At 61.8% G+C, this 56190-nt stretch carries 51 protein-coding genes, 3 tRNA genes and 1 pseudogene (1 of these 55 only partly in view); 21 read left to right on the top strand and 34 right to left on the bottom strand.

The features are described from left to right. The 4 genes and pseudogenes from VFW72_RS09215 to VFW72_RS15915 all read right to left on the bottom strand — a co-directional run. On the bottom strand, positions 1-8151 hold the 5' portion of the coding sequence (locus tag VFW72_RS09215; protein ID WP_329673993.1) for a GH36-type glycosyl hydrolase domain-containing protein. The gene continues 411 nt to the left of window position 1, outside the view; 8151 of the gene's 8562 nt are visible here — the first part of the coding sequence; the start codon lies at positions 8149-8151; its stop codon lies beyond the left edge, outside the window. Positions 8152-8153: 2 nt separating this feature from the next. Continuing rightward, entirely contained in the window at positions 8154-8396 is a 243-nt protein-coding gene (locus VFW72_RS09210; protein WP_329673992.1) for a hypothetical protein, read from the bottom strand. Positions 8397-8414: 18 nt separating this feature from the next. Continuing rightward, complete coding sequence (locus VFW72_RS09205) at positions 8415-9578, bottom strand: OmpA family protein (RefSeq protein WP_329673991.1); 1164 nt, start codon at positions 9576-9578, stop codon at positions 8415-8417. 160 nt (positions 9579-9738) lie between these two features. Then, positions 9739-10047: pseudogene (locus VFW72_RS15915) on the bottom strand (sterol desaturase family protein); the annotation flags it as partial. A 367-nt stretch (positions 10048-10414) separates the two neighbouring features. On the opposite strand from VFW72_RS15915, the gene VFW72_RS09195 reads away from it, so the two are divergent. Both VFW72_RS09195 and VFW72_RS09190 read left to right on the top strand, forming a co-directional pair. Then, positions 10415-11137, top strand: a complete 723-nt coding sequence (locus tag VFW72_RS09195; RefSeq protein ID WP_329673989.1) for a Crp/Fnr family transcriptional regulator — start codon at positions 10415-10417, stop codon at positions 11135-11137. Positions 11138-11256: 119 nt separating this feature from the next. Next, positions 11257-12021, top strand: a complete 765-nt coding sequence (locus tag VFW72_RS09190; protein WP_329673988.1) for a GGDEF domain-containing protein — start codon at positions 11257-11259, stop codon at positions 12019-12021. A gap of 86 nt (positions 12022-12107) precedes the next feature. Here VFW72_RS09190 and VFW72_RS09185 read toward each other — a convergent pair whose 3' ends face one another. The 6 genes from VFW72_RS09185 to VFW72_RS09160 all read right to left on the bottom strand — a co-directional run bounded on the left by VFW72_RS09185 (position 12108) and on the right by VFW72_RS09160 (position 17140). Beyond that, positions 12108-12728 (bottom strand): PAS domain-containing protein, encoded by a 621-nt coding sequence (locus VFW72_RS09185; RefSeq protein ID WP_329673987.1) that lies wholly within the window; start codon positions 12726-12728, stop codon positions 12108-12110. 44 nt (positions 12729-12772) lie between these two features. Then, positions 12773-15328: a chemotaxis protein CheB gene (locus tag VFW72_RS09180; protein ID WP_329673986.1), complete on the bottom strand. Its 2556-nt coding sequence runs from the start codon at positions 15326-15328 to the stop codon at positions 12773-12775. 104 nt (positions 15329-15432) lie between these two features. Then, entirely contained in the window at positions 15433-15582 is a 150-nt protein-coding gene (locus VFW72_RS09175) for a lmo0937 family membrane protein (protein ID WP_329673985.1), read from the bottom strand. 101 nt (positions 15583-15683) lie between these two features. Beyond that, positions 15684-16127 (bottom strand): PRC-barrel domain-containing protein, encoded by a 444-nt coding sequence (locus tag VFW72_RS09170; protein WP_329673984.1) that lies wholly within the window; start codon positions 16125-16127, stop codon positions 15684-15686. 130 nt (positions 16128-16257) lie between these two features. Next, on the bottom strand, positions 16258-16770 hold the full coding sequence (locus VFW72_RS09165; RefSeq protein ID WP_329674183.1) for a ferritin-like domain-containing protein: 513 nt from the start codon (positions 16768-16770) through the stop codon (positions 16258-16260). Between the two features lie 184 nt (positions 16771-16954). Beyond that, a complete protein-coding gene (locus VFW72_RS09160; RefSeq protein WP_329673983.1) occupies positions 16955-17140 on the bottom strand; it encodes a CsbD family protein in 186 nt (61 codons plus the stop codon). Between the two features lie 250 nt (positions 17141-17390). On the opposite strand from VFW72_RS09160, the gene VFW72_RS09155 reads away from it, so the two are divergent. After that, positions 17391-17651, top strand: a complete 261-nt coding sequence (locus VFW72_RS09155; protein ID WP_329673982.1) for a hypothetical protein — start codon at positions 17391-17393, stop codon at positions 17649-17651. Between the two features lie 50 nt (positions 17652-17701). Here the strand turns inward: VFW72_RS09155 and trhA are convergent, their stop codons facing one another. The 6 genes from trhA to VFW72_RS09125 form a co-directional block, all read right to left on the bottom strand. Then, positions 17702-18316: a PAQR family membrane homeostasis protein TrhA gene (gene trhA, locus VFW72_RS09150; RefSeq protein WP_329673981.1), complete on the bottom strand. Its 615-nt coding sequence runs from the start codon at positions 18314-18316 to the stop codon at positions 17702-17704. A 97-nt stretch (positions 18317-18413) separates the two neighbouring features. Beyond that, positions 18414-19451, bottom strand: a complete 1038-nt coding sequence (locus VFW72_RS09145; protein ID WP_329673980.1) for an XdhC family protein — start codon at positions 19449-19451, stop codon at positions 18414-18416. A gap of 14 nt (positions 19452-19465) precedes the next feature. Beyond that, positions 19466-21706: a xanthine dehydrogenase family protein molybdopterin-binding subunit gene (locus tag VFW72_RS09140; RefSeq protein WP_329673979.1), complete on the bottom strand. Its 2241-nt coding sequence runs from the start codon at positions 21704-21706 to the stop codon at positions 19466-19468. A gap of 10 nt (positions 21707-21716) precedes the next feature. After that, positions 21717-22190: a (2Fe-2S)-binding protein gene (locus VFW72_RS09135; protein WP_329673978.1), complete on the bottom strand. Its 474-nt coding sequence runs from the start codon at positions 22188-22190 to the stop codon at positions 21717-21719. A gap of 315 nt (positions 22191-22505) precedes the next feature. Continuing rightward, a tRNA-Met gene (locus VFW72_RS09130) sits at positions 22506-22582 on the bottom strand. 84 nt (positions 22583-22666) lie between these two features. Further along, positions 22667-22743 (bottom strand) — tRNA-Met (locus tag VFW72_RS09125). Between the two features lie 107 nt (positions 22744-22850). Between VFW72_RS09125 and VFW72_RS09120 the strand changes: the two genes are divergently transcribed. Beyond that, a complete protein-coding gene (locus VFW72_RS09120; protein WP_329673977.1) occupies positions 22851-23069 on the top strand; it encodes a SlyX family protein in 219 nt (72 codons plus the stop codon). Positions 23070-23204: 135 nt separating this feature from the next. Continuing rightward, positions 23205-25325, top strand: coding sequence for a PAS domain S-box protein (locus VFW72_RS09115; protein ID WP_329674182.1), 2121 nt, complete (start codon positions 23205-23207; stop codon positions 25323-25325). On the opposite strand, the gene VFW72_RS09110 is transcribed toward VFW72_RS09115, so the two are convergent. Then, entirely contained in the window at positions 25296-27242 is a 1947-nt protein-coding gene (locus tag VFW72_RS09110; RefSeq protein WP_329673976.1) for a hypothetical protein, read from the bottom strand. The genes VFW72_RS09115 and VFW72_RS09110 overlap by 30 nt on opposite strands. Positions 27243-27302: 60 nt before the next feature. On the opposite strand from VFW72_RS09110, the gene VFW72_RS09105 reads away from it, so the two are divergent. The 9 genes from VFW72_RS09105 to VFW72_RS09065 all read left to right on the top strand — a co-directional run bounded on the left by VFW72_RS09105 (position 27303) and on the right by VFW72_RS09065 (position 36041). Further along, positions 27303-28691 carry a bifunctional enoyl-CoA hydratase/phosphate acetyltransferase gene (locus VFW72_RS09105; protein WP_329673975.1) on the top strand — a complete coding sequence of 463 codons (1389 nt, stop codon included), beginning with the start codon at positions 27303-27305 and terminating at the stop codon, positions 28689-28691. After that, positions 28688-29938 carry an acetate/propionate family kinase gene (locus tag VFW72_RS09100; RefSeq protein ID WP_329673974.1) on the top strand — a complete coding sequence of 417 codons (1251 nt, stop codon included), beginning with the start codon at positions 28688-28690 and terminating at the stop codon, positions 29936-29938. Before VFW72_RS09105 ends, VFW72_RS09100 begins: the two co-directional genes overlap by 4 nt. 40 nt (positions 29939-29978) lie before the next feature. Further along, the gene (locus VFW72_RS09095) at positions 29979-30902 is read left to right on the top strand and encodes a branched-chain amino acid transaminase (protein WP_329673973.1); all 924 of its coding nucleotides are present in this window, start codon (positions 29979-29981) and stop codon (positions 30900-30902) included. Between the two features lie 30 nt (positions 30903-30932). Then, the gene (locus tag VFW72_RS09090; protein WP_329673972.1) at positions 30933-31145 is read left to right on the top strand and encodes a zinc-finger domain-containing protein; all 213 of its coding nucleotides are present in this window, start codon (positions 30933-30935) and stop codon (positions 31143-31145) included. Between the two features lie 77 nt (positions 31146-31222). Then, entirely contained in the window at positions 31223-33040 is a 1818-nt protein-coding gene (locus VFW72_RS09085; RefSeq protein WP_329673971.1) for a long-chain fatty acid--CoA ligase, read from the top strand. Positions 33041-33092: 52 nt separating this feature from the next. Then, complete coding sequence (purU, locus tag VFW72_RS09080) at positions 33093-33977, top strand: formyltetrahydrofolate deformylase (RefSeq protein ID WP_329673970.1); 885 nt, start codon at positions 33093-33095, stop codon at positions 33975-33977. 12 nt (positions 33978-33989) lie between these two features. Then, the gene (locus tag VFW72_RS09075) at positions 33990-34448 is read left to right on the top strand and encodes a YybH family protein (RefSeq protein ID WP_329673969.1); all 459 of its coding nucleotides are present in this window, start codon (positions 33990-33992) and stop codon (positions 34446-34448) included. Further along, positions 34448-35515, top strand: coding sequence for a YheT family hydrolase (locus tag VFW72_RS09070; protein ID WP_329673968.1), 1068 nt, complete (start codon positions 34448-34450; stop codon positions 35513-35515). Before VFW72_RS09075 ends, VFW72_RS09070 begins: the two co-directional genes overlap by 1 nt. After that, the gene (locus tag VFW72_RS09065; protein ID WP_329673967.1) at positions 35508-36041 is read left to right on the top strand and encodes a DUF2946 family protein; all 534 of its coding nucleotides are present in this window, start codon (positions 35508-35510) and stop codon (positions 36039-36041) included. Before VFW72_RS09070 ends, VFW72_RS09065 begins: the two co-directional genes overlap by 8 nt. A gap of 83 nt (positions 36042-36124) precedes the next feature. Here VFW72_RS09065 and VFW72_RS09060 read toward each other — a convergent pair whose 3' ends face one another. Continuing rightward, entirely contained in the window at positions 36125-36658 is a 534-nt protein-coding gene (locus VFW72_RS09060; RefSeq protein WP_329673966.1) for a c-type cytochrome, read from the bottom strand. Between the two features lie 158 nt (positions 36659-36816). Between VFW72_RS09060 and VFW72_RS09055 the strand changes: the two genes are divergently transcribed. The 4 genes from VFW72_RS09055 (at position 36817) to trmL (ending at position 39395) form a co-directional block, all read left to right on the top strand. Continuing rightward, positions 36817-36892, top strand: a tRNA-Arg gene (locus tag VFW72_RS09055). After that, positions 36865-37278 carry a PilZ domain-containing protein gene (locus VFW72_RS09050; protein ID WP_329673965.1) on the top strand — a complete coding sequence of 138 codons (414 nt, stop codon included), beginning with the start codon at positions 36865-36867 and terminating at the stop codon, positions 37276-37278. Before VFW72_RS09055 ends, VFW72_RS09050 begins: the two co-directional genes overlap by 28 nt. Before the next feature lie 23 nt (positions 37279-37301). Continuing rightward, positions 37302-38915: an HDOD domain-containing protein gene (locus VFW72_RS09045; RefSeq protein ID WP_329673964.1), complete on the top strand. Its 1614-nt coding sequence runs from the start codon at positions 37302-37304 to the stop codon at positions 38913-38915. A 9-nt stretch (positions 38916-38924) separates the two neighbouring features. Next, positions 38925-39395 carry a tRNA (uridine(34)/cytosine(34)/5-carboxymethylaminomethyluridine(34)-2'-O)-methyltransferase TrmL gene (gene trmL / locus VFW72_RS09040; RefSeq protein WP_329673963.1) on the top strand — a complete coding sequence of 157 codons (471 nt, stop codon included), beginning with the start codon at positions 38925-38927 and terminating at the stop codon, positions 39393-39395. Position 39396: 1 nt separating this feature from the next. Here trmL and VFW72_RS09035 read toward each other — a convergent pair whose 3' ends face one another. The 3 genes from VFW72_RS09035 to VFW72_RS09025 all read right to left on the bottom strand — a co-directional run bounded on the left by VFW72_RS09035 (position 39397) and on the right by VFW72_RS09025 (position 41354). Continuing rightward, entirely contained in the window at positions 39397-40410 is a 1014-nt protein-coding gene (locus VFW72_RS09035) for an NAD(P)H-dependent glycerol-3-phosphate dehydrogenase (RefSeq protein WP_329673962.1), read from the bottom strand. Positions 40411-40423: 13 nt separating this feature from the next. Then, positions 40424-40873 (bottom strand): protein-export chaperone SecB, encoded by a 450-nt coding sequence (gene secB / locus VFW72_RS09030; RefSeq protein WP_329673961.1) that lies wholly within the window; start codon positions 40871-40873, stop codon positions 40424-40426. Positions 40874-40994: 121 nt separating this feature from the next. Next, a complete protein-coding gene (locus tag VFW72_RS09025) occupies positions 40995-41354 on the bottom strand; it encodes a DUF1304 domain-containing protein (protein WP_329673960.1) in 360 nt (119 codons plus the stop codon). A gap of 84 nt (positions 41355-41438) precedes the next feature. Here VFW72_RS09025 and VFW72_RS09020 point away from each other — a divergent pair, with 84 nt between their 5' ends. Then, positions 41439-42050, top strand: coding sequence for a TetR/AcrR family transcriptional regulator (locus tag VFW72_RS09020; RefSeq protein ID WP_329673959.1), 612 nt, complete (start codon positions 41439-41441; stop codon positions 42048-42050). A gap of 16 nt (positions 42051-42066) precedes the next feature. Here the strand turns inward: VFW72_RS09020 and grxC are convergent, their stop codons facing one another. Both grxC and VFW72_RS09010 read right to left on the bottom strand, forming a co-directional pair. Next, entirely contained in the window at positions 42067-42324 is a 258-nt protein-coding gene (gene grxC, locus VFW72_RS09015; protein ID WP_329673958.1) for a glutaredoxin 3, read from the bottom strand. A 106-nt stretch (positions 42325-42430) separates the two neighbouring features. Continuing rightward, positions 42431-42832 carry a rhodanese-like domain-containing protein gene (locus VFW72_RS09010; RefSeq protein WP_329674181.1) on the bottom strand — a complete coding sequence of 134 codons (402 nt, stop codon included), beginning with the start codon at positions 42830-42832 and terminating at the stop codon, positions 42431-42433. Between the two features lie 144 nt (positions 42833-42976). On the opposite strand from VFW72_RS09010, the gene gpmA reads away from it, so the two are divergent. Next, positions 42977-43720: a 2,3-diphosphoglycerate-dependent phosphoglycerate mutase gene (gene gpmA, locus VFW72_RS09005; RefSeq protein WP_329673957.1), complete on the top strand. Its 744-nt coding sequence runs from the start codon at positions 42977-42979 to the stop codon at positions 43718-43720. Between the two features lie 12 nt (positions 43721-43732). Here gpmA and VFW72_RS09000 read toward each other — a convergent pair whose 3' ends face one another. From VFW72_RS09000 to VFW72_RS08960, 9 genes are all read right to left on the bottom strand, one after another. Continuing rightward, positions 43733-44719 carry an endonuclease/exonuclease/phosphatase family protein gene (locus tag VFW72_RS09000; RefSeq protein ID WP_329673956.1) on the bottom strand — a complete coding sequence of 329 codons (987 nt, stop codon included), beginning with the start codon at positions 44717-44719 and terminating at the stop codon, positions 43733-43735. A 101-nt stretch (positions 44720-44820) separates the two neighbouring features. Beyond that, complete coding sequence (locus VFW72_RS08995; protein WP_329673955.1) at positions 44821-45726, bottom strand: carbohydrate kinase family protein; 906 nt, start codon at positions 45724-45726, stop codon at positions 44821-44823. Positions 45727-45754: 28 nt separating this feature from the next. Next, positions 45755-47425 carry a zinc-ribbon and DUF3426 domain-containing protein gene (locus VFW72_RS08990; protein WP_329673954.1) on the bottom strand — a complete coding sequence of 557 codons (1671 nt, stop codon included), beginning with the start codon at positions 47423-47425 and terminating at the stop codon, positions 45755-45757. Between the two features lie 8 nt (positions 47426-47433). Then, positions 47434-48378, bottom strand: a complete 945-nt coding sequence (gene prmA, locus VFW72_RS08985) for a 50S ribosomal protein L11 methyltransferase (RefSeq protein WP_329674180.1) — start codon at positions 48376-48378, stop codon at positions 47434-47436. A gap of 15 nt (positions 48379-48393) precedes the next feature. Beyond that, on the bottom strand, positions 48394-49743 hold the full coding sequence (gene accC, locus VFW72_RS08980) for an acetyl-CoA carboxylase biotin carboxylase subunit (RefSeq protein WP_329673953.1): 1350 nt from the start codon (positions 49741-49743) through the stop codon (positions 48394-48396). Positions 49744-49758: 15 nt separating this feature from the next. Then, positions 49759-50217 carry an acetyl-CoA carboxylase biotin carboxyl carrier protein gene (gene accB / locus VFW72_RS08975; protein WP_329673952.1) on the bottom strand — a complete coding sequence of 153 codons (459 nt, stop codon included), beginning with the start codon at positions 50215-50217 and terminating at the stop codon, positions 49759-49761. 72 nt (positions 50218-50289) lie between these two features. Next, positions 50290-50739: a type II 3-dehydroquinate dehydratase gene (aroQ, locus tag VFW72_RS08970; protein ID WP_329673951.1), complete on the bottom strand. Its 450-nt coding sequence runs from the start codon at positions 50737-50739 to the stop codon at positions 50290-50292. 169 nt (positions 50740-50908) lie between these two features. After that, complete coding sequence (locus VFW72_RS08965) at positions 50909-51526, bottom strand: TlpA disulfide reductase family protein (RefSeq protein ID WP_329673950.1); 618 nt, start codon at positions 51524-51526, stop codon at positions 50909-50911. A gap of 25 nt (positions 51527-51551) precedes the next feature. Next, entirely contained in the window at positions 51552-52139 is a 588-nt protein-coding gene (locus VFW72_RS08960; protein WP_329673949.1) for a hypothetical protein, read from the bottom strand. 108 nt (positions 52140-52247) lie between these two features. Here VFW72_RS08960 and VFW72_RS08955 point away from each other — a divergent pair, with 108 nt between their 5' ends. Further along, positions 52248-53423, top strand: coding sequence for an HPP family protein (locus tag VFW72_RS08955; protein WP_329673948.1), 1176 nt, complete (start codon positions 52248-52250; stop codon positions 53421-53423). On the opposite strand, the gene VFW72_RS08950 is transcribed toward VFW72_RS08955, so the two are convergent. Then, positions 53420-54631: an acyltransferase gene (locus VFW72_RS08950; protein WP_329673947.1), complete on the bottom strand. Its 1212-nt coding sequence runs from the start codon at positions 54629-54631 to the stop codon at positions 53420-53422. The two genes, VFW72_RS08955 and VFW72_RS08950, sit on opposite strands and share 4 nt — an antisense overlap. Positions 54632-54687: 56 nt before the next feature. Then, positions 54688-56163, bottom strand: coding sequence for a lysine--tRNA ligase (gene lysS, locus VFW72_RS08945; protein WP_329674179.1), 1476 nt, complete (start codon positions 56161-56163; stop codon positions 54688-54690). Positions 56164-56190: the final 27 nt, after the last annotated feature.

Raw genomic sequence — 56190 nt, 5'->3', positions numbered from 1 at the left:
ACCCGCCATCACATAAGGCTCGATGCCATAGGCCGCGCCGTATTCCGGGTGTGCCGCGCGGTGAGCAGGACTGAGGTAGGTGAAATAGCGATAGACCATGTCCCCAGTCGATTCGTCTGTTCGGCTCGACGGGGTGTGTTGCGCCAGTTGCGCTTGCGCCATCAGGGCCCATACGCCGGCATGCGAATATTGCCCGCCGTTCTCGCGTACACCCGGCGGGTAGGCCTGGATATAGCCGGCGCTGGGTAAGGCGTCCGCCAAGGGCGGGGTGAGCAACTGAATCAAGCCTGCAGCGCGATTGACCAGATGCTGATCGACGGCGGCCATCGCCGCGCGTTGCAAGTCAGGCGCACCCGCTTTGGACAAGACCGACCAGGCTTGGGCAATCAGATCGATCTGTGCCTCTGCATTGACCTGTGAGCCTAGAGGCTGGCCATCGTCGAAGTAGGCCCGCTTGAACCATTCGCCATCCCACGCGGTGTCATTGAGCGCGGCTTGCCATTCTTGTGCACTGTGTTGCCATCTTTGGGCTCGCTCCAGTTCGCCGCGAGCCACCGCCAGCGGCACAAAGTCGGCCACGATGCGACACAAGAACCAGCCGAGCCAGACCGATTCGCCCCGTCCACCATGGCCGACGCGGTTCATGCCGTCATTCCAGTCACCCGTTCCCATCAATGGCAGGCCATGCACGCCGACGCGGAGGCTGCGATCGATGGTCCGCGCGGCATGCTCATAAACGGTGGCTTGCGTGGAACTGATGGTGGGGGCGTAGTAGGCATCTTCTGCTCCTTCTGGAATGCCAGGGCCTTCCAGGAAGGGAACGAGTTGATCCAGCACGGCTGTGTCTCCGGAGGTTCGAACATAGTGCGAACAGGCAAATGGCAACCACAGCAGGTCATCTGAGAAATGGGTTCTCACGCCCGCTCCATCTGGGGCATGCCACCAATGCTGGACGTCGCCTTCGGCAAATTGGCGTGAGGCGCACAGCAAGATCTGCTGGCGCAATAGATTTGGCTGCGCCCATGACAGCGAGAGCGTGTCTTGGAGCTGGTCTCGAAATCCCGTCGCGCCCCCGGCTTGATAAAAGCCCGCCTTGGCCCACAATCGACAGGCCACCGTCTGATACAGCAGCCATCGATTGACCAGCACGTCCAGTAGTGGGTCGGGTGTCTTGACGGTGACAGAATCCAGAAGGCGATTCCAGCGGCCCATGACTTGACGCAGTCGTAGCTCGGTGGGAATCCAGGCTTCGAGGTTCAGCAGATCACTGGCCAATGCGGGGGACTGCGCATAGCCCATCAGGAAAACGCGTTCGGCACTGGCGCCGCCGGCCAGACTGAGGGAAGTGCCCAAGGCCGCACAAGGATCCAATCCAGCCCCTCGGTGTCGACCCAGTCGGTCGGGCAAGACCAGGCGACCGCGCGGATCAAAGAGCTCACGTCTGTCACAGGTCCAGTCTTCCTTGTCGTCGTGTGTGGAGGTCATTGCCAGGAAGCCGGTGGCACCGCCAAAGCCATTCACGCGGTCTTCTTGTGTCGCGAGCAGCGCAGTCAACTTGTGAGGTGCCGATCCATGGTGAAGTGCATCTGTGTGAACCGTACTGCGGTCGCTTCGGCGTGCTCCCATCATCCATTCGACCAAACCAATGAGGCGCAGGCGCAAGCTCTGGGTTCCATGGTTGACCAGCTGAACTTGAACCTGCTTGATCGCTGCTTCACAGTCAACAGACCAAGTTGTGCGGATTTCAAGGTCCCGGAGGCGGTGACTGATGACGCTGAATCCCTGCCCATGTGTCACTTGATAGTGAGAGCGGGTCTGCCCCCAGCAAGAAGGGGTCAGACTCCAGGTCTCCCGAGTCTCTGTGTCCTGGATCAGGAATATTTCTGATGGGGGGTCTGAAATGGGGTCGTTGGACCACGCCGTCAGCTGCATGGAGCGACTGTTGACGGCCCATGTATAGCCGCCTCCCGCCTCAGACAGTTGCATGCCAAAGACTGGGTTGGACAGCACATTGATCCAGGGGCGCTGAGGTCTGAGCAGGGAACCTACAGCGAAAGAGAAAGAGCCGTTTTCATCAGAAAAGGCCCCGAGGGGTTGCATGACAATGCCCGGACGCGTGTTGGCGACGGGGACGATTTGAGTGGAGGTGGCGGTGCGGTTGGCCATGGCCTGCTGATGAAGGCTGACCCATTCAGCGACATGCACTTGCAACGGGCGACCATCGGCATGGATGTGGATGGCCGCGAGGTGCTGCAGGGTCTGCCGTTCTGCGTGTGTCAAGTCATGGTCAAGCAAGACGTGATATCCGCTGTGCGCTGGTCGTGGCGATTCTGGTGCCGCCCCCATGTCTGCACCATATCGATCACGCAAGGCCATCAACTCATGGTGCAGCGCCATGTAGTAGGACGAGGCCTCCGCATCCACCACGACCAGATCGCAGGCCACTCCGCCCCAGGACCATAGTCGCAAGGCCTGCGCCAAGTTGCGCAACAAGGTCAAGCCCTGCATCAAGCTGGCAGAGACCAGGATGATCGGACGGTCACCAGAGATGCCGAGTCGCCACAGCAGCCTGCGGTTGCAGATCACCGGTTCGGACGGCTCATACGGGCTGGGCTGAGCATGAGGTCGCGTCAGCGTCAACAGCAGGGCCGTGCTCAAGGTCTGGATTGCGGAAAAATGCTCGTGACTGACGCGCAGGGCGTGCAAGCGGATGCTGGTCAAGGTGGCTGACATCATCGATGCCCGCTGCACATGGCTAGGTTGCCTGTATTTGTCGATGATCGCGTGCAGGGTGGGCGCGTGGTCGGACGCCGCGGTGGCAAAGGTCACCATCGCTTTCGAATGCGCCGGAATCTTGAGCCTCACACACAAGGCTGAGACGGGATCGAGTCCGGTGTCACAAGGCTGTCCGTCCAATGGGGGAGCATGGGTAGGTGTGCCGCCAAATCGGGCCGTGGGCTGGGATGCATGCTGGTTACGTCCAGCCCAATGCAAGCGGTCGGTCATTGCCGTCACGGTCAACACTTCGGCATCGGTCTCGGCCACAAAGTGGGCGGCCATCATGACCCGTTCTCCATGCAAGCGAGGTTGTCTTTCCAGAACCAATGCGCGGTGATCAGCCAGCCATTTGGCGCGTACAAAGAGATTGGCAAACGCTGGGTGCGCCTCGTCTGCTTGCGCAGGACTCAATGCCACCTCGAAGGCTGAGATCAGCTCGATCTCCATCGCCTTGTCGCCTTGGTTGTGCATCTCCACCTGACGAAACTCAATGTCATCTTCCGGGCTGACCCACACCGTTGTGAGCGCTTGCCAATGAGCCCATCTGGCTTCCAGGCACACACGGTCGGCATGGAAGGTGCTCTGGTACCGGGCCTCCGGGTCTGGTGCCGGGTGCTGGCTCAAGGACATGGGCGCATGCGCTGGAGAGCGGCGCACATAGAGGAAGCTGCCGTAGGCATCGCGAAGCGCATCATCACGCCAGCGCGTGATGTCAATCTGTCCCCAGCGACTCCAGCCGGCACCGTTGGCACGCAAAGTGACCTGATATCGTCCATTCGAGAGCAGGTGGGTCGGCTCAATGGCCGATGTGCCAGGAATCACCTTGCGCAACAGACCTGGCGACGCAGGTTGGACCGATTGAATCGTTGGGCCCGACAAGGGGGTGTAGAGGTTGGAGACTTCTCGGGGGGGGCGTTCGTGCAGAAGTGACGAGACTGCTTCGATGTGAACGTTGGCCATGCCCCAACGTTGAACGACCTTCTCCAACAGAACGTTGGCCAGGGAGACGATGACCATGCCCTGGTGATGCGCCATGAATGTGTACACAGGCGTAGAGGTTTCGCCGCCGATCTGCATGCCCGGTGTGTAGTCAATGGCTTCGACAAAGCCATAGCGTGCGCGAGCCCCTGATCGCTGCATGTCCTGGAAATTGAGCGTGGCGCCTTGGCGGTCGAGTTGGGCCGCCAGCGCAGTGGCGTAGGGCGCAATGACCAACTCATCGTGTGGGGTGCGTCGCAAAGCCAGTCTGGGAACACCGTGCGGTGCGTACTGATAGGCCAATGTGTGATCACGCTGGGCATATGCCGACTCCGAGATGCCCCACGGCACGCCCTTGAGTCTGGAGAACGTCTTCTGCTCTTGTACAGCGACATCACAAGCGTCGCTCAGTACGCTGCCAGAAGGCTCCTCCAGAATAAGGCCCGGCATCAGGTACTCGAACATGGAACCAGACCACGATCGCACGCCGACTTTGTGACCCAATGCATAGAACGGGCGACCCAGCGTGCTCCAGTGGCTAACGGGCACATCGCCTTTGGCAATGGCCCACAGGCCCGTCAAACGAGCTTCGGATGCCAGCAGGTCATAAAAGCCTGCATCCAACTGCTGTTCGCCGACGCGAAAGCCGAGGTGAAACAGATGCCGTTTGGGGTGGTAGAGAAACCCGAAATCGGCTTGATCAGCCAATTGCTCGAACTCATGGGCGATATAGCGCAGTCGGCGCGTCACGGTAAAGGCATGCGAAGCCGCATCGGTCAAGGCTTGGCTGGCTTCGGCATCTCGCTGAGCCGAACGTTTTGTTGCGCGATGGTCGGCCAGAAGCCATCTCAGTTCGTCACGTTGAGCTTGAGTCAGCTGCAGGCGTTGCGCAATCAACGGTGCCATGCGTTGCATGATGTCTTTCAGCGCACGTTGAAACGGCTCCTTCTGGTAGGGGTGTTTGGCGAGCTCGCGGCAGGCTTGCGCCACCGTGAGCAGGTGGCCACACAGGTTGCCGCTGTCTACGGTTGATAAATACTTCGGCAAAAGGGCCGAACAGGTCCGGGTGTCATACCAGTTCAAGAAGTGCCCACGATGTCGTTCCAGCGTGCGCATGCTCGTCAGGGTGGCCTCCAGGCGCGTGAGCAGATCTTGCGTGCCTATCCAGCCAAATTGGCGAGCGCAAGCTACGCTCAGCAAGTACAAGCCGATGTTGGTGGGAGAGGTCCGGTGGGCCACCATGTCGTGAGGCGCTGTTTGCAGGTTGTCAGGTGGCAGATGATGGTCACCCGGGCCCACGCAGCGTTCGAAGTAGCGCCAGGTATCTCTCGCGATGCCCCGCAGATAGGTCGAATCTTCTTGCTCTGGTTCGGCGCTCTTTCGCTCAAACCGAGGGCGACTGCCCCACCAGATCCAAATGGGCGTTGCAGCCCAGATCGGGCACAGGGCCCAGCTCAGCAGCCCAGAGTGCCGGGGCATGGCGGACAGCCACAGGCCCGATAACAACAGAATCGACCAGGCGGACTCGACCCAATGAGAACGGATGATGGTGGGCAAATCGACTCGCGCCATCGATCGGGCTGATTCTGCGGGTGTCCACTGCAACAAATGGCGATGACTGAAGGCCAAGCGAAACAGTGCGCGGACGATGGCATCGACCGCCAACCAGGCTTGCGACATGAGCAATGCGAGATGCCAGCAACCACCTGCGACCGCGCGAGTCAACTCCACCAGCGCTTGACGATAGAAGTGGAATCTGGCCACGTCATAGTGGCTGGGCCACAGGCCGGCGATGGCACCCATCAGGGGGCCCGCGCTGTATGCGGCCAGGATCAACCCGACCGCGGCCCAAGGCGACACGATCCAGCCGGCGAGAGAGAGCGTCATCAAAGCCAGGCTGGCCGGCGCGACCAGTGAGCGCCGGAGGTTGTCGCACATCTTCCAGAGGTTGATCGCCCGCAAACGGTAGCGCCGCGGTTGTAGCATGAACGGCAGCAACTGCCAATCCCCTCGGGTCCATCGGTGAAACCGGGAAGCCGCCACGTCCGCATGAAAGGGGGCATCCTCAATCACGGTGACGTCGGTGACCGCTGCACAGCGGGCCATGGCACCTTCGAGCAGATCATGGCTCAGAACACGTCCCTCAGGCAGGCGCCCCGACAGCACGGCATGCATGGCTTGGACATGCAGCAGGCCTTTGCCGTTGAACGAGCCTTCGTCAAACAGATCCTGATAGATCTCGGAACTGCTGGCGCTGTAGGGGTCGACACCGGCCTGTCCGGCAAAGAGCCAGTGATAGATCGTGAAATCTCGCCGGGCACTCAGCGGGGCCACCGTGCGGGGCTGCAAGATTGCATAGCCTGCCAGAACCCGCTGGCGCTTGGGATCCAGAACCGGTTGATTGTGCGGATGGGCGGCGATGCTGACCAATTCTCGCAAGCGACCTGGCGGCAATTGGGTGTCGCTGTCCAGCGTGACGACATACTTGATGTCGGGGGCCACCATAGAGGCCTGGCCCAGGTTCAGGAACTCCTTGCTGGCACCTTGTGCCAAGGCGTCTATCAGCAACTCCAATTTGCCGCGCTTGCGCTCCCACCCAATCCATCGCTGTTCACTCTCGCTGAAAAGTCGCTCACGATGCAGCACGATGAAACGGGGCGATCCAGGCCCCGAGCCGTCGGGCAGCAGAGTTGGCGGACAGCGTGCGTTGAGATCCCCAATGGCCTGCCTGACCTCATTGAGCAAGGCTTGATCGGTGTCGATGCGAACGGTATCGGCATCGACCCAGTCGGTCAGGAGCGCAAACTGTGCATGAGGTTCAGGGTTGGCCAGATAGTGCAAGTGCAAACGATGAACCAGCGCATGGACGGTTGGCACGTTGGACAACAGCGCCGGTATCACCACCATCACCCGATGATCTGAAGGGATCCCACTGGCCATGGCCAATCTTGGCAAGTAGCGTGGGCGCACTGACTCGCTGATCAATCGGTTGATGACCGCGACCGCAGCCTCTGATGCCGGAACGCTCATCAATACGATACCCAGCAACGTGAGCCACAGCGGCACCTCAGACACACGCCTTGCGCCCGGATGCACGTATAACAGCCACGCCACCACGGCCAGGGTGCCGCTCAGCATCGCAATCAGGTAGGCCGGCAAGGTGCCGTAGCGTTTGCAAAAACGCCAGACCATCGCCCCTGTCTCTTGCATACCCAAGGCGCGGATCAGGTCGGGGCGACCTTTGCCCTTGAGCCAATGGCTGGCCGAAGCGGTGCTGGCTGATGCCTCCGTATCGGCGTGCATCAGGTTCAGCAAGGTCGACGCCACCGATACTTCACTGAGCCCGCTGGACCGGGCCAATGTTTCGATGTCATGCAAGGTCTGGTCGCGCGTCTTGACCTGTTCAGCCTTGAAGATGTCGGATGTCAACATCAGCCGCATCAAGGTGCTGCTTTCCGCCACGATGTCGGTCCAGTCGGCATCGCCAATGGCGCGTAGCGATGTCACTGCGTTGCTCACGCTGAGGTTGTCGGCGGCCTGGTCAGCGTTTTGCTGGGCCTGTGCGGCAGCCAGATCCGGCATCACGTTGTGTAGCCATGCCTGGTAGCGCGCATGGTGGCCACCCTTGCCCATGGTGTGGCGGTCCTGCAGACGCAGTGCCATCTGCGTGAGAAAGACCGCTCCGGCCCCACGCTGATTGATCAGAGCCAGCAACTCATCCAGTGCGTGCAAGGTGTAGTTTTCAATGCGATCACAGCACAGATTGGCAGCCTCGCGGGCGGCCTTGTGTGTGGCCACGCGTTCAGCCAGGCGGCGCAAGTTCTCGATCAGCACGACCCGCAAGGTGGTGGGCAGAGCCCACATCTCGCTCAGGCTCAGCTCACGGCTCTCTTCATAGGCCATCAGGAACCGGGTCAACAGATCAGCGTCAAACGCACCATCGGTGTGTGCAACAAAGGCCCAGGCCACTCCATAGACCCGGGGCAAGCCTGCCAAGGGCGGATCTACCAGAATCGGCAGGGTCCGAAAGTAGCGTCTGGGGAGACCTTCGTGGATCTCCTTGAGCTGCGCCTCAATCAGGTGAAAGTTGTCTAACAGCCACTCAGCAGCGGGGCTGATGTCATAGCCCGTGATGGCCTGCTCGCCAATGTAGTGCTGCGCCTCACGCAGGGTGCGGATGTTGCTGTCCAGGCGGGGAAAGAAATTGGCCGTTCGCCAGGTCGCTTTGGCTGCGCGATGCGACTCGCCCAGGCTGCGTCCATGCTGTGCAAAGCGTTGTGGGCCGAAGATCTCCGATCGGATCGGCGCCTCCAAGGGCCCCCGTTTGCCATCCAGAATCGAACACAGAGCTTTGGGTGCCTGCGCAATCAGCTGCTGCAAGTCGGGTCCCGCCATGGTTACAACAGGGTCGATAAAGCGGTGATCAACAGCAGGCCCACCGCCAACGTCGTGACGACCCGAGAGGCTGCATAGCTAACCATCGCCTCGAGATAGCACTGCAACAAGAACAGTCGGTGGTTGGCGCGTTGGCATAGGCTCAGGTGTTCACTCAAGACGGCGAGCTCTCCCTCAGAGGTGTCGGTCTGGTCTCCAAACGAGGAGGTCGTCCAGCAGGCAGATGCGGCATAGGGCGTATTCATGCTTGTCCTCCATTGCGCTCAGCGCGTTCCGGTCACTTCAATTTCGACTCGGCGATCTGGCTGAAGGCAAGCAATCAACTTGGCCGTGCGCTTGGTGCCGCGACAGTCTTCAGGGCGAGTCACTGGGGTGGACTCACCTTTGCCGGTTGCGGTGACTTTGTTGGGATCCACTTTGCCTGTTTCAATCAGATAGGCTTTCACGGCTTCAGCCCGGCGCTCTGACAATCTCTGGTTATAGGCAGGTGATCCCAGCCGGTCTGTGTGCCCCTCGACAACGATCATCTCGTATTGGGTGTTGACCAATTCTTGAGCAAAGGTGTCCAGAGCCGCCTTGCCTTCCGGGCGAATTTGGGATTGGTCAAACGTGTACAAGGACTCTGCGGAGAAGGTCACCCGGCGCCGTGCAGGCGGCGGCGTGACGGCCACAACAGGCGGTGGAGCGACCTCCACGACGGGAGCAGGGGGCGGTGGGGCGGGTGCCGGTTCGGGGGGGACATAAGGCGCCTCCGTTGCGGCTACAGGCATTGCTCGTGCTGCGCGGCCAAACGGAAAGATCAAGCTCAAAGATGCCACGTTGACTGCAGCGTGATTCGACATGGCATCGCTGACTCGATAGCGCTCCCACTCTCCTCGCAGCAGGAATGAGGGTGAAAACTCGTACTGCAGCCCCGCGCCGAATTTGTAATTGCCGTGGTGATTGGTCGGGTTGGGGTCGGCTGGAACAACGGCCCCTGAGCCGGTGAAGCGATCACTGGTCTTGGCGTACTGTGCACCCAAGCGACCCAGTGCGGACAGGTTTGTCGTCAGTGGCAAGAAGCCCAGCAGATCGACGTTCCAGCCCTGAATCTTGACCTTGCCTTCCAGGCTGCCGTCTGGTGTGGTCGTGCTCGAGAAGTGTGGTGTGCCGAGATAAAAGTAACCCACTTCCATCCCATAGTACCGATTGAACTGATAGCCGCCAAACAGTTTGTAGGCGGTATCACGTTCCTCCCGTTGGATGTTGACCACCGACAGGCCGCTGCCGATCTGCTGTTGGGTGATGTTCTCCTCGTCCAGGCTCGACCTTGACTGGCCCACTGAAATGCCGCCGTAGTAATAGCTTTGGGCTTGAGCGAACAGCGGCATGGGAATCAGGCCGAGGGCTACAAGGCTCAATAGGTACTTGGTGTGGTGCGAGGTCATTTCCTTGACTCCTATCGTTTGTGGCAGATGGCGTGCGGGGATCAGGCTTGCAGGGTGGGGGAACAGTGCACATGGCGTCTGTGCGCTGTCCCACCCAAGCTGTGCGGAACACGTGATCCCAGAAAGTGGTGGTCACCCCAAAGCAAAGGGATTGGTTGCCATGGCTGTGGTGGATGGCGTGCCAGCGCTTGCGGCGCATCATCCAGGCACCGCCGCCGTGCCAGTGGTGTATGGCGTGGTGTGTGATGGCATAGGCGAGATAGCCCACCAACACACCCAGGGTGAAGCCCCATGCACGCAAGGTCTCCACTGACAGCCAGGCCGGAAGCAGGACCAACGAGCCAATCAACAATGAACTGACCATCGTCGGGGTACAGATCAGCGCGGTGGGGCGAGCGTGATGCTCCGCATGCATTTCCCGAAATATCGGAAAGGCATGCAGCACGAATCGATGCAGCACATACTCCATGCCAGTCCAGCAGACCACACCGAGCGCCACATGGAGCCAGACATCCAGGCGTTGAAACAGGGGGGCACTCACGAGCAGGTAGGCAGCAAGCAGGCAGACTGTGATCCCGTAAAGATAGAAATCTGCGAGATAGGCTGTTCTACTGTGCTCGACAGAAAAGGGACGCATGGACAGGCCCTCCATTGATGGGTGCGAAGGTCAAACGTGGGATAGGCACAAAGGCTGAGACACCGTAAGGTGCGGTCTCTCGTTGGTCTGTGCGGCATCGCACATACCCTTGTTCGCATCACACCTACAGTCGGCACCTTCGTGCTGCCCCTCACCGGGCGACTGTTCTGCCCGCCCTGGATCCATCTGGAGATCTTTCATGTGTCCCCTGGAATCCGACCCGCGCGTGAACCGCCTTCTGGCTGTTCTGCCGGACGAGGAGTGGCAGCGCTTGCAACCTCAGCTTGAACGGGTTGATCTGCGCTTGGGGCAGGTTCTATGTGAGGCCGGAGGCGAGATCCAATATGTCTTCTTCCCCACCACGGCGATCGTGTCGCTTTTGTGCTTGACCGAAAGTGGGGCCTCGACGGAGGTGGGGGTTGTGGGCAACGAAGGGGTTGTCGGTATTTCCTTGCTCATGGGGGGCGAGAACACGCCAAACAGAGCCATCGTGCAATGCGCTGGTCAAGCCTACAGGCTACGGGGGCAAGTCTTCAAAGATGAGTTTCATCAAAGCGCTCCTCTGATGCACTTGCTGCTGCGTTACATACAGGCGCTGATCACACACATGGCCCAAACGGCGGTGTGCAACCGACACCATTGTTTGGATCAGCAGCTGTGTGGGTGGTTGCTCTACAACCTGGATCGACTGAAAAGCAATGAGCTGGTGATGACTCAGGAGTTGATTGCCAACATGCTGGGCGTACGGCGTGAGGGCGTGACCGAGGCCGCGCTCAAACTGCAAAAGCTCGGTCTGATCAGCTATGCGCGGGGACACATTTCTGTGTTGGACCGGGCAGGGCTGGAGCAGCGAGCCTGTGAGTGCTATTCGGTGGTAAAGAAGGAATACGACCGGCTGCTTCCTGATCAGGTTGCCGCTTAGTGCTCCTGCGACTTCTTGTGTCTATCCCCTGTTGCTGCTATGTGTGATGGCAGACAGTCACCTCCGTGCGGAGTGTTGAAACTAAACAGATGTAGGGCATGAACGTAAGAGGCCGTCATATGTTGAAAACAGCGCAACCCGTGCCGGGCGATCCACCTCCACAGAGGCGGGGGCGCTCTCGAACGGTGGATGACGGGGCCACACGCAAGCCGACCTACCAGGAATTGCAGGATGCCTTGATGCGGGAGCACCGGCAGCGTTGCCAGCTGGAAGGCGAAATGGTGGCCGCCATGACCGCCCTGGACCAACTGAGATCAGAGCTGGCAGGGAGCCAGGCGGGGGAAAGGCGTGCACGTCATCTCGCTCTGCACGACAGTCTGACCTCACTGCCCAACGCTTGCTATTTCCGAGAGCGGCTCGATCAGGTGCTGGCCTCCGCCGCGAAAGAACAAAAGGAAGTAGCGGTCTTGTTTCTGGATCTGGATAGATTCAAGCCCATCAATGACATGCATGGACACGCTGCGGGTGATGAGCTCTTGAGCATCATCGCCGCCAGACTGATGAGGACCATTCGTGCCGATGACATGGTCTGCCGCTTAGGTGGCGATGAATTCGCCTGTTTGTTGTTGAACGCGCCAGGGCATGCGCAGCTCAGTCGTTTGGCCTGCAAGATGTTCGATGCGGTATCCGATCCGGTCAGATTGGGAAGCATCACGCTTTGCGTTCATCCCAGCATCGGGATTGCCGTGTTCCCCGAAGCCGGAGCGACGGCGGCTGAGCTCCTTCAGCATGCCGATGCCGCCATGTACCAAGCCAAGAGGTTGCAGACGGGCTATGCATTCTTTTGCCAGGACCAGACTGCGGGGCCCAAAGAAGCGTCCTGATGGTGAACAGGACGTGTGCCTGGTGGCGCCGTTCAGGCGCAAACCCATGCCAGAGGCAGAGCGACGAGCATCGGATTCATGATCGATCAATCTGCCGAGCGTGGCAAATCGGTGAACACAAGCAAGTACCGGAGCCCGACTGGATCGATGTTGACGGTCGCAAGAACTGTCGCCGGTCGGCCTGGGGCATCTTCCTGCCCGGCCTTCAGAGTCAATTCACACGACGCCTGTTCGGTGCCTTGATCGATGCGCTCCAACAAGGCGTGCAGTGCATGGGCGCTGGTGGGGGCCAGAAACGCGTCAAGTCGCTGCCCCAGCAGCATTTCGCGATCGGCCATCAGGCGCTGGGCGCCGGTCAAATTCACCTCATGCAAACGCGTGTCTGGGTCAATGGTGAAGACCGAAGCCGGCAGGCAGTCATAGATCTGAACCTGCCTGGCCAGGGCGGACTCCAGATCATTGCGTGATTGACGCAACTCCTCACCCTGCAATTCCAGTTCGACTTGGTGGACCTGCAGTTCATGCAGCAGAGCCAGGGCGTCAGCCGCCGTGTCAGGTGATATGGCCAAATCGTAGAGAACGCGCAGCGCCGCGGAGGCGCCATCACTGACGCGGTTGCTGAGGGGGGCTTCCCTTCCTGTCAGTTGTGCGATTGCACGCACGCGCAGAGAAGTCTGACTGCTTGTTCCTGGAGATCGACTGGCCATGGAGTGCCTCCTTGAAGCTGAGGCGATGCTGCCTGATTCAGACTTTACCCTTTGCGTAGCCGAGACTCCAGTTCTTTCGCGACCGTGATGTCAACGAAAGTAATGACCACCCCCTGAATCATGTTGGTCAGGGTGCGGTAGGGCATGATGCGCACCGTGAACCAGCGCTTGTCGGTGGTCTGGACTTGCTTTTCGCTTGATGTCAGGGTTCGCAGCGTTTCCTTGGCGTCGTTATGAAGTTCCGGGTAGGTCAAGGTGTTGGCCAGGTCACTGAGGGGGCGCCCAATGTCGCCATCGCGCAGGTGATAGATGCTGGTCGCCTGTTCGGTGAACCGCCTCACGTTCAAGTCGTTGTCCAGGAACAGTGTGGCGATGTCGGTGCTGTTGAGCAGATTCTGCATGTCGCTCTGCGCCAAGGCCAGATCATCCAGTTTGGTCTGCAACTCGCCGTTGATGGTCTGAAGTTCCTCGTTCATTGACTGAGCTTCTTCTTTGGACGTCGTCAGCTCTTCATTGGCTGACTGCAACTCTTCGTTGGCTGACTGCAGTGCGTCATTCGCTGCCTGTAGCTCCTCTTTGGATGCTTGCATTTCCTGGCGCAAGGCTCGAATTTCTTCTCGAGCCCGATCCAGTTCGTTGATCAAAGCAGGGTCAGGGGACCCGGCATCGGCCTTCTTTCTGGCTTTGCTTCGCTTGGATTCAGCGACCTCTCGGAAGACGATCATGAACATCCCTTCCAAGGCTTTGGGTTCGTGCACCGCCTGCACGGTCAGGTTCACGGTGAAGGGCGCGTCGTCCTCCACTTTGAGTCCTGACAACTCGACGCTGGTCTTGTCTTGCGCGACTTGGCGCAGCGCAACCGCCAGCTGGGTGCGAATGCCGGGACGTGCCATGACGTGGATGTTCCAGTTGGCCTTGCCTGCTGCCGGCTCGAGGTATTTGCCGGTGCGTCCGCTGATGTAGAGGATGTCTCCCGCATCGTTCACGAGCACAGCGGGTGGTGAAAATGCTTGAAGCAAGACCTGGTCGGCCAAGGATTGCAAGTTGGCCGGGTGAGGTGACGATATCGACACGAAGTTCTCCTGCGAAGTCTTGTGCAAAACATGTGGACGATTGATCGGGAAGTCGACCGCGCCTGCATTCAAGGTGCGATCACTGCGCCGATACAGCCGCGCTTTGGCGTTCAAAGGGGTAAACAGCGACTGTGATCGCCCCACGGTTTCCGAGCCGCCCAGCATCAGCAAGCCCTTGGGGCGCAAGCTGTAGTGAAACAGAGGCATCAGTCGGTTTTGCAAAGCTGCGTTGAAGTAAATCAGAACGTTGCGACACGACAGGATGTCCAACTTCGTAAAGGGCGGGTCCAGGATCACGTCATGCTGGGCAAACAAGACCATGTCTCGGATCCGCTTATCGATCAGATAGCTGCCGTCGCTTTGGGCCGCAAAAAAAGTGGACAGCCGCTTTTCATCCATGCCTTCAACGGAGCGGGCCGAGTACACGCCCTTGCGTGCAAAGGTGATCGCTTCGGCGCTGAGGTCAGTGGCAAAGATCTGGAAAGACAGGGGGGGTGGCTCTCGCATCTCAGCCAGCACCTCCTGAAGCACCATGGCCAGCGAATACGCCTCTTCTCCGGTGGAGCAGCCCACGATCCAAGCGCGCAACTGAGCTGTGTCAGCACGGCGGCTCTCCAGAAACTCTGGCAAAACCCGCTCTTTCAGATCGGTCCACAGGTCTGCATCACGGAAGAAGCTGGTCACCCCGATCAACATCTCGGCAAACAGCAGGTCCAGCTCATGGGGGTTGCGTGACAGAAACTCTGCGTAAGCGGCGATCGAGGGCAGTCCATGGACACCGACCCGTCGATCAATTCGGCGCATCAGCGTACTTGTTTTGTACAAAGACAAGTCTCGGTTGCTGTGCTCGCGAAGCAGCTTCAAGATGGTTGCCAAGGACTCTGCATCGTCCTTTGGGGCCGGCAGTTTAGGGGGGAAGTCCGGCACGCGCCCAGACCGGACGACCCTCAGGATGTGTTGGGGCATGTCCTCTGGTGAGGCCACGATGTCGACAAAGCCGGAAGCAATGGCCGCTTGCGGCATGGAGTCAAATTGAGCCGTGTCTGGCTGTTGTGCGAGCGTCAACCCACCCTGCATTTTGATCGACTGCAATCCCACCGTGCCGTCCGATCCCATGCCGGACAGCACGACGCCGATGGCTTTTTCTCCTTGGCTCTGCGCCAAAGAACTGAACAGAACATCAATCGGCAGCCGCAGGCCTCGTGGCTGCTTTGGCGTGTTGATTCGCAAACGCCCCTGCGCGACAGTCAACTCACAGTCGGGCGGGATGACATAGACCGCGTTGGCCTCCATCACCATGGAGTCTGCTGCCTCATGAACCGGCATGGCTGTAGCCCGTTGCAACAAGACACTCAACATGGTCTTGTGTGTGGGGTCCATGTGCTGCACGACGACATAGGCCAGGCCACTTGCTTCAGGAACGCGGCTCAGGAAGTGTTCTAGTGCGACCAGTCCACCGGCCGACGCGCCCAGGCCGACGATGCGTTCGGGGGGGGAGTGACTTGCGATTGCAGTTTGAGTGAGCATGCGAAAGTATGCGCGAATACGGTGGACGCGCTCACATCCGCATGGGGGTGCCCCGTTTTTGCCAGCCGCTGACCTGGGTTCATGCCTCTAACCTGAGCGCATGATCAAAGGGGGCCTCGACCACGTATCACGCGAACCAGGATCACGACGATCGCAATGACCAACAGGACGTGAATCAGCCCGCCCATGGTATACGAAGTGACCAGACCGAGTAGCCAAAGGATGACCAGAACCGCGACGAGTGCTTCAAGCATGATGGTCTCCAGCTGTTTCGACGGCAGTGCACTTGGGGGTGTCGGCTGCCAGGCTTGGCCTGAACCTGGTCAGCAGGTTCAGGCGAGACAGTCAGAGCCTGTCAGTGAACCGGGTCATCCATGTTGGGCTTGGTTCCGTAGTAACTGTGAATGCTTTCAGCCCAACTCGAATCCGCCATGTCAGGCCAATGGTCTTTGTCGAACCCGGGGGCAGATTCCAGCTTGTCCTTGTCCACATCCAGCACAAAGCGCTTGTTTTGGGTGTCCAATTTCAACGCGGACCATGGGACGGCAAAGAGCTTTTCTCCCATGCCCATGAAGCCGCCGAAAGACAGCACTGCGTAGCGGATCCTGCCGCTGCTGATGTCCAGCATGATGTCCTTGATCTCCCCGAGCTTCTCATCCTTGAGATTGCAGACATCGTTGCCAACCAGGGTGTCTGCACCCATCAGGTTCGGGCCCGGGCGGTGGCTGACCTTGGGGCCAATTTGTTCGCTTGCGCTTGTTTTGTACATGCCGTAAATGTCGCGGTCTAGATAGTTCATGCTCATCTCCAGAAGGGGGTGCGTTGTGATGGGGTGAGCATCGACACGAGAATCTCTGCCGATGTTCACCATCCAAGTTAGCCAGCAGCGATGCGCATGTCTGTTCGTCGGCGCACCGACCAAATCATGACTAACTCACCAACCAGTCCTTGAGCTCCTCTGCGTGGGACTGCTCTTCACACAAGATGTCTTCCAGCAGGCGCCTGGTGGTGACATCCGTGTTGCCAATCAGATCGATCATTTGGCTGTAAACCTCAATGGCCACGCGCTCTGCCATCAGGTTGATGCGAATCATGTCCTTCAGTTTGAGCGAGTCGTCGTATGGCACATGGCTGCGCCGTATCAACGACTCTGGCGAAAAATCAGGCGAACCGTTGAGCTGGACGATGCGCCGCGCCAGTCGATCGGCGTGAACAGCTTCCTCATTGGCATGGACCAGGAACTCCTGCGCGATCTTCGCGGATTCAAGCCCCTCTGCCGTGAAATGATGGCGCTTGTAGCGCAGGGCGCAAACCAGTTCGGTGGCAAGTGAGGCGTTGAGCAATTTGATGACATCCTGGCGACCGGAACCATAGTGAGGCGTGATCGAACCCTGCTCCAGATCGCGGGTGGCCCCTTCTATGGACTTCATGTTCAATGTCATGTTGGGGACGGGCGGTGGCGTACCTTCCGATGTGAAATCGCCTCGCAACTGCGCCATGCCCTTGTTCTTTTGCGCGGGGTGTTTGTCGGTGTGGCTCATAGGGGCTCCTAGAAGACTGCTGTGTGGTGTGGTTGGGGAGGTCGGGCCGATGTCTTCATCGGCGCGACCTCTTGGGGCCTCGCAATCAAGTCTTGTCGATCGCGTCCTTCACCGCTTGCTTGGTGTCGCCCACCTTCTTCTGGATGTTGCCTTCCACTTGCTTGGCAACGCCCTTGGCTTGTTGCGAATTGCTGCCAATCACTTGGCCGAATTTCGTCTGTATCTTGCCGGTAGCTTCCTTGATGGCGCCCTTGGCTTGGTCCTTGTTCATGTCACACCTCGATTGGTTGATGGAAAAGTGGTGCAGGGCAGGCCGGCACCTGGTTGGGGTGTACCGGAGCAGGGTGGGGCGGTCTGTTCGTCAGCGCACGTCTCGTGTTTGACGTCTTGCCAATCAAATGGATGACCACTGCGCCAATTGGTGCGCTCGCGCACAGACGAGACATGCTGGCGCATCTATTTTGGTCGTCGACGCAGGTCAATCGGCAACCGATTGAATGCGCCGCAGAGTTGGAGGTTTTATGAAGGCCACAATCAAATACGGGTCCGCGTATCCTCACGCGGCATCGATCAAGGCAGACCGGTCTGCCCATTGCGGCAAAGCATCGTCCAGTACGCATGGCCTCAAGTTGCCGCATGAACGCGACGAGTCTGTTGACGAAGGGGGGGGAGCGGTGGTCAGTGAACGCGTAAGGCAGGCCGGCCGGGATATCCGCCGCGGCTTGCGTGATACGGATCGCGGTGCCGAGATGGACCGCACCTACCAGAAGCAAAAGATCTGAATGGGGGCATCGTTTCGCGCTGCCAGCATTGACCTTGTGCTCAACCTCTTTCAGACCAGAAACTTGAGCACGGTGAAGTAATGGCTGGCCGTGCCGCCCAGAACGAAGAGGTGCCACACGCCGTGTGCATGACGCCAGCGCGTGTCCATCACATAGAAGATCACCCCCACGGTATAGAGCAGGCCTCCTGTCACCAACCAGACCAGGCCTTGTGTTTGCAGGGCATGAATCAAGGGTGAGGCCACGGCCACGCAGGCCCATCCCATCAGCAAGTAAAGTGGAACGGACGATACCCGCTCGCGACCCCATCGGAGTTCCTTGGCAATGCCGGCAAATGCCAGGGTCCAGACCACAGTCAGTAGCGCCGTGCCCCATGTGCCCTGTAGCGTGATCAAAGAAAAAGGTGTGTAGGTTCCTGCGATCAGGACATAAATGGCGCAGTGATCGACTTTGGCCCAGCGCTCCTTGGCTGGCCCGCGAGTGCTGTGATAAATCGTCGATGCACCATAGAGGGCGATCATCGACAGACCAAATACGCTGACGGCACCGATCTTCCATAGGTTGCCAGACTTCACGGCCTGAATCAGCAACACGATCGATCCGGCGATGGCCAAGATCACGCCGATCAAGTGCGTTGCGCTGTTGAATCGTTCGCCTGGGTACATGGTGGCCTACAAAGGGTGTCAACCCATTGTGAGGTACCTTGCGTGATTCGTCCGTGCGTTGTCGAACAGAGTGCCAACGCAGCCCTTGCGGAGCCGCTTAAAGGGCGATGGGCGATGAGTCGGGCTCAGTCACTTCGTGACGCGCCTTCCCCTCGACGACCGGTACTGGCGCAGGCAATTGAATGCCATTTTTCACCGCCACCACCTCCGCCAGGATGGACAGCGCGATCTCGGCAGGCGTCTTGCTGCCGATGTAAAGCCCCGCTGGTCCACGCAAGGCCTGCAGTGCCGATTCAGGCAGGTCAAAGTGTGTCCGCAGCCGCTCTCGCCGATGCGCGCTGTTGCGACGCGACCCGATGGCGCCGACATAAAAGGCCTTTGACTGCAAGGCATCGATCAGGGCCAGGTCATCCAGTTTGGGGTCATGCGTCAAGGCCACCACGGCCGTGCGTGCGTCGGGTTGCAAGCGCTGGATCAAGTCGTCGGGCATTTCATGGCACACCGTCACGCCATCGAGACGCCAGTTGGCCCGGTGTTCTTCGCGCGGGTCGCAAACAATGACCTCAAAGCCGACACTCAGCGCCATCTCGCACAGGTAGCGAGACATGTCACCGGCGCCGATCACGATGAGGCGGGCTTTCGGGCCCAGATAGGTGGTCAGTCGAGTCTCATCCATCCGTGGCACACCGTCGCGCTGCCCCACATTCAATGAGACATGACCCGTTTGCAGGTTCAGCACCCGCTCGGTACTGCGCCGCTCCTGACAGGCCTGTAGCAGTTCATCCAGTCGGCTGTGGCGTGCCACCGGCTCGAGCACGAGTTCGACTGTGCCGCCGCAAGGCAAGCCAAAGCGGTGCGCTTCGTCTGCCGAAATGCCATAACGCAGCACGGTGGGGGCTTGAGTGGTGCAAGCCGCTTGCACACCACCTTCCCGTATGCGGAGGATGAGGTCGTCTTCAATGCACCCGCCAGACACCGAGCCCACGGTTTCACCCCGCTCGTTGATGGCCATGAGCGAGCCCGGCGGACGCGGCGAAGAGCCCCAGGTTCGCGCCACGGTGACCAGCACCACTGGCTGGCCGGCCTGGTGCCAACTCAGCGCGGTACGCAAGACCAGGATGTCGAGGTCTTCCATGCTGTCCTGGGGAATCAGGCCAGTTTGAAAGGCAGCTCACGCAAAGGCTTGCCGGTCAAACGGGTGATGGCGTTGGCAAACGCAGGGGCCAGGGGGGGAAGGCCAGGTTCGCCCATGCCGGTGGGTGGGTCGGCGCTGGGCACCACATGGACGGCGATCTCCGGCATGTCGGTGATGCGGGGCACCACAAAGTCCATGAAGTTGCTCTGTTGCACTTCGCCATCCTTGAGTGTGATGGCAGCTCCCGGCAGGCACATCGACAAGCCCATCAGGGCCGCGCCCTGCACCTGCGCTTCGATGGTGCGTGGGTTCACCGCCAGATTGCAATGCACGCCGGCCGTTGCCCGGTGCAGCACGGCGCTGCCCCTTTTGACCGAGGCCTCCACCACATACGCCACCACGGTCTCGAACGACTCGTGCACCGCCACGCCCCAGGCGTGTCCCGCAGGCAAGCGCTTCTTGCCATAGCCGCTTCGGTCCACGGCCAGCTGCAGTGCCGCGCGATGGCGTGGGTGTTTGTCGCCAAACAGCTGCATGCGATAGGCCACCGGGTCCTGCTTGGTGGACCGGGCGATCTCGTCGACCAAGGTCTCCATCACGAAGGCATTGTGGGTGGAGCCCACGCTGCGCCACCACAGCACCGGTACGTTGACCTTGGGGTGATGAACGGTCAAGCGCATGGGGAAGGGGTAGGGCTCCAGCATGCCTTCTGGTCCGGTGGCGTCAATGCCGTTCTTGACCATGCCACCTTCAAACGGCGTGCCCATGGTGATGGACTGCCCGACCAGCACGTGGTCCCAAGCCAGCACCTTGCCTTTGGCATCAAACCCGATGCGAGCCCGGTGCAGGTGCATCGGGCGGTAGTAGCCACCACGGATGTCGTCCTCACGGCTCCAGACCATGCGCACCAGCGCATTCAGGCCAGCGGCGCGTGCGGCCTTGGCAATCTCGCAAGCCTCCACCACGTAGTCGCTGCTGCCGATGGCACGTCGGCCAAAGCCGCCGCCCGCCATCTGTACGTGCACCGCCACCTGCTCGGGTTTGAGGCCCAGCACCCGTGCGGCGGCTGCGCCGTCCAGCCCAGGCAGCTGAGTGCCCACCCACAGATCAGCTTTGCCCTCCGAGATCTGAACCGTGCAGTTCAGCGGCTCCATCGGCGCGTGGGCCAGGTAGGGAAAGACGAACTCGGCCTCAATGTGTCGCGGTGCACTGGCCATGGGCGACATGTCTGCATCGAAGCGCAAGGGGCCAGGCTGCTTGGCCAGCTCGCGGTACTGCGCCAGTTGCTTGGCGCTGTCCACCTTCTCGACCTTCGAGGTGTCCCACTGCAGCTTCAAGGCATCGCGCCCCAGCTTGGCGGGCCAATAGCCGTTGGCCACCACCGCCACGCTCTCGCCGCCGCGATCTGCCGGAACGCGCAATACCGCTTTCACGCCTTGGATGGCACGGGCTGCGCTGTCGTCCACAGAGGCCAAGCGCGCGCCGAACACCGGTGGGTGCGCGACCACGGCGGTCAACTGGCCGGGCAAGTGAGCATCGATGCCGAAGTCTTGCCGCCCACTGCTCTTGGCTCTGGCATCCAGACGACCAGTGGGTTTGCCAATCAGGCGGAAGTCCTTGGGATCCTTCAGCATCACCTTTTCAGGCACGGGCTGCGCCATGGCTGCCTCGGCCAGTTCGCCGTAGCTTGCCTGGAGGCCCCCTGGGCCCAACACGAGGCCCGACTGCGTGCGCAAGGAGGTCACGTCCACGTTCCAACGTGCAGCGGCAGCACCCAGCAACATGGCACGGGCGCGTGCTCCCAGCTCACGGTATTGCGTGAAGCTGTGTTTGACCGAGTTGGAGCCTCCGGTCAGGTGCATGCCCCACAACGGGTCGACATAGGCTGGGTCATTCGAGCCATGCTGACTGCGCACCAGGCTCCAGTCGGCATCCAGCTCTTCAGCCAGGATCATGGGCAAAGCGGTTTGCACCCCCTGGCCGAATTCCAGTCGATTGATGGTGACCATGACCTCGCCATTGGGCGCGATCTGCACAAAAGCCGATGGCTGCTGTGTGGGCTTGAGGGCGCTGCTGGCAGGCGCGGCGCCTTGTCCCATGGCGAGATGCGGAAAGGCACCCAGTGCCAAGCCACCCACCCCCGCGATCTTCAAGAAGCTGCGACGCGGCAAGGTGGCGATGTCGACAGTTTGACCTCTTTCCAGCAAGTGCTGCAAAGCGCGTGGCAATTCACGGTGATCGATGTGGCTCAACATGGCAGCTCCTTCAAGCCAGCGCGCGGGCCGCATCAGCCACGGCTGCGCGGATGCGGGCATAGGTACCACAGCGGCAGATGTTGCCGACCATGGCCGAGTCGATTTCGGCCGCGCTGGGTTGCTTGCCTCGGGGCAGCGATTTGAGGAAGGCCGTGGCGCTCATGATCTGGCCACTCTGGCAATAGCCACATTGCGCCACGTCGTGTTTCACCCAAGCCGCGTGAACGGCAGCGCCCACGCGGTCGCTGCCATCGGTGACCGCTTCGATGGTCATGATCTTCTTGCCCTCAGCGGCAGAAAGGGGCGTGACGCAGGATGGAACAGCCTGACCGTCCAGGTGTATGACGCAGGCGCCGCACAGCGCGGCACCGCAGCCAAACTTGGTGCCGGTCATGCCCAGCGAATCGCGCAAAGCCCAGAGGATGGGGGTGCCGGGATCGACATCAACCGTGTGCTCACGGCCATTGACATTGAGCGTGCTCATGATGGGGCTGTCTCCGCGGGATGAGGCCAATTCGACGGATGCTAATGAGTTTGGAGCCTGCATGCCAGCCCTAGTTTGAGCTTGTCTTAGGGGCCAATGAACCGCCTCAATATGACCTCGTCAATTCAACGGGCGCTTGTGCTCACCAGTTGACGCTTGCGCCTAGCCAATGTTGTCGATCAACTGGCCTGTTTGGTGGCGATTTGCCGCGCTGTTGTTGACCAATGGTCAATTCGGCATTCGCCCAAACCTCGATGGGCACAGAACGGGCACAAAGAAAAAAGGCCCTCGTTTCCGAGAGCCTTTTTTAATTTTTGGTTGCGGGGGCCGGATTTGAACCGACGACCTTTGGGTTATGAGCCCAACGAGCTACCAGACTGCTCCACCCCGCGCCAGATGCGGTGTTCCGGTAGATGTGATCACATCTGAACCGGAAGGAAAGAGGCCATTTCGAAAAATGCCAAATTCCTAAATTTTGGTTGCGGGGGCCGGATTTGAACCAACGACCTTTGGGTTATGAGCCCAACGAGCTACCAGACTGCTCCACCCCGCGTCAGAGACATAGATTGTGACACGAAACGGTGCGTCGCGTCTAGTCCTGAGTGACTATTTGTTTTGGCCTGGGGGAGCTTGGGGGCCCTTTCGTGTCCAATATGGGGCATGGATACCGCTCACGACACCGATCAGCGCCTGATGGACCTGGAGATCAAGTCCAGCTTTCTGGAGGACCTTGTTGACAGCCTCAACCAGGTGGTGATTCGCCAGCAGCAGCAAATTGACTTGCTGGTGCGCGAGGTCAAGGCCCTGCGTGACCAGATGCCTGAGCCGGGTCAGGCGCCGTTTCGCAGTTTGCGCGACGAGTTGCCGCCGCACTATTGAGATCTGATGCGCTGAGGCGTCAGGCTTAGTGAAGATCTGCTGGCAGGATTTTCTGGTATGAGTTAGTGTTTTCGGACGCGAAAGTGCTGTCTGCCGCAATCAATCGGTGGGGAATGCGGGGGATCTTTGAATCACGTGACTCAATTCGGGGCGGGAAGTGTGGCTGCGGCGTCATTGGCGCTGGTGGCCCTGGCGGGCTGGTGGTCCAATCGACGGGCGCAACGCATTCGCCATGAGCTGCAGGAGGGAGCCGAGCGCTTGGAGCTGGCCTTGGCTGGCGCCGATTTAGGGCTGTGGGATTGGGATGTGCCTTCCGGGCGCGTGACGACCAATGCGCGTTGGCTGACCATGATCGGCTGGTCGCCGGACACGGCTGCGCTGACTTATCAGACTTGGGCTGGGCTCATTCATCCTGACGATCTGGACGTGACGGAGGCTGTGGTTCGCGCGCATTTGCGAGGAGAAACGCCGGGCTACGAAGCGGTGTTTCGCATGCGCCACCGCAATGGCTCGTGGGTATGGATTCTGGCGCGCGGCAAGGTCATGGAGCGGGATGCGGCAGAGCGCCCCTTGCGGGTTCTGGGCACCCACGCTGATGTGACCCAGGACAAGCTCGCCAAAGAGGCCCTGCAAGACAGTGAGGCCCGTGCGCAAGCGCTGTTCAGTCACCTGCCTGTGGGCGCGGTGGTGCATGCGGCTGACACGCGAGTGCTTGCGGCCAACCCGCAGGCTTGCCGGGTGTTGGGGTTGAGCGAGGCGCAGATGCAAGGCCGCGTGGCCATGGATCCGGTCTGGGCCTTGACGGACGAATCGGGGCTGCCTTTGTCGCTCAGTCAGTATCCGGTCAATCAGGTGGCCTCCACGGGGCAACCTCTCGAGGGGCTGTTGGTGGGGGTGCGCCGTCCGGGCGAGGCGGAACTGTTGTGGGTAACGTGCAATGGCTATCCCGTGCGCGATGCCTCGGGACGCGTGCTGCAGATCGTCATCACCTTTGCCGATGTCACCGGGCACAAGCGCGCCGAAGCCGAGCGCCAGCACCTGGCGGCGCAACTGCGCGAGTCCCAGAAGATGGAGGCGATCGGCACTTTGGCTGGCGGAATCGCTCACGACTTCAACAACATTGTCGGGGCCATTCTGGGCAATGCCGGATTGGCGAGAGCGGTGCTGGAGCCGGGGCACCCGGTCGAGGCCTACTTGGCGCAGATCACCAAAGCGGGTGGGCGGGCACGCGAGCTGGTGCAGCAGATTCTGGCGTTCAGCCGGCGCCAGCCTCAGGCGCTGAAAAGTCAGGACTTGAGGGGCTTGTTGAATGAGTCTTTGGCGCTGCTGCGTGCCACCCTGCCCGCCGGTGTCACCCTGGTGGGGCGGTGGGGCGATGACGCGGTGGTGTCGCATGTGGACGCGACCCAGTTGCAGCAAGTGGTTGTGAACCTCTGTACCAATGCCTGGCATGCCTTGAATGGCGGGGCCGGGCGCATTGAGGTGGGGCTGGCCACAGCCTCCATGGGCGAGGATGTGGGGGCAACGGTTTCGCGCTTGCCTGCGGGGCGCTACGCACACCTGTGGGTCAAAGACTCAGGGGCGGGCATTGACCCGGCTGTTTTGCCGCGCATCTTTGAGCCCTTCTTCACCACCAAACCCGTGGGGGTGGGCACCGGGCTAGGCTTGTCAGTGGTGCATGGCATCGTCGCAGCGCACCATGGTGCCATCACGGTGGACAGCACGCCTGGGCTTGGCACCACCTTTCACATTTACCTGCCCTTGGCAACCGAGGCACCGAGCCCTGAAGAGCTTGAGTCGCCGTCGCTTGGCATCTTGCCGAGCCCTCCAGGCCGGGGTGAGCATGTGGTCTATGTGGACGATGACGAAACCATGACCTTGATGGTGGCGCAGCTGCTGGCCCATGCGGGTTACCGGGTCAGCACCTTCACTGATCCCACAGCTGCGCTGAGCTTTGTGCGCGAGCACGGAGCCGAGGTCAATGTGGTGGTCACTGACTTCAACATGCCTGGCATGAGTGGCGTGGAGCTGACCAAGGCGCTGCGCTTAACGCTACCTGACATGCCTGTCATCATCGGGTCGGGTTACCTCTCTGATGTGTTGTCGGCACAAATGAGCGAGCTGCGGGTGAATGCCTTGCTGCAAAAGGAAAACACGCTGGAGCAATTGGGTGGCTTGGTTCATCAGGTGCTGACCGCCTCGCATGAACCAGCTGACTCAAGCGCGTCAGCTGCTCAGAGCCACCCCGCAAGCTGAACAAAAGCGCGCCTGAATCGCCATTTTCTGCCCGCAGGCCGAGCAAAAGCGGAACGCGCTGGCCTGCTCGGTGGCGGGGGGGATCTGGGCTGCGTCTGTGTTGCCTCCCGTGGGGGTGTTCAAGTTGGATTCGGCAGGCTCGCCCAGCAGGGGCTCTGCCTGGGTGGTTGGCAGCGGCATGATGGCGGCGGGTGAGATGGAGGCCGGTGAGGCGGCCGCCAGAATGCCTTCGGCCTGCCCCAGGGCATTGAGGCGGGCGTGGTCTTCAGCGGACGTGGGCGCCAGCAGCACGCTTTGGGCGCGCCCGAACTCGCACAGGTGGTCAGCCAGGGCTTGGGCTTCGGGTTCGGTCGAGAACAGGGCCGTGACCTGGCGCGGAGAGTCCTTGCCAAAGGCCACGCTTTCCACACGGGCTCGCCACACGCGCAGGGTCATCGATTCGACCCGGGTCACCTGGTTCTCGGTTTGCAGACGCGAGCTCAGCATGTTGTGGCCAGTACCTACCTTGGCGCGCTGGAAGGTGCCCGACACCTCCACCCACTGTACGACGGAGGCAAAGTCAAATCGGCCCCACAGTTCGTGCGCGGTGCGTTGGCAGAACACGGCCACCAGGATCAGGATGGTGGCGGTGCCGGCGCTGCTGTAGTGGTTGATCGCAGCCAGTCGGCCATCGAAGTTCCACACAAACGACAGCACCAGCCCCAAGGCGATGGCCACCAGGCCGGTGGCGTACAGATCGAGCGCGGTGATCCAGCGGTGGCGGGGCGATTGCCAGGCGGCCTGAATACTGGGCGCGGTGCTCGATTGAATCGGCATGGGTTGGGTTTCTTCCAGAAACTCGCCCTGGAAGGCGCCCGATGGCAGGTCGTGGCCAATGTGGGGTTCAACGCGGATGTAGCGGCGGTTGGGGATTTTCTCGGTCCACTGTTCCTGCAGTTGGCGATCGAGTTCGTCCATCAATTGGTTGGGCGGGCAGTTGATCGACAAGCGGCGCTGCACGCTGCTGGTTTGCGTGCGCGGAGGCGTCTCGACCTGATGCAAGATGGCCATGACCACCAGCACCGCGGCAATCAAGCCCGTGATCAGCAGCACCACGGTTTGCGTGGTCAACGACAAGCCTGCCAAAGAGGGTAAGGCTGGGCCCAACAGGCCGATGGCCACCGGGCCGAGCAAGGCTCCAGCGACCAAGCCCACCACGCTTTGCACATTCAACGTTGCGGTTTGGTTCGACAGCAATGGGCGGAACAGGTAAGCCGCCGCAAAACCAAAGTAGATCAGGCTGAGCCAGGGGCGCAGGCTGGGTTGGCGCACCAGGGCTGAGGCCACCGCGAAGCTCAGCAGCGTGATCAGCATGGCCCCGAGGTTGAAGAAGTGCGTACGCGCCAGGGCTTGCAGGCGCATGGGGGCGGTGATGAGGTGTGGCACCCAGTGGTAGAGCAGGCCGTTGAGCGGGCCTTGCGGCTCGGGGTAGGCCAGCACGCCTTGCTTGAGCATCTCTTTGATGTGTTCGGCATCGGCTCCGATGCCTTCGCTGCCCGAGGGCAGCTCACGCACCACCGAGGTGTGTCCGGTGGCGGTCACGAATGACAAGGAGGCGGGGCGGCCGCGGCCAAAGAAAAAGCGCAAACGCGACGCCACGGCCGAGGCTGCGGTCAAGCCGGCCAGCAGCAAGCCGATGCCAATCACCACCGGAATCAGGCCGGTGATGGCCTCATGTTCCAGCCAGGCTTCGCGGCCCTTCCACAAGCTGAACAAAGCGCCGATGATCAGCAGCGCGCTGCACACGGCCAGCAGCTGGTTCTGAACGCGGTAAGGGTTGGGCAACTCAAGCTGTTTGCCTTCCGAGCTGTAGTCGTAACTCATGGGTCCGAGAGGTTTGCGTGCGATCAAGAAAAGCCGATCGTAACGCTGCGACATGTCGCATTCGTCATATCCTGTCGGCATGATCAGTCAATCGAATGATTTTTGGGTGCCCCGATGACGTCCTACACGAATCTGACTTTTGATGAAATCGAGGTGGGCGCCACCTTGAGCGTGCAGCACACCGTGACGCGCGACGAGGTGAACCTGCTGTCGCTGGTGTCGGGCGACGCGGCCACCTTCGCTGCCGATGAGCCCTCGCGCCAGGCGTGTGACAGTTGGTGCGAAGGCGTGGGAGCTGAAGCCCTGATTCACGGCTTGCTCAAACGCCGTCTGCCAGGGCCGGGAACCCGCATCCTGGCGCATGAACTGCAATACGACCATGCCGTGCTGGTGGGTGAGTCGCTGGACGCGACCATTCGCGTGGCCAGCAAGCAGCCACCCAACCGCCTGGTGTTCGAGTGCGAGGTGCTGCGCGATGGCGATCGCGTGTTGTCGGGCCGGGTCACGGTGGCGGCGCCGCTGCGGCACATGACAGTCAGTCAGGTGGAAACGCCCGCCGTCATGCTGCGTCGCAATGATGTGTTCGGCAAGTTGCTGCGGGCCTGCGAAGCCGCCGCGCCGGTGCCTTGTGCTGTGGTGCATCCGTGCGATCACGATTCGCTGATGGGCGCCATTGAAGCCGCGCGCCAAGGCTTGATCGACCCCGTTCTCGTGGGGCCGCGGGCGCGCATCGAGGCGGTGGCCGCCGAGGCGGGGGTGGATCTGAGCCCCTATCGCATCTTGTCGACCGAGCACAGCCATGCCGCAGCCGAGCGGGCGGTGGCGCTGGCCCGTGCGGGCGAAGTTCAGGCCCTGATGAAGGGCAGTTTGCACACCGACGAGTTGATGGCCGAGGTGGTGTCGGGCAGCAGCGGTTTGCGCACCGCGCGCCGGGTCAGCCATGTGTTCGTGATGGACGTGCCTGCCTACCCGCGCATGCTGTTGGTGACCGACGCGGCCATCAACATCGCCCCAGGCATTCGCGACAAGATGGACATTGTGCAAAACGCCATCGACCTGGCGCATGTGCTGGGTGTGCCTTGCCCGAAGGTGGCGGTGCTGGCGGCCGTGGAAACCGTCAACCCCGACATGCCAGCCACCATCGATGCGGCCATGTTGTGCAAGATGGCCGACCGCGGCCAGATCACCGGCGGCTTGGTCGATGGCCCCCTGGCATTCGACAACGCAGTCAGCCCTGAGGCGGCGCAAACCAAGCACATCGTGTCGGACGTGGCCGGGCAGGCCGACATCCTCATGGTGCCCAATCTGGAGGCCGGCAACATGGTGGCCAAGCAGTTGCAGTACCTGGCTGGGGCGGACAGCGCCGGCATTGTGCTGGGTGCGCGGGTGCCCATTGTGCTGACCAGCCGGGCCGACTCGGTGCGCAGCCGCCTGGCTTCGGCGGCGGTGCTCAAGTTGCTGGCCATGGCGCAGGCCAAGGCACCGGTGAAAGGCCAGGCATGACCGACGCGATTGCCGTGCTGAACGCGGGCTCGTCGAGCCTGAAGTTTTCGTTGTTCACCGCGCGCATTTTTCGGCCCCTTTTGCACGGGCAGTTTGAAGGGCTGGGTGCGCGGCCGCACCTGGTGGTGAAGAACCAGTCGGGGCAGACCTTGCTGGAGCAAAGCTGGGACGACAGCGCGGCGTTTGACCACGAGGCCGCCTTGAGTCATTTGCTGTCTGTCATGCCCGAGTTCCTGCAGCGGGTGCAGGTGGTGGCGGTGGGGCACCGCATTGTTCACGGGGGCGTGCAGTTTCACGAGCCTGTGGTGTTGACGCCCGCGGTGGTGGACGAGTTGGCCAAATTGGTGCCCCTGGCGCCCTTGCACCAGCCGCACAACCTGGCCCCGGTGCGGGCGCTGATGAAGTTGGCGCCTGAGGTGCCCCAGGTGGGCTGTTTTGACACCGCCTTTCACGCCACCAACCCCAGCCTGTCGCAGCGGTTTGCACTGCCGCGCGAACTGCACGATGCCGGGGTGCAGCGCTACGGCTTTCACGGGCTGTCGTACGAGTTCATCGCCTCGCGCTTGCGGCTGGTGGACCCGGTGGCCGCCAAGGGGCGCACGGTGGTCTTGCACCTGGGCAATGGGGCGAGCATGTGCGCCTTGCAGCAGGGGCGCAGCGTGGCCAGCACCATGGGCTTCACGGCCCTGGATGGCCTGATGATGGGCACCCGGTGCGGCACCATCGACCCCGGCGTGCTGCTGTGGCTGATGGACGAGCGCGGCATGAATGCCCGCCAGATCGAGGCGCTGCTTTACAAACAATCAGGCCTGCAAGGCGTGTCGGGCTTGTCGTCTGATATGCGCACCTTGTTGGCCAGTGACGACCCGCGAGCGGCGCAGGCCGTCGATTTGTACCTGTACCGCATTGCGCGTGAGTTGGGCTCGCTGGCGGCGGCCTTGCAGGGGCTGGACGCCTTGGTGTTCACGGCGGGCATTGGCGAGCATGCCGCGCAGATTCGGGCTCGGGTGTGCCGTGATGCGGCCTGGCTGGGCGTGGCGCTGGACGAATCGGCCAACGACGACCGGCCGCTGGCCGCCGGGCAAGCGCATCGCATCAGCCGGCCAGACAGCCGGGTGGCGGTCTGGGTCATTCCCACCAACGAAGAGCTGATGATCGCCCGCCACACCCGTGAGCGGGTGCCCGATTTCCGGCAAAAGGGCAGTGAGCGCCTGGCCCCTCAGGGTCTACAATCGAAGGTTCGATAAGCACTGCACGGGCAGCGCACCCTTTGAGAAGGATTCCCCCATGTCGATGGACGATCGCGACGGCAAAATCTGGATGGACGGCAAGATGGTGGAGTGGCGCGACGCCAAGATCCACGTGCTGACCCACACACTGCACTATGGCTGCGGCGCTTTTGAAGGCGTACGCGCGTACAACACCGTCAACGGTCCGGCCATCTTCCGCCTCAAGGAACACACCGAGCGTCTGTTCAACAGCGCCAAGATTCTGCGCATGCCCATGCCTTTCAGCATGGAAGAAGTCATGCAGGCGCAACTCGACGTGGTCAAGGCCAACAACCTGGAAAGCTGCTACCTGCGTCCGCTGGTGTGGCTGGGTTCCGAAAAAATGGGTGTGAGCCCCAAGGGCGCCAAGGTGCACGTCATGGTCGCGGCCTGGGCCTGGGGTGCTTACCTGGGTGAAGAGGGCCTGAAGCGCGGCATTCGCGTCAAGACCTCCAGCTACACCCGTCACCACGTCAACATCACGATGACGCAGGCCAAGACGGTGAGCAACTACACCAACTCCATTCTGGCCAACCTGGAAGCCACCGACGACGGCTACGACGAAGCCATGCTGCTCGACAGCGCGGGTTTCGTGTCCGAAGGCGCTGGTGAGAACCTGTTCATCATCAAGGATGGCAAGCTGTTCACGCCTGACCTGTCGGCCGGCGCCCTCAACGGCATCACCCGCAACACCATCTTCTCGATCTGCCAGGACCTGGGCCTGGAGATCAAGGAAAAGCGCATCACCCGCGACGAGGTCTACATTTGTGACGAGGCCTTCTTCACCGGTACCGCCGCTGAAGTGACCCCGATCCGCGAACTCGATCGCATCCAGATCGGTCAAGGCTCGCGCGGCCCGATCACCGAGAAGATTCAGAACGCCTTCTTCGACATCGTCAACGGCCGCAACCCCAAGTACGCCAGCTGGTTGAGCAAGGTCTGATCGTCGTCTGAGACATCAAGGATGAATGCCATGAGCAATGCCAATGCATCACAAACCGTCGTTGAGGTGACCGCTGCCGATGTGCAGGGCCCTGGCGTGGTGTTTTGCCCCAACCCCAAGCAAACCTTGTGGAGCCAGCACCCCCGCGTCTACATCGACGTGAGCCACGGCGAGGGCAAGTGCCCTTACTGCAGCACGGTGTATCGCCTCAAGGAAGGCGAAAAGGTTGGACACGGCCACTGATCGAGGTGCTCGTGTTCGCCTGACGACCCAGCCCGGCTTTGTCCGGGCTTTTTCATTTTCAGATCTGAACTTTTCGCATGTCTTCGCTGCCCCTGAACCTGACCGACGTCCACACCTTGGCCGAGCTGCTGGCCTGGCGAGCCCAGGCCAGCCCCAACGGCGAGGCCTACCGCCAGTTTGATGCGGCGCAGGCGCAATGGCGCAGCTGGACCTGGCAGCAGGCTCAGGCCGATGTGCGCCGTTGGGCGCAGGCTTTGTCGACCTGGCAGCTGGAGCGCGGAGCGCGGGTCGCGATTCTGTTGCCCAATGGCATCGAGGCCGTCTGCATTGACCAGGCTTGCCTGAGCCTGGCTTGTGTGCCCGTGCCGCTGCACGCCATCGACAACCCGGCCAGCGTGGCCTACATCCTGGCTGACAGCGCGGTGTCTTTGCTGGTGGTGCAAACGGTGTCGCAGTGGCAGGCTATTGCCAGCGTGGGGACGGCTTTGCCCGCCTTGCAGGCCGTGGTGGTGACCGACAACGTGGTGCCGCAGTCGGCTGGTGATGTGCCTGTGTGGGGTCTCCAAGACTGGTTGGCGCGAGGCGAATCGGTGGTGCCGGGGGCAATGCCCGCAGGCCCGAACGCCGATGACTTGGCCGCCATCGTTTACACCTCGGGCACCACGGGCAAGCCCAAGGGCGTCATGCTCACGCACGGCAATGTGCTGTCGAACGTGAAAGCCGTGCTGGCACAAATCGCACCCACGCCCAGCGATGTGTTCTTGTCCTTCCTGCCGCTGTCGCATACCTTCGAGCGCACGGCCGGTTACTACCTGCCCATTGCGGCGGGTTCGTGCGTGGTTTATGCCCGCTCGGTGGCCTTGCTGGCCGAAGACTTGAAGTCGGTGCGCCCCACGGTGCTCATTTCCGTGCCGCGCATTTATGAGCGGGTTCACGCCCGCATTCAGGAAACCCTGGCAGCGTCGCCATTCAAGGCCCGGGTGTTCGCCTGGGCGCAAACCGTGGGCTGGCGGCGTTTCTGCCGGCAGCAGGGCTTGCCGGTGGAGGCCAGCCCCTGGGCGGCACTGGATGGCCTGCTGTGGCCCGTGCTGCGCGGCCTGGCGGCCCAGCCTTTGCTGGACCAGTTCGGTGGCCGTCTGCGGGTGGCCGTCAGTGGCGGGGCCCCATTGGCGCCCAGCCTGGCGCGCTGTTTCCTGGGTTTGGGCATGCCTTTGCTGCAAGGCTATGGCATGACGGAGACCTCACCCATCGTGGCCGTGAACCTGCTGCACGACAACGACCCCGCCACCGTGGGCCGGCCGTTGCCGGGGGTGTTGGTGCGCATCGGCGAAAACCGCGAGCTCCAGGTGCAAGGCCCCAGCGTGATGAAAGGCTACCTGAACCGCCCGGAAGACACGGCCAAGGTCTTGTCGGCCGATGGCTGGTTGGGCACGGGCGACCAGGCCGCCATTGAGAACGGGCGGGTGCGCATCCTGGGGCGCATCAAGGAAATCATCGTCACCTCCACTGGGGAGAAGGTGCCGCCGGGTGATCTGGAATTGGCCTTGGCGGCCGACCCTTTGTTCGCTCAGGCCTTCGTGGTGGGCGAGCAGCGCCCCTTCATTGCGGCCGTGGTGGTCATGAACCCGGCAGAATGGCGCCGCCTGGCGGGCAACCTGGGCTTGAATCCGGATGCCCCTGACAGCCTGGCCGCCCCGGCGGCCCGGGAGGCGGCCTTGGCCCGCATCAAAAAGGCCGCGGCGGGCTTTCCGCATTACGCCGTGCCCCGCGCCGTGTGCCTGACGCTGGAGCCCTGGACCATCGAAAACACGATGATGACGCCCACCCTCAAGCTCAAGCGCAACAACCTGATGAACAAGTTCGCCAGTGACATCGAGGCGATGTACCGTCGCTGAGCCCGGCCATCACTCCGGTGTCAGGCCGAGCCGCCTACAATCCACGGCAATCATGAAGACCACGCACGAATTCGTTCTCACGCTGTCCTGTGTCGACACCACGGGCATTGTTCACGCCGTCTCTGGCCTGCTCTACCAGGCCGGATGCAACATCATTGACTCGCAGCAGTTTGGCGATGTGCAGAGCGAAGACAGCACCGGCCTGTTCTTCATGCGCGTGCACTTTGCGGCGCCCGACCATCTGGCCGACGCGACCACGCTCGACAAGCTGTTCTCGCATGTGCGCGAGCAGTTCAAGATGACGGCGCACATCCATGCCCTGTCGCGCAAGCCACGCGTGCTCATCATGGCCAGCAAGCACGGCCATTGCCTCAACGACCTGCTGTTCCGCTGGCGCTCGGGCTGGTTGCCGGTCGACATTCCGGCCATCGTTTCCAACCACCCCGACTATGCCGAACTGGCTGCCAGCTACGGCATTCCTTTCCACCACTTGCCCTTGCCCACGGGCTCGTCGGCCGAGGTCAAGCGGGCGCAGGAAAAACAGGTCGAAGCCCTGGTCGAACAGGAAGGCATTGATCTGGTCGTGCTGGCTCGCTACATGCAGATCCTGAGCGCCGAGTTCTGCGGCTTCCTCAAGGGCCGGGCCATCAACATCCACCACAGCTTCCTGCCCAGCTTCAAGGGCGCCAAGCCTTACTACCAGGCGCATGACCGCGGCGTGAAGCTGATCGGGGCCACGGCCCACTACGTCACCGCCGATCTGGACGAAGGCCCCATCATTGAGCAAGATGTGGAGCGTGTGGATCACACCCTCAGTCCAGAAGATTTCACCGCCGTGGGCCGTGATGTGGAGTGTGTGGTGCTGGCGCGTGCCGTGAAGTGGCATGTCGAACACCGTGTGCTGATGAATGGCCACAAAACCGTGGTCTTCCGCTAAGAGGGTACAGGCATGAACGATCCCCGTTCGATCAAGGCGTCGCAAGCCGCGTTGATGGTGTCGGCCGATGACACCGAGGCCTCGTTCTACGAAGCCCTGCAGCAAGGGGATCTGGAGCGGGTCATGTCGGTGTGGGCCGAGGAAGACGAGATCGCCTGCGTGCACCCCGGTGGCCCGCGTGCCATTGGCCTGGTCGCCATCCGCGCCTCGTTCGAAGCGGTGCTGTCGCAAGGCAACCTGCACGTGACCCTGGAGCAGGTGCGCCGACTGGAGACGGCCACCAGCGCTGTTCACCATGTGCTGGAAAAAATCCAGGCCATGACGCCAGAGGGCTTGCAGTTGGCCTATGTGATGGCCACCAATGTGTATTTGCGCACCTCGCAGGGGTGGCGCATGGTCTTGCACCATGCCAGCCCCGCGCAGCCCCACGACATGCCCGACGTGGTTGAAACGGGCGCCACGCTTCACTGATGCAACACTACCGCGCCCCCTTGTGGATGGCCGGTTCCGGCGCCTTGGGTGGCCACGTCCAGACCATCTGGCCGGCCCTGTTCAGTCATGCACACGACCCGGTTCAAGCGCGCGGGGCCGCGTCTGACCGAGGCGCCAAGGTGCCGTACACCCGCCAGCGGTGGGAGACGCCGGACGGCGATTTCATCGATGTCGATGCCCTGTTGCCGCCGGGGTGGCAGCCTGGCGCATCGCCATTGCTGGTGCTCCTGCATGGCCTGGAGGGGTCTTCCCAGAGCCATTACGCGCGAGCCTTTGCCTTGTGGGCGCAAGAGCAGGGCTGGGCTTATGTGGTGCCGCATTTCCGTGGTTGCTCGGGCGAGCCGAATCGGGCTCCGCGCTTCTATCACTCGGGCGACTACGAAGAGATTGGCTGGATGCTCCAGCGCGTGGTGGCCCAGTGGGGTGGCCCGGTGTCTGTTGTGGGCGTGTCGTTGGGGGGCAATGCCCTGCTGCGATGGGCGCAGGAAGCCGGGGCGGCCGCCACCCAGGTCGCGTCGGCCGTGGCGGCCGTGTGCTCGCCGTTGGATCTGACCGCAGCAGGACACGCCATCGGCGCCGGCTTCAATCGCGTCACCTACAACCGCATGTTCATGCAGACCCTCAAGCCCAAGGCGTTGGCAAAGCTGAAGCACTACCCGGGCTTGTTCGACGAACAGGCCCTGCGCGCAGCCCAAGACCTGTATGCCTATGACGCCATCGTCACGGCACCTCTGCATGGATTTGCCAGCACGGAAGACTATTGGACCCGCTGCTCATCGCGTCCCGGTTTGAAGCACCTCAAGGATGTGCCGGCGCTGGTGCTGAATGCCCTCAACGATCCCTTTGTGCCAGCCTGGTCTTTGCCGGGCTTGCAAGATGTGGGGCCGGCTGTCACGCTGTGGCAACCCCAGCAGGGCGGGCACGTGGGCTTTCCGGCGGGGCGTCCGCCCGGGCATGTGGCCGCGTTGCCTCAGGCCGTGGCCAACTGGTTGGCGCAGCATGCGCGGCCTGCAGACCTCAGCAAGATCGAGAAACGTCATGGATGACATCGTCAAGGCGGCCATCAAGAAATGGCCCAATGTGCCGCACTGCTATGGCTGGCTGGCGCTGGACGCGCGGGGCGATTGGTACCTGCGCGACGAGGCCACGCAGGCCGCGGGCCCTTTTCCCGAAAGCAAGGGCAGTCGGGTCGTGCATGACAAGTTGCGCGAGTTCATTGGCCGCAACTACGAGCACGATGAGCGAGGCGCGTGGTTCTTCCAGAACGGCCCGCAGCGCGTGTACCTGCAACTGGAAGCCGCGCCCTGGGTGCTGGGAGTGCAGCGATGCGAGGGCGGTGTTTTTGATCTGAGCACCCATATCGGTCAAGCCATTGAGCGTGTGGACTCGGTCTGGCTGGACGAGTTGGGGCGCCTATTCCTGGCCACCGAGCGCGGCTTGGGCCTGGTGCGATCGCTCGATATGGACGCGGCGGCCGATGCGCTCGGGGCGGGGGTTTGGGGTGAGCCACAAGAGGTGGCGTTCGCGGCCTTGCCCGAACGCTTTGGCTACCAACTCAACCCTCAGCCTTGAAATCTGCAAACGCAGGCGCCGCTGTTCAGGCATGAAAAAACCGGCCACTTGGGCCGGTTTTCCTTGGTGCGTGACCTGAAAGATCAGGGAGCCGAAGCGGCAGCAGCGGGAGCTGCAGGCTCAGCAAACTTGGCACCGCCAGCGTTGGCCATGTACACCACGGCGCGAGCGACTTCATAGTCGCTGAAGTCGCCGCCACCTTGGGCGGGCATGGCGTTCTTGCCCTTCAGGGCCGAGTTCACCAGGGCAGCAAAGCCGGTGGCGATACGTGGGCCCCAGGCGCCAGCGTCACCAAACTTGGGGGCACCCAGCGCGCCAGCGGCGTGGCAGGTGGAGCACTGGGCCTTGAACACGTCTTCACCCGAGCGAGGGCCTGTGTTGGCCGAAGCCGATTTGATCTCGACGGTGCCGACCGGCATGATGCGTTCAGACGTGGCTTGGGCGCTCAGGGCATCGCTGCCCGAAGAGCCACGGCCGCCAGCCGACACGTAGCTGACCAGCAGCGCAATGATGGCCACTGGCACCACAAAGGCCAGCACGACCGCCACGATGAGTTGCTGAGGCGTTTTGATCGGGCCTTCGTGGCCGGAGTCTTGGGATTGGGGCGCTTGGCTCATGGGTTGTTCAGGAGGCGCAGAGTTGAGGGGAAGAGACGGCATCAACCGTCCCGGAAACAGGGAATTATAGTTTGTGCGGCGGCAATGAGACGTTGTTGCGAAAAACGAGGTGATTCCTGACTGTCGCGTAGGGGCTCACTGTTAGAATTCTCCCGAGTGCGGCTGTAGCTCAGTGGATAGAGTATCGGCCTCCGAAGCCGAGGGTCGTGGGTTCGATCCCCGCCAGCCGCGCCAGCTTTCTTCGCCGTTGTGGCCCATCATCCAACAACAACACCCGCGATTTTGTGGAACAGCGAGTAAAACCCCGGCTTCCGGTTCGATGGCGAGGGTTCCTCGCGCGCTCGGTGGAAGATCGGCAATTTGTTACAGTCGACAACATCAGCGAAGACGGTGCGGGTATCCATTGCGATTTCGGCGGCTATCGCATGGGCGAGAAGCTCACCCTGGTGATGGAAATGCCCCCTAAGCCGGGCGGCGCGGCCAAAGCGACCATTTTGCAAGCCACTGTCAACATTGTTTATGTGGTGGCTGAGGCCAAGACCGGACAGTTTCGCATTGGCTTGAAAATTGTCGACATGAACGACCTGACCCGGTCGACCTTTCTGAAATTGCTCGCCTGATGCAGGCGCAGGGATGAGAGCCCATGACTGACGCCCCCAATCCCGACCGCCCTCAGGACGCCGACGTCACGCTCGAGTACCTGTTGCGCCGCATGCGCTTCAAGAGCGACTTCCCGGCGCTGTCCACTTCGATTGCCCGTGTGCAGGCCTTGTCCGAGTCCGACACGGAAAATCTGCAGACCTTGTGCGACGAGATCCTGCAGGATGTGGCCCTGACGCAAAAGCTCTTGCGTGTGGTCAACACCGCGCATTTCCGTCGCGCCGGCACCGACCAGATCAGCACCATTTCCCGCGCTGTGGCCCTCATCGGGGTCGCGGGGGTGCGCAACATGGCTTTGTCGCTGATGTTGCTGGATCACATGCCAGACAAGGGGCATGCCCATCAACTGAAGGTCGAGTTTCTGCGCTCGGTCATGGCCGGCACCTTGGCGGCCGAGCTCAGTCGCTCCTCGAAAGAGGCTGAGCAGGTCTATATCGGGGCGCTCTTTCGCAACCTGGGTCGATTGCTGGTGGCGTTTTATTTGCCCGAAGATGCTGAGCAGATTCGGGTGCAAATGGAAGATGCTGAATTGGCGGGCAAGCCCCTGGATGCCCGTCAGGCCTCTGAGCAGGTGCTGGGCATGTCTTACGACGCGCTGGGCCAGGCCGTGGGTGGCAAGTGGGGGCTGCCTGACGCCTTGCTGACCTGCATGGCAGAGCCTGATGGGGCCGTGCCTTCGGTGTCACTGGCGGCGCGGCCTGATCGGGTCGTGTGGCTGGCCAGTCTCGCCAACGAGGGGGCGCTGACCATGCTCCAGACCGATCCGGCCGATCTCGGTGGGGAGTTGGAAAAGCTCACCGCGCAATACGCGCGCGCCCTCGACCTGGCGCCTCATGCCCTGCAAGATGCCGCGGGTCGTGCACGCAAGCGCATGACCGAGATGACCGACGCGCTGAACCTGAGCGTGCCCGCGCATTCGCCCGCTGAGCGATTGCTGGAAACCTTCTATGTCGATGCGCCCAATGCCGATCAGGCCGGCCCGGATCCAGCTGATCTGGGGTTGGACAGCCAGAGTGCGGTATTGAGTCAGCACGTGCCTGAACTGGCCGAGCAGACGCCGTCAGACATTCTGGCCGCAGGCATTCAGGACATCACCAACACGCTGGTCGAGCAGTTCCGTCTCAACGACGTGCTGCAGATGATTCTGGAAACCATGCTGCGCGCGCTCGACTGCCGACGCGTGGTGTTCTGCCTCAAAGACCCCAAGTCGGGCGCGTTGCTGGGGCGTATCGGCATGGGTGAGGGAGCCGATGCGGTCAAAGCGGTGTTCAAGGTGCCGGTAGACCGAGTGCAATTGGCGCAGGCTGATCTGTTCGCTGCGGTGTGCCTGAAAAACCTCGACACCCTGATTGCCGATGCCAGCAAACCCGCGGTGGTGTCGCGTTTGCCGGAATGGTTCAAGGACCACGTTCAGGCCCCGACTTTCCTGTTGTTGCCCATGGTGGTCAAGCGTGGTGGGCAAGACATTGTTCTGGGACTGATCTACGCTGACAAGGGGCTGGCCGGTTCCTTGAAGATTGATGAGCGCGAACTGTCTCTGCTGCGCACCTTGCGCAATCAGGCCGTGATGGCGTTCAAGCAATCGGCGGGTGGATAATCCCGCCCCATGTTTCGCATCGTTCTCGTAGAGCCGGAAATCCCGCCCAACACGGGCAATGTCATTCGCCTGGCAGCCAACACCGGCTGCGAGCTGCATTTGATCGAGCCCCTGGGTTTCTCGATGGAAGACAAGCACATGCGTCGCGCTGGGCTGGATTACCACGAGTACGCGCCGGTGCGACGGCACGCCAACTGGCAGGCCTTTCTGGACGCCATGCAGCCAGACCCGGCGCGCATGTTCGCCTTCACCACGCGGGGCAGCCAGCCCTTTGCCGACGTGGCCTGGCAGCCGGGCGACTGGTTGGTGTTTGGGTGTGAAACGCGTGGGCTGGACCCGGCTTTGCGCGAGACCTTTCCGCTGTCGCAGCGGGTGCGTTTGCCCATGCGGCCAGATCAGCGCAGCTTGAATCTCAGCAACGCGGTGGCCGTGACAGTATTTGAAGCCTGGCGCCAGAACGGCTACGCCGGCGGGGCGTGATTCAGTATTCCGCCTTGGCCTCGCGGCTCATCAAGGCCACGACGGCGTCTCGCGGCGAAATGCGGCCTTCCAGCACGGCGACAACGGCTTGCGTGATGGGCATGTCCACGCCCAGGCTGCGAGCACGCTCCCAAACGGTCGGCGCGCTGTAAACCCCTTCGGCCACATGGCCCAGATCGGTCAGGATTTGTTGAAGGGTCTTGCCTTCGGCCAGTTGCAAGCCCACGGTGCGGTTGCGTGACAGGCTGCCCGTGGCGGTCAGGACCAGATCGCCCAGGCCAGACAGGCCCATGAAGGTGTCGGCCCGCGCGCCGAGGGCCACGCCCAGGCGAGTCATTTCGGCCAGGCCTCGGGTGATCAGGGCGGCGCGGGCGTTCAGGCCCAGATTCATGCCGTCGACAATGCCGGTGGCAATGGCCAGCACGTTCTTCACGGCGCCGCCAACTTCGACGCCAATCGGATCGGTTGAGGTGTAAACGCGCAGGCTGTCGCTGTGGAAGGCCGCCACGGCTTGCTCCGTCAGCGCGCGATCGGCGCTGGCGGCTACCAAGGCGGTCGGCTGACCCAGGGCCACTTCGTGCGCGAAGCTGGGGCCTGACAGCACGCCGCTGCGCGCACGGGGGCGCAGCGCTTGTGCCACTTCGTGACCCAGGCGCCCCGTGCCTTTTTCAAAGCCCTTGCATAGCCAGAACACGGCGGCGTCTTCGGGCAGACTTTGCAGCGTGCTGCCCAAAGCAGCCATGGGGGTGCCGATGATGATCAGCCCATCGGGCCGATGGGCGTAAGCGATGGCCCGGTGCAGATCGTCGGTGATGCGCAAGGCATCAGGAAACGGTGCGTTTGGCAGGTAGCGGGCGTTGCAGCGGGCCGAGTTCATCTCGGCCACCTGATTGGCGTCACGGGCCCACAGCAGCACGTTGTCGCTGTGGCGGGCGGCACTGATCGCCAGTGCCGTTCCCCACGCGCCGGCGCCAAGAACGGTGATGTGGGTGGCGCGCTGTACTTCCTGGGTCATCAGTGTGAACGTCTCAGGCTTGAGCTTGACCGTTGCCAGCTTGTTGCATCTGGGCTTCGTACATGGCCTGGAAGTTCACTTCGGTCAGGTGTACGGGAGGGAAGCCGGTGCGGTTGATGACGTCGGCCACAGTGGCGCGCAGATAGGGGTACACAATCTGCGGGCAAGCGATGGCCAGGATGGGCTGCAGTTGCTCTTGAGGAATGTTGCGGATCTCGAACAAACCGGCTTGCTTGGCTTCCACCAGGAACAGTACCTTGTCGTTGATCTTGGTGGTGACGGTGGCGGTCACGCTGACTTCGTACAGGCCTTCTTGAACGGGCTCGCCGTGCAGATTCAGTTGCACGTCAACTTGAGGTTGACCTTGCTCCAGCAGGATCTTGGGCGCATTCGGCTGCTCCAGCGACATGTCCTTCAGGTAGATGCGCTGAATGCTGAATGTGGGTTGTGCTTGTTCGCTCATGGCTAATCCTTGTATGACAGCGTCGTTGTAGATGTTGGACAAGGATTATGGCCTAGCCAGATGACGCAACTGTCACACATTGCGTCCCTGTTGCGCCGCCATCGCTTACCTTTGCGCTTCGTCAGCGGCTGGCCAGTGACAGCCCCAGGGCCAGCGCCGCAGGCAGGCCTTGTACGAACAGGATCTTGCGGTGCACCGTGATCGCGCCAAACACGCCGGCGGCGACAACACAGCCCAGGAAAAATACACGGAAGCCGGCGCCCGCATCGCCCTGCGCCACTCCCCAGAGCAGGCCGGCCGCCAGAAAGCCGTTGTACAGCCCCTGGTTGGCCGCCAGCGCCTTGGTCGATTGGGCAAATTCGGCGGTCAAGCCGAAGGCCCGACGCCCGGCGGGACGTGTCCACAGGAACATCTCCAGCACCATGAAGTAGAGGTGCAGCAGGGCCACGAGGGCGGTCAGTGTCAGGTGTGCGGCATGCATCGAGGGGCTCCGGGAAAGTATTTTTGTACTGTATAGTAAGAAAATATCCTGGGTCAATCGATTTTTAACCAAATGGTACAAAAAGTGGAATCCAAGCCTCGGGGGCGGCCAAAGGCCTATGACCCGCAGGTGGCTTTGGAGCAAGCCATGGCCTTGTTCTGGCGCCAGGGGCTGGCCGCGACCACGGTAGATGACCTGTGTCAGGCCACAGGCATGAACAAGCCCAGCTTGTACGCCGCCTGTGGCGACAAGCGCCAGTGGTATGCACGAGCCTTGCAGGTCTATGTGGAACGTGTGGGGCAGGGCATGGCTGAGGCTTTACAGCAGCCGGTATTGGCCGACGCGATTGATGGCTTGTTGACGCGGGCGGTGTCCCTCTACGAAGAGGGGCGTGGCTGTTTCATGGTCAGCACGGCGCCGGTTGCGGCGATGGACGACCCGGAGATCCGGGCGGTGCTGCAGCGGGCCTTGTCTGCCCAGGATGCCTTGCTGGCAACGCGTTTACGCCAGGCCCAAACGGCAGGCGAGCTGGCAGGGGATGCCGATGCGGCTGCACTGGCCGCCATGGTGTCGGCCTGCTTGCACACGCTGGCCTTGCGCGCCCGCGCGGGGCTATCGCGTTCAGAACTGGTGCAATTGGGGAGGGGGGGCTTGGCGGCCTTGTTGAAGGCCGCAGGCGCGTCAGCCCAGCGGTGACGCACGGGGCCTGAACTCAGGCGTTCAGCAAAGGCATCAGGCCGCCTTGCTGGTCCAGGGCGATGAGGTCATCACAGCCGCCCACGTGGGTGTCGCCAATGAAGATCTGGGGCACCGTGCGGCGACCGGTGATGTCCATCATGTGGGCCCGCTGGGCGGGGTCGAGATCGACCCGGATTTCTTCGATCTGGCTGACGCCTCGTTGTTGCAACAGGGCCTTGGCGCGCTGGCAGTAGGGGCAGACCAGCGTGGTGTACATCTTGACGGCTTGCATGACTTGAAATGAAAACGGAGCAGGTTGTCTGCTCCGTATTGTCAGTCTGGAGGGAAGTCCGTCAGGATGTTGTGGCTTCTGTGACTGCTTGGTTCAAAAACTGAACTCAGGATTTCTGGATGGGCAGGTTGGCCGCGCGCCAGGCCGCCATGCCGCCTTGCAGCGACTGGGCATTCTCATAGCCCAAGGCCTTCAGTTGCGACACGGCCTTGGCCGAGCGCACACCGCTGGCGCACACCACCACCAGGGGGGTGGTTTTGTTGCCTGGCAGGCCCTTGGCCGAGCCGAGTTGGCTCAGGGGAATGTTTTTCGCGCCCACGAGGTGACCTGCCTTGAACTCGGCTTCTTCGCAGACGTCGATGACCTGGGCTTTTTCTCGGTTGATCAGGAGCACCGCTTCGGTGGGCGACAGGCCGGCGCCGCCCGATTTGACCTGCTGCCACAGCAGCATGCCGCCAGAGGCCGCAGCGGCCAGGATCCAGTACCAGTTGTCAGCGACATAGCTCATGGCGTTCATTCAAAGGCTTTCTGTGTGCAATGCGTCAGGGCCGGTCCCAGCAAATAGGTGGGCACCGAACAAGGGGGCGATTATAAAATCCCAGGTTCACTGGCTGCGCGCCGGTCCCCCTTTTTCAACCTCTGGATCAATGCCATGTACAAGCTCGTTCTGATTCGCCACGGCGAATCGACCTGGAACCTGGAAAACCGTTTCACCGGCTGGGTCGATGTGGACCTCACCCCTACTGGCGTGTCGCAGGCCATCTCTGCCGGTCAACTGCTCAAGGCAGAGGGCTACGAGTTCGATATCGCCTACACCTCGGTGCTCAAGCGCGCCATCCATACGCTGAACTACTGCCTGGACGCGATGGACCGCATCTGGTTGCCTGTGGTCAAAAGCTGGCGCCTCAACGAGCGCCACTACGGTGGTCTGCAAGGCTTGAACAAGGCTGAAACCGCGCAGAAGCACGGTGATGAGCAAGTGCTGGTGTGGCGTCGCAGCTATGACACCCCACCTCCCGAACTGGCCCCCAATGACCCCATGGGCCAGCGCCAAGACCTGCGTTACGCCGGTTTGGCCCCTGAGCAAATTCCTCTGACCGAGTGCCTGAAGGACACCGTGGCCCGTGTGCTGCCTTACTGGAACGAAGAGATCGCGCCGACCATCAAGTCGGGCAAGCGCGTGGTGATCGCTGCGCACGGCAATTCGATCCGTGCGCTGATCAAGTATCTGGACAACATCAGCGACAGCGACATCGTTGGCCTGAACATCCCCAATGGCATCCCATTGGTGTATGAGCTGGATGCCGACCTCAAGCCGATCAAGCACTACTACCTGGGTGATGCCGAAGCTGCCGCCAAGGCTGCAGCAGCCGTGGCAACCCAAGGCAAAGCCTGATGGGGTGAAGGCTCACGGTTCCAGTGACCACACCACCGGACAGTGATCGGACAGTTGCCGATCCTGGTCCTGTGGGGCGTAGGGCAGACGTGCAAAGCGTCTGCCCTTGTTTTTTTGCGCCAGACTTTGGCTGATCAGGATGTCGTCGATGTACTGCTTGTGCCGATCGCGGGCATCGCACGGTTCGTAGCGTTGACCTTCGGTGGCGCGTAGCAAGATGGCGCCGCGGGGCACATCGTCACTCCAGGCTTGCACCAGGTTCACTGGCGCGTTTTCGTCGGGGCCTGCAGCGTAACGGGCATCGCGTTCAAGCTGTCGGTTGAAGTCGCCGAGCACGGCAAAGTCCACACCTTCCTTGACACGGGTGTCAATCCACTGCTCCACAATCGGCGCCTGTTCCTGCAGTTTGGTGCAGGGTGAAAAGTGGCGGTCCATGCGGCCATCGAAGCAGCCGCTTTTCAGGTGCACGGCCAGCAAACGCACTTGTTGGCGGGTGCCAGGGTAGAGCGTGACGTCGGCACCGGCTCGGGTGCTGCCATCGATGTCGAGTGCGTTGAGGTCGCCGTTGCAGCGGTAGGGAATGCCGTCGCGGATGGCGAAGCCGACCTTTTGTGGATGAGCCCGTTGCACGAAGCAGTCAAGCTTCCAGCCGTGTCGGAACACCTGACGGGCGGCCTCGGGGCCATCCACTTCTTGCAGGGCCACGACATCGGCTCGCAGCGTGCGCTGGAGTTCTTCAGCCGTGCGGCTCAGAGCCTCGAAATCGGCATTGCTGCGCTGAGGCGGCATGGGCTTGCCGGGCGAGCAGGGAAAGGCCCGCTCGTGGCTGGCGGGTTGCTGGCTGGTGCACCGAGAGGCCAGTTCGCGGTAGGTGGCTGGGGTCATCAGCCATTCCATGTTCCAGGTGGCCAGTGTCAGGCTCCTTGTGGCCTTGGTGGCGCCGCCGGAGCTCCAGTCGAACAGGCCCGCTTGCCCCAAGGCGGGACTCAGTCCGGCCAAAGCCACACACGTGGCAAGAAAAAGGCCCGCCAGAGGGCGAGCCTTTCTTGGCGGGACTGGCTGCGTGGGCGCGTTCGGGCGCAACACCATGCCAGCCATCCTCACAGCCCCAATGCGGCGCGATCGAGGGTGTAGTTCTGAGGGCCGGCTGCCGCGATCTTGATGGCGCCGATGCGGTTGGCCAACGCCACCGACTTGACCAGATCCCAGCCATTGACCAGACCGTAGAGCAGACCGCCACGGAAGGCGTCGCCGCAGCCGGTGGGGTCGACCACCGCAGCGGCTTTCACGCCAGGGACGTGGGTCTTTTCGCCTTGGATGTAGACGTTGCAGCCGTCGGCACCCAGGGTCTCGATCAGGCCATGGAGGTGGCCCTTGGACAGTTCGGCCAGCGTCGTGCCGGTGCGATCGGCCAGCATCTTGGCCTCGTAGTCATTGACTGCCACCCAGCTGGCTTGCGAGACGAAGCGCTTGAGGTCTTCGCCATCGAACATGGGCAGGCCTTGACCGGGGTCGAAGATGAAGGGGATGCCTGCGGCCTTCAGTTGCTCGGCGTGCTGGATCATGGCGTCGCGTCCATCGGGGGCCACGATCGCCAGTTTGATGGCCGGGTTGGCTTCGATGCGCTGGATATGAGCCTGGCCCATGGCGCCAGGGTGGAAGGCCGTGATCTGGTTGTTGTCCTGGTCGGTGATGATGATGGCCTGGGCGGTGTAGTCGTTGTCGACGGTGCGCACATACTGCTGGCTGATGCCCAGGCTTTCCATGTGGGTGCGGTACAGGGCGCCGTCTTTGCCCAAGGTGGCCATGATCAATGGCTCGCCACCGAGTTGCTTGAGGCTGTAGGCAATGTTGCCGGCGCAGCCACCGAATTCCTTGCGCAGCGTGGGCACCAGGAACGACACGTTCAGGATGTGAACCTGGTCGGGCAGGATCTGTTGGGCGAAGCGACCTGGAAAGGTCGTGATGGTGTCAAAGGCCAGAGAGCCGCAGATCAGAACGGACATGGTGGTGGCGATCGGAGGCGATCGAGGGTCAGGGGTAGAACAGCTCGGCGGTGTAGCCGGCTGGCTTGATGTCGGGTGCGCGCAAGTGCCACAGCAGGGTGGTGCTGCGGTCGGCCGGTGCGGCTTCGGGTGTGGTTCCCGCTTTGACGGTGTTCTGGGCCGCAGGGGAGCGTGGCGCAGCCTCTGCCTTGGCATCGGCGGTGTCGAGCCATTCGGCGTCGGCCGGGGCAAACGCGCGACGAGCGATGACGGTGCCTGACTCATCGGTCAAGGTCAGATCAATGTGCGGCCAGGCCAGGTCAATGCGTGCCTTGTTGTGAACGACCACTGCCAGGCGGTAGTTGTCCGGGCCTTCAGAGTTGGCTCGAACCAGCGTGGCACTTTCAACCTGCAGGTCATCCAGTCGCAGAGGGGGCTTGATAGTGCAGTGGGCGTGGGCACACAACTGCACCAGATGGGGGCGCAGGTTGGGGTGGTGTGCGGCAATGAGGTCGCGGAACTGCAGTGCGACTTGCAAGCCCAACGCAGTCAGCAGGCCCAGGGTCATGAGCGACAAGACGACCCGGGTGGCTGGATGGCGCCAGAAGGCCTGTCGTTGCGCACGGCGAACGAACTCGGGGGTTTGGGCCGCAGGGTCACGGCCACGTGTTCCTGACTTGCCGGAGCGCTTGCTGGGCGGCTCCAATGGCTGCTCAGGAACAAAATCTTGGGGCGCGGCACCCGTTGCAGCCGCTGGGGCCGGATTGTCGTCGGCTGCGTCAGCGAGGGCTTGCACAGGAGCCGCCTCGGGGGGCGGGCTGGCCAAGCTGGCCGTGCTGTAGCCGGATTGACCGGGTGAGGTGCCATGCAGTCCCGATGGACCGAAGCCCGACGCCCATTCGTCTTCCGCAGCGTCCAGGAAGGCGTCGTCGGGGAATTCGGCGTCAGCGAATTCTGGCTCTGGCGTGTTGCGCTGGCGACGTCGAGTGCTCTTGCGCTCCCGTGTGGAGGGCATGAGGTAGCGGGAATCCAGTGCATCGGATTCGTCGGTCGACGGGACGTCCTCTTCCGGGGGGGTACCCAACCACGGTTGCGGGTTGTGGCTCAGGTTGAGCGACTCCACCGCTTGAGTGACGGTACGCGGCTTGTCGATGTACCCGGCCACCGAGGTGTCGAGATCGAACTCCGTGGTGCCCGCGGCGGCAGCCGGCGGGCTGTCGGGCAAGTCGTCCTCCACGGCGGGTGCAGACGCGACCGTTTCGGTCGGTGCTGGCTCGAACGCGGCTTCAGCGGCCGGACGTGCGGCGCTGGAAGCGACGGCGGATGTGTCCGTCGCAAGGGCTTCGCGTGCGGCGGCGAGCATGCCGGGCCGAATGGGCGCGGTCTTCTCCCACTCCTGTTCAGGCGCGGGGGCTGGCACCGTTGCGGTCGTCGGTGCTGGCGGCGTGGGCCCCGATGGGGGGGCTGCTGATGGCTCGCTGAATGCCGTCGTGCTGGCGCCCGAGCCCAGGCCCTCCATCGAGGTGTCTGTGGTGGGGGCCGGGGTACGTGGCTTCGGGCGGGGAGGCGGCGGTTCGCGTTCGAGATCAAACAAGCCCGGCAGGGCATTGAAGATCTCGTTGCAGCGACCACAACGCACCCAGCCTTCCGAGACCTTCAATTGGTCTTGCACGATCTTGAAGATCGTGCCGCAATGGGTACATCGTGTCGCCAGACTCATAGCTGCGTTTATGCCATCGATTGCGCAGGTTTTTGCGCCGTCATGAGAATCCAGCCGTCTTCGGCGTTGGCGACTTGCAACTGCAGGCCCACCGCCGCGTAGGCTTCTTTCAGTTCATCTTCCTGGCGAGCCAGGATGCCAGCCAGAACCAGATGGCCGCCCGGGGCCACATGGCCTGCCAGCAAGGGCGACAGCATTTTCAGCGGTGTGGCCAGAATATTGGCCAGCACGACGGGATAGCTTCCCTGTGCTTCGCCGACCAGATCGGGCAAGCCGGCGTGGATCGGGGTTTTGCCCTCGGCATTCTTCAGGTGGGCCAGGTTGACCTTGGCATTGGCCTCGGTCGCGTCGACCGCCGCAGGGTCGATGTCAACGGCATCAATCTGGCCCGAGCCGAACAGCGCGGCACCAATGGCCAGGATGCCCGAGCCGCAGCCGTAGTCCAGCACGCGTTGGCCTTGGAGGGCTGCGGCGTTTTGCGCAATCCACTTCAGGCACATGCGGGTGGTGGGGTGCGTGCCGGTGCCAAAGGCCAAGCCGGGATCCAGTCGCATCACGGTGGTGGCCCCTGCGGGCACCTCGTGCCAGGTGGGCACGATGTAGAAGGTGTCGGTGATGGGAACGGGCTGGAACTGCGACTGTGTCAGTCGCACCCAGTCTTGCTCGTCCACCGGCTGGATGCCCTGGATGTGGATGTCGTCGGCCCACTCTTGCGCGAGGATCAAAGTGGCGGCTTCAAGTGCCTCTGCTTCGCTGGGGAACAGGCTCTTGATGGTGGAGCGCTGCCAGGCTTCGCGGGCCACTGGCATGCCAGGCTCGCCCCACAGAGCTTCCTCGTGTTCGGTGTCGGCATCGGCGTCTTCCACCGACACAGACAGGGCGTCGATCTCCATCAGCGCATCGCTGAGGAGTTCGACTTCGGCTTCCTTGGCCAGCAAGGTCAGTTCATACAGGGCCATGGTGCTTCCTCAACGCTTGCGCGCTGCCATCCAGCTTTCGAGGTAGTGGATGTCGGTGCCGCCTTCGATGAACTTGGCGTCGACCATCAGCTCACGATGCAGCGGGATGTTGGTCTGGATGCCTTCCACCACGGTTTCCGACAAGGCTGTGCGCATGCGGGCCAGGGCCTGCTCGCGGGTGTCGCCGTGCACGATGATCTTGCCGATCATGGAGTCGTAGTTCGGTGGCACGAAGTAGTTCGTGTAGACGTGCGAGTCCACGCGCACACCGGGGCCGCCAGGGGCGTGCCAGGTGGTGATGCGACCGGGCGAAGGAATGAATTTGACCGGGTCTTCGGCGTTGATGCGGCACTCGATGGCGTGGCCACGCATTTCGATCTGGCGTTGCGTGAAGGGCAGCTTCTCGCCTGCGGCCACGCGGATCTGCATCTGCACGATGTCGATGCCGCTGGTCATTTCGGTGACAGGGTGCTCCACCTGCACACGGGTGTTCATTTCAATGAAGTAGAACTCGCCGTTTTCGTACAGGAACTCGAAGGTGCCCGCACCACGGTAGCCGATCTTCTTGCAGGCGGCAGCACAGCGCTCGCCGACCTTCTCGATCAGGCGGCGGTTGATGCCGGGGGCTGGTGCTTCTTCGATGATCTTCTGGTGGCGGCGCTGCATGGAGCAGTCGCGTTCGCCCAGCCAGACGGCGTTCTTGTGCGTGTCGGCCAGCACCTGGATTTCCACGTGGCGTGGGTGCTCCAGGAACTTTTCCATGTAGACCTCGGGGTTGCCGAAAGCGGCACCGGCTTCGGCCTTGGTGGTCTGCACAGCGTGAATCAGAGCGGCTTCGGTGTGGACGACGCGCATGCCGCGGCCGCCACCGCCGCCAGCGGCCTTGATGATGACTGGATAGCCCACCGAGCGGGCGATCTTGATGATCTCTTTGGGGTCGTCTGGCAGGGCGCCTTCCGAGCCGGGCACACAAGGCACGCCCGACTTGATCATGGCTTGCTTGGCTGACACCTTGTCGCCCATGACGCGAATGGACTCGGGGGTGGGGCCAATGAAGGTGAAGCCAGATTGCTCGACTCGCTCGGCGAAGTCGGCGTTTTCCGACAGGAAGCCATAGCCCGGGTGAATCGCTTCGGCGTCGGTTACTTCAGCCGCCGAAATGATGGCGGGCATGTGCAGATAGCTTTGGCCCGACGGTGCGGGGCCAATGCACACGGCCTCGTCGGCCAGCTTGACATATTTGGCGTCGCGATCGGCTTCGGAGTAGACGACCACAGACTGGATGCCCATCTCACGGCAGGCGCGCTGGATCCGCAGGGCGATCTCGCCGCGGTTGGCGATCAGAATCTTCTTGAACATGGCGAAACCTCCGCCTTATTCAATGATGAACAGCGGCTGACCGTATTCGACAGGTTGACCGTTTTCCACCAGGATCTTGGTGATGGTGCCGTCCTTGTCTGCTTCGATCTCGTTCATGATCTTCATGGCTTCGATGATGCAGACGGCCTGGCCTTCCTTGACCTGGTCGCCGACTTCGGCAAAGGCCTTGGCGCCAGGGCTGGAGGCGCGGTAGAAGGTGCCCACCATGGGCGACTTCACCACGTGACCGGTTTCTTCCGCGGGGGCCTCGACGGCGGGGGCGGCGGGGCCGGCGGCAACGGGCGCGGCCATCTGGGCGGGCGCGGCTTGCTGCATCACGGGCATGGCCACGGCCACCGGGGCGGCACCAGCCTTGACGATGCGCACTTTGCCATCGGCCTCGGTGATTTCCAACTCGGACACGTTGGATTCAGAGACGAGGTCGATCAAGGTTTTCAGTTTGCGCAAGTCCATGTTTGCGATCTCCAGCGAAGCGGTCGAGCCTGGGCTCGGGGTAAAACAGGGTAACGAACCGTGGGGAGGGGTTCAGTTGCGAGGGGGCGCGGCCAGGCGCTCCAGAGCGGCGTCGAGCGCCAGGCGGTAGCCGGCCGCTCCCAATCCGACGATGACGCCTTCGGCGATGTCGGAGAAATAAGAGTGGTGGCGGAAGGGTTCACGCTTGTGCACGTTAGATAGGTGCACCTCGATGAAAGGAATCGCCACCCCAGCCAGGGCGTCGCGCAAGGCAACGCTGGTGTGGGTGTAGGCGCCGGGGTTGATGATGATGAACTGAGTGCCGTCGGTGCGTGCGGCATGCACGCGGTCGATCAGAGCCCCTTCGTGGTTGCTCTGAAAAGCAGACAAGGCGGCGCCCTGCAGCTTGGCGCGTTCAGTCAATCCGGTGTTGATCTGATCCAGGGTGGTGGCACCGTAGACCTGGGGCTCGCGAGTGCCCAGCAGGTTCAAATTGGGGCCATGAAGGACGAGGATCTGCATGCGTCATTGGCTTGCGACCGAAGTCGTTGGGCCAAGAAAGTGAACGTAGGCGCATTTTACGCGCAAATGGCAGCAAAAACCCGTTTTTCGGAAAAACGGTACGAGCGTCTTGCCCGTGCTGCCGGGCGCCAGTGTCTGCAAAGACGGCGGTCTTGTCAATCCGCCGAGGTCAATGGGTCTGTGACCACTTGATGAGATCGTCATAGGTGGTGCCCCCCATCTTGCGGTGCACGATCCGGCCTTGTGCATCGATCAAGACAGTAAATGGCAGGCCGCCAGCCGTGTTGCCCAGGGCTTGCGACAGCTCGGTCCCGCCAAAGCCGGCCAGGCCGATGTCGAAGGTCACGGGCACCTTGGCGAGGAACTCGCGAACCGGTGTGGGGCCATCCACGGCCAGGCCGATGACACGCCAGCCTTTGTCTTTCATGTCCTGCTGAAAGCGGTTGAGGTCGGGCATCTCCTTGACACAAGGTGGGCACCAGCTGGCCCAGAAGTTCAGCAAGATGGGTTGCCCCTTGTATTGGCTCAGGGCCAGGGTCTTGCCGTCGGGGGTGTCGAATGTCTGCGTCCAGAAGTCGGCGGGCAGAGTGTCAGCAGCTTGGGCGTTGGGCTGGGTTTGCGCGCTTTGCGAGACGATAGGGGCGGTGGGTTGACTGGCCGCCGTGCTGCTGTGGGTGGCGGTCAGGGCGGGGGCGGGCTGTTTCAGCGACCACCACACGCCCAGGCCGGTGGCGATCAGTCCGACCACGGTGAACAGGATGACTTTCGACGTTTGGGGTGAGGGCATGGTGTGACAGGTAAGGGGGTGGGGGTCAGTCGGCGAGCAACGCCTCGACGGCAGCGAGGTCGCCGCGCTCGGCCTGGCCTCGGCTGTTGGCTTTGAGGGCGCCCCGCAGATCGTCCAGGTCCAGAATGGTCAGGTGCAGGCCAATGGGCTCGCCCAGCTCCTGGCAGGGAATGGTCAGGCTCAGGCGGTCGACCTCGGTGCCACGGGGGCCGGGTACCGCGCCGACCTCGTAAGGCAGGTTCAGATTGATCAGCTGAATTTCCGCTGATTTGCTGTCGTCGCAATACAGCTGCAGGTGGATGTCGTTGAGTCGGGTGGCCGTGCCTCGCCACACCGCGCCAGTGAGGTGGGGACGGAATTCAGCCAGTCGCTTCATCCAGGTCACGGCCAGGCGGCGCAGGGCGGCCAGCTCGGCCGGTTGAGTGTCGGCACAGAACACGCTGAGGTATTCACGTACCGCGTCCTCCACGCTGTCGTTGTCGGGCAGTTCGGCGCGACCGGTCACTCCTAATTGCTTGGCCGCACGGCGTTTGGCCGGGCCGTACTCCAGCCCCTCCTCGACAACGAGGCGGGCGGCCGTGGCGGCAATTTCCTGGGTGAAGTGCGATGACATGGTGGGGAGCGAATCGTCGAGCCTGTCATCGTAGCGGATGGGCCAATCGGGCGCTGGGCGGGGGTTGATGCGCTGCAAGGGGATTCGGTTTTGCACAACAATGGTGCGATGCAATGGAAATTACCTGAGCGTGTGCGCCACCTGATGTTGGCCGATACGCCTTCTTTATCGCGGGGCGAGCGTGTGCGCTCGGCTCTGGGGGCCTTGTTGGCTGTGGTCGTATGCGCCTGGGGTTTGGCTTTGATTCCGGCGCCGGCCTATTGGTTGCTGGCACCCGTCGGTGCCAGTGTGGTGATCTTGTTTGCGCTGTCTCACAGCCCCTTGGCGCAGCCCTGGCCGGTTCTGGGTGGGTATGCCTGCGCCACGGCGGCCGGATTGGCTTGTCTGTATTGGGTGCCCTACCCATTTGTGTCGGCGGCGCTCGCGGTGGGCTTGACGGTGTGGCTGATGGCCCGGTTCAACTGCATTCACCCTCCAGGTGGTGCTTTGGCCTTGCTGCTGGTGCACGAGCACCACGGCTCGTACGCTGATGCCGCTCACATCGCTGCGCTGGTTGCGGCGAATGTGCTGTGCCTGTTGCTGGCCGCGGTGCTCATCAACAACGGGGTCTTGCGGCGCCGTTACCCGCATCGAGCGGACAAGCCGCCACGCAATCGTCACCAGACGGCCGACGAGATGCCGCTGACCCGGTCGGGGCTGAATCACGAAGACCTGGATCACGCGGTGCGCAAGCTGGGCAGCTTTGTGGACGTCAAGAGCGACGACTTGGTTCAGCTCTACAACGAAGCCTGTGCTCACGCGTTTGATCGTCACATGGGGCAAACGTGTGGCGACATCATGTCGCGTGATGTGGTGACGGTGGAATTCGCTACCGAACTGGATGAGGCCTGGAACCTCCTGCGGCGGCACAAGATCAAGACTTTGCCGGTGGTGGACAAGTTCGGTCGTTTGGTGGGGGTGTTGTCGGTGGCAGATTACCTGCGCCAGCTGGATGACACCACGGCGGCTGGGCTGGCTGTGACCTTGCAGGGGCTGCTGCGACGTACACCGGGGGATTACTCAAGCAAGGCCGAGGTGGTGGGGCAGATCATGACCCCTTCAGTGATCTGTGTGGGCACACAAACTCCCTTGGCTGAGTTGGTGCAGCAGTTGTCAGCGCATGGGCTGCATCACATGCCGGTGGTCGATGAGGCCCGTCGCGTGGTGGGCATGGTGACGCATTCGGATGTGACGGCGGTCCTCTACCGCCGCTTGGCTTTACAGCCAAGCTCAGGTACTTGTTAAGAACTCGAAGAGATTGCGGGGCCTTTTTTCAAGCGTTCTTCCATGCGTTTGGCGATTTCCGAGCCTTTCTTTCTGCATGGCGACTCAACCAGTCGATAGCTCAACTCCACCGCGAGCACCATCAGCGCGAGTGCGGTCAGGGCAAATCGGAACGTGTAGTGCCCATTGAATTGGGTGCCTGAGGGCATCAGCTGAAACCAGATTTCCCTGGTGAATGCGAACGCGCTCATGTGGATCAAGTAAATCGAGTAGGAGCGCGAGGCAATCCACAGAGTCAGTCGAGCCAGGATGTCTGTCTGTTCTGCTGGTTTGGGTGGGGTGTCGTAACTGGCGATCCAGACCAGCAGGCCGCACACAATGGCCATCAGTCCTGTGCTGAATCGCACGATGGTAGGTTCAGCGGGCAGTGCCACCAGCAGCCCAAGCAAGACGCTCTGAACCAGGCGTTTTTGCCACTTTTGGGCAAACTGTGGACGCAAGACCTGATAAGTTGGTGACTGAGTGAACAGTGCGATAAAGACCCCAATGCAAATGGCATCCGTTCTGAAGCCCCATCCAGGGGCCCAGGCGCCGCGTTCGATTGGGAACTGAATGGCAATGGCCGCAGTGAGTAGCCAGGGGAGATGTCTTTTGCCGGCCAGCACCGCCAGGAACGGAAAGACGAAATAAAACTGCTCCTCTAGAGACAGTGACCAATACACCCCGACTTGGGTTGGGAAACCGCAAAGGCCGCGGTGGTTGTTAAAGCAGTCATTCCAGTGGAAATTGGCGACATGCAGGACGGCTGCGAGCCCATCAGCCATGAATGTTCTGGCAGGGACAAAAGCGCCTGACTGCGTGAAAAACAAGCTGCCTATGCCAGGAATGACAACCCACAGCAATGCGTTGGGCCATAGCCGCCAGGCCCGACGGATCCAAAATGGAACGGCAAATTGTGCAAATGTCTGTGCTCTCTCGTATTTTGCGGGCAGTGAGCTTGGAATGCGGTGCAAAACCGATAGCGCAATGACATAGCCGGAGATGCAAAAGAACAAATCAACCCCGCCCCAGAACGTGATGTAGTGATGCAGGGTGCTATTGCTGTTGTCGTTCCAGAAGAACAGCGCATTCAGGTGGTGGATCAGCGTCAAACCAATTGCCAGCGAGCGCAGATATTCAATAGACGTATTTCGCTCAGTTGGCACGTGGTTCAAGGCTGGGGCTGTCATCGCGGGTAGCGCATTCAATCGGGTAGCCGAGGGTTGGCCTGAAATGGATGGCTAGATCAGCTCTCGCGGCGCAAAGCCGGGAACAGGATCACGTCACGGATGTTGGCTGCGTCGGTCAGCAGCATGATCAGGCGGTCGATGCCGATGCCACAGCCGCCGGTGGGGGGCAGGCCATATTCCAGGGCGCGGATGTAGTCGGCGTCGAAGTACATGGCTTCTTCGTCGCCGGCATCCTTGGCGCTGGCTTGCGAGGCAAAGCGGGCGGCTTGTTCTTCGGGGTCGTTCAGCTCGGAGAAGCCGTTGCCGTATTCGCGGCCGGTGATGAACAGCTCAAAACGCTCGGTGATGCTGGGGTCGGCGTCAGAGGCGCGAGCCAGCGGCGAGACTTCAACCGGGTAGTCGATGATGAAGGTGGGCTGCCACAGCTTTTCCTCCACCGCGGCTTCGAACAGACCGAATTGCAGTTCAGCCAGAGTCCAGCGGGCAGGAGGCTCTTCGCCCAGTTGCTTGAGCTTGTCGTGCAGCACGGCGGCGTTGTCGGCTTCGGCTTCGGTCAGGCCGGCAAACTTGATCAGCGAATCACGCACCGTCAGGCGAGCAAAGGGCGACTCCAGGTCGACTTCCTTGCCGCCGTAGCTGAGCTTGGCGGTGCCCACGGCGGCGCGCGCGGCGTGGCGCAGGATTTCTTCGGTGAAGTCCATCAGGTCGCGGTGGTTCCAGTAGGCCGCGTAGAACTCCATCATGGTGAACTCGGGGTTGTGTCGCACCGACACGCCTTCGTTGCGGAAGTTGCGGTTGATTTCGAACACACGCTCGAAGCCACCCACGACCAAACGCTTCAAATACAACTCAGGCGCAATGCGCAGGAACATTTCCTGGTCGAGTGCGTTGTGGTGGGTGATGAAGGGCTTGGCATTGGCACCACCAGGGATGGGGTGCATCATGGGCGTTTCGACTTCGAGGAAGCCGTTGTCGACCATGAACTGGCGAATGGACGCGACGGCCTTGGAGCGAGCCACGAACCGGGCGCGCGAGGTGTCGTCGACGATCAGGTCTACATAGCGCTGGCGGTACTTCTGCTCCTGGTCGGTCATGCCGTGGAACTTGTCGGGCAGCGGGCGCAGGCTCTTGGTGAGCATGCGGATCGCCGTCGTCTTGATCGACAGTTCGCCGCTCTTGGTGCGGAACAGCGTGCCCTCGCAGCCCACGATGTCGCCCAGGTCCCAGCGCTTGAAATCGGCCAGCGCCTCGGCGCCCACCGCGTCCTGCGTCACATAGAGCTGGATGCGGCCGGTGCCGTCCTGCAGCGTCGCGAAGCAGGCCTTGCCCATCACGCGCTTGAGCATCATGCGGCCGGCCACCACCACCCGCACCGCCTGCGGCTCGAGTTCCTCGTTGGGCACCGCGTCGTACTTGTGGTGCAGGTCGGCCGCGTGATGCTGCGGCTTGAAGTCGTTCGGAAAGGCCACGCCACGTCCCTCGGCCTGGGCTGCGCGCAGGCCCTTGAGCTTGTCGCGGCGCTCGGCGATCAGCTGGTTGTCGTCGGGCGGAGTGGGTTG

This window comes from Aquabacterium sp. (assembly GCF_036273115.1).
Classification (GTDB): domain Bacteria; phylum Pseudomonadota; class Gammaproteobacteria; order Burkholderiales; family Burkholderiaceae_C; genus Aquabacterium.
This window is presented reverse-complemented; position numbering and strand designations above follow the sequence as displayed.

Bases quoted from the DNA above. Each gene is read 5' to 3' on its own strand.
- gpmA (WP_329673957.1), top strand. From the start codon at position 42,977: ATGTACAAGCTCGTTCTGATTCGCCACGGCGAATCGACCTGGAACCTG.
- trhA (WP_329673981.1), bottom strand. From the start codon at position 18,316: ATGTACCCAGGCGAACGATTCAACAGCGCAACGCACTTGATCGGCGTG.
- VFW72_RS09160 (WP_329673983.1), bottom strand. From the start codon at position 17,140: ATGAACAAGGACCAAGCCAAGGGCGCCATCAAGGAAGCTACCGGCAAG.
- VFW72_RS08950 (WP_329673947.1), bottom strand. From the start codon at position 54,631: ATGACAGCCCCAGCCTTGAACCACGTGCCAACTGAGCGAAATACGTCT.
- VFW72_RS09210 (WP_329673992.1), bottom strand. From the start codon at position 8,396: ATGAATACGCCCTATGCCGCATCTGCCTGCTGGACGACCTCCTCGTTT.
- VFW72_RS09205 (WP_329673991.1), bottom strand. From the start codon at position 9,578: ATGACCTCGCACCACACCAAGTACCTATTGAGCCTTGTAGCCCTCGGC.
- VFW72_RS09065 (WP_329673967.1), top strand. From the start codon at position 35,508: ATGGATGACATCGTCAAGGCGGCCATCAAGAAATGGCCCAATGTGCCG.
- VFW72_RS09120 (WP_329673977.1), top strand. From the start codon at position 22,851: ATGGATACCGCTCACGACACCGATCAGCGCCTGATGGACCTGGAGATC.
- VFW72_RS09100 (WP_329673974.1), top strand. From the start codon at position 28,688: ATGACCGACGCGATTGCCGTGCTGAACGCGGGCTCGTCGAGCCTGAAG.
- VFW72_RS09180 (WP_329673986.1), bottom strand. From the start codon at position 15,328: ATGCTCACTCAAACTGCAATCGCAAGTCACTCCCCCCCCGAACGCATC.
- VFW72_RS09175 (WP_329673985.1), bottom strand. From the start codon at position 15,582: ATGCTTGAAGCACTCGTCGCGGTTCTGGTCATCCTTTGGCTACTCGGT.
- VFW72_RS08965 (WP_329673950.1), bottom strand. From the start codon at position 51,526: ATGCCCTCACCCCAAACGTCGAAAGTCATCCTGTTCACCGTGGTCGGA.
- VFW72_RS08990 (WP_329673954.1), bottom strand. From the start codon at position 47,425: ATGAGTCTGGCGACACGATGTACCCATTGCGGCACGATCTTCAAGATC.
- VFW72_RS09195 (WP_329673989.1), top strand. From the start codon at position 10,415: ATGTGTCCCCTGGAATCCGACCCGCGCGTGAACCGCCTTCTGGCTGTT.
- secB (WP_329673961.1), bottom strand. From the start codon at position 40,873: ATGAGCGAACAAGCACAACCCACATTCAGCATTCAGCGCATCTACCTG.
- VFW72_RS09165 (WP_329674183.1), bottom strand. From the start codon at position 16,770: ATGACATTGAACATGAAGTCCATAGAAGGGGCCACCCGCGATCTGGAG.
- VFW72_RS08995 (WP_329673955.1), bottom strand. From the start codon at position 45,726: ATGTCCGTTCTGATCTGCGGCTCTCTGGCCTTTGACACCATCACGACC.
- VFW72_RS08960 (WP_329673949.1), bottom strand. From the start codon at position 52,139: ATGTCATCGCACTTCACCCAGGAAATTGCCGCCACGGCCGCCCGCCTC.
- VFW72_RS09105 (WP_329673975.1), top strand. From the start codon at position 27,303: ATGACGTCCTACACGAATCTGACTTTTGATGAAATCGAGGTGGGCGCC.
- VFW72_RS08955 (WP_329673948.1), top strand. From the start codon at position 52,248: ATGCAATGGAAATTACCTGAGCGTGTGCGCCACCTGATGTTGGCCGAT.
- VFW72_RS09190 (WP_329673988.1), top strand. From the start codon at position 11,257: ATGTTGAAAACAGCGCAACCCGTGCCGGGCGATCCACCTCCACAGAGG.
- VFW72_RS09155 (WP_329673982.1), top strand. From the start codon at position 17,391: ATGAAGGCCACAATCAAATACGGGTCCGCGTATCCTCACGCGGCATCG.
- VFW72_RS09145 (WP_329673980.1), bottom strand. From the start codon at position 19,451: ATGGAAGACCTCGACATCCTGGTCTTGCGTACCGCGCTGAGTTGGCAC.
- VFW72_RS09060 (WP_329673966.1), bottom strand. From the start codon at position 36,658: ATGAGCCAAGCGCCCCAATCCCAAGACTCCGGCCACGAAGGCCCGATC.
- VFW72_RS09135 (WP_329673978.1), bottom strand. From the start codon at position 22,190: ATGAGCACGCTCAATGTCAATGGCCGTGAGCACACGGTTGATGTCGAT.
- accC (WP_329673953.1), bottom strand. From the start codon at position 49,743: ATGTTCAAGAAGATTCTGATCGCCAACCGCGGCGAGATCGCCCTGCGG.
- VFW72_RS09095 (WP_329673973.1), top strand. From the start codon at position 29,979: ATGTCGATGGACGATCGCGACGGCAAAATCTGGATGGACGGCAAGATG.
- VFW72_RS09090 (WP_329673972.1), top strand. From the start codon at position 30,933: ATGAGCAATGCCAATGCATCACAAACCGTCGTTGAGGTGACCGCTGCC.
- VFW72_RS09075 (WP_329673969.1), top strand. From the start codon at position 33,990: ATGAACGATCCCCGTTCGATCAAGGCGTCGCAAGCCGCGTTGATGGTG.
- purU (WP_329673970.1), top strand. From the start codon at position 33,093: ATGAAGACCACGCACGAATTCGTTCTCACGCTGTCCTGTGTCGACACC.
- VFW72_RS09035 (WP_329673962.1), bottom strand. From the start codon at position 40,410: ATGACCCAGGAAGTACAGCGCGCCACCCACATCACCGTTCTTGGCGCC.
- trmL (WP_329673963.1), top strand. From the start codon at position 38,925: ATGTTTCGCATCGTTCTCGTAGAGCCGGAAATCCCGCCCAACACGGGC.
- VFW72_RS09025 (WP_329673960.1), bottom strand. From the start codon at position 41,354: ATGCATGCCGCACACCTGACACTGACCGCCCTCGTGGCCCTGCTGCAC.
- VFW72_RS09070 (WP_329673968.1), top strand. From the start codon at position 34,448: ATGCAACACTACCGCGCCCCCTTGTGGATGGCCGGTTCCGGCGCCTTG.
- VFW72_RS09140 (WP_329673979.1), bottom strand. From the start codon at position 21,706: ATGTTGAGCCACATCGATCACCGTGAATTGCCACGCGCTTTGCAGCAC.
- VFW72_RS09010 (WP_329674181.1), bottom strand. From the start codon at position 42,832: ATGAGCTATGTCGCTGACAACTGGTACTGGATCCTGGCCGCTGCGGCC.
- VFW72_RS09085 (WP_329673971.1), top strand. From the start codon at position 31,223: ATGTCTTCGCTGCCCCTGAACCTGACCGACGTCCACACCTTGGCCGAG.
- aroQ (WP_329673951.1), bottom strand. From the start codon at position 50,739: ATGCAGATCCTCGTCCTTCATGGCCCCAATTTGAACCTGCTGGGCACT.
- VFW72_RS09170 (WP_329673984.1), bottom strand. From the start codon at position 16,127: ATGAACTATCTAGACCGCGACATTTACGGCATGTACAAAACAAGCGCA.
- VFW72_RS09045 (WP_329673964.1), top strand. From the start codon at position 37,302: ATGACTGACGCCCCCAATCCCGACCGCCCTCAGGACGCCGACGTCACG.
- grxC (WP_329673958.1), bottom strand. From the start codon at position 42,324: ATGCAAGCCGTCAAGATGTACACCACGCTGGTCTGCCCCTACTGCCAG.
- accB (WP_329673952.1), bottom strand. From the start codon at position 50,217: ATGGACTTGCGCAAACTGAAAACCTTGATCGACCTCGTCTCTGAATCC.
- VFW72_RS09110 (WP_329673976.1), bottom strand. From the start codon at position 27,242: ATGTCGCAGCGTTACGATCGGCTTTTCTTGATCGCACGCAAACCTCTC.
- VFW72_RS09185 (WP_329673987.1), bottom strand. From the start codon at position 12,728: ATGGCCAGTCGATCTCCAGGAACAAGCAGTCAGACTTCTCTGCGCGTG.